At 42.4% G+C, this 51969-nt stretch carries 53 protein-coding genes and 6 pseudogenes (1 of these 59 cut by a window edge); 32 read left to right on the plus strand and 27 right to left on the minus strand.

The annotated features are described in order from the left end of the window. Together JCM15124_RS03250 and JCM15124_RS03255 are read left to right on the plus strand one after the other, a co-directional pair. Nucleotides 1–885: the 3' portion of a GNAT family N-acetyltransferase gene (locus JCM15124_RS03250; protein ID WP_024998278.1), read on the plus strand. 60 nt of this gene lie to the left of the window's left edge; only the last 885 of its 945 coding nucleotides appear in the window; the start codon falls outside the window, past its left edge; the stop codon is at nt 883–885. A 5-nt stretch (nt 886–890) separates the two neighbouring features. Further along, nucleotides 891–1988 (plus strand): DegT/DnrJ/EryC1/StrS family aminotransferase, encoded by a 1098-nt coding sequence (locus tag JCM15124_RS03255; RefSeq protein WP_024998279.1) that lies wholly within the window; start codon nt 891–893, stop codon nt 1986–1988. A gap of 284 nt (nt 1989–2272) precedes the next feature. Here JCM15124_RS03255 and JCM15124_RS03260 read toward each other — a convergent pair whose 3' ends face one another. From JCM15124_RS03260 to JCM15124_RS03270, 3 genes are read right to left on the minus strand one after another with little or no spacing between them, the layout of a single operon-like run. Beyond that, nucleotides 2273–2848: a LutC/YkgG family protein gene (locus JCM15124_RS03260; protein WP_024998280.1), complete on the minus strand. Its 576-nt coding sequence runs from the start codon at nt 2846–2848 to the stop codon at nt 2273–2275. A 51-nt stretch (nt 2849–2899) separates the two neighbouring features. Next, on the minus strand, nt 2900–4294 hold the full coding sequence (locus tag JCM15124_RS03265) for a lactate utilization protein B (protein ID WP_024998281.1): 1395 nt from the start codon (nt 4292–4294) through the stop codon (nt 2900–2902). Between the two features lie 19 nt (nt 4295–4313). Further along, nucleotides 4314–5045, minus strand: a complete 732-nt coding sequence (locus tag JCM15124_RS03270; RefSeq protein WP_024998282.1) for a (Fe-S)-binding protein — start codon at nt 5043–5045, stop codon at nt 4314–4316. A gap of 841 nt (nt 5046–5886) precedes the next feature. Between JCM15124_RS03270 and rfbC the strand changes: the two genes are divergently transcribed. From rfbC to serB, 3 genes are all read left to right on the plus strand, one after another. Beyond that, nucleotides 5887–6438: a dTDP-4-dehydrorhamnose 3,5-epimerase gene (gene rfbC, locus JCM15124_RS03275; protein ID WP_024998283.1), complete on the plus strand. Its 552-nt coding sequence runs from the start codon at nt 5887–5889 to the stop codon at nt 6436–6438. Between the two features lie 18 nt (nt 6439–6456). Next, complete coding sequence (locus JCM15124_RS03280; protein ID WP_024998284.1) at nt 6457–7245, plus strand: DUF4738 domain-containing protein; 789 nt, start codon at nt 6457–6459, stop codon at nt 7243–7245. A gap of 70 nt (nt 7246–7315) precedes the next feature. Next, nucleotides 7316–8563, plus strand: coding sequence for a phosphoserine phosphatase SerB (gene serB / locus JCM15124_RS03285; protein WP_024998285.1), 1248 nt, complete (start codon nt 7316–7318; stop codon nt 8561–8563). A 108-nt stretch (nt 8564–8671) separates the two neighbouring features. On the opposite strand, the gene JCM15124_RS03290 is transcribed toward serB, so the two are convergent. The 3 genes from JCM15124_RS03290 to JCM15124_RS03300 are packed head-to-tail and all read right to left on the minus strand — an operon-like array spanning nt 8672 to nt 10638. Then, nucleotides 8672–9385 carry a fibrobacter succinogenes major paralogous domain-containing protein gene (locus tag JCM15124_RS03290; RefSeq protein WP_024998286.1) on the minus strand — a complete coding sequence of 238 codons (714 nt, stop codon included), beginning with the start codon at nt 9383–9385 and terminating at the stop codon, nt 8672–8674. 11 nt (nt 9386–9396) lie between these two features. Beyond that, nucleotides 9397–10110 (minus strand): hypothetical protein, encoded by a 714-nt coding sequence (locus JCM15124_RS03295; RefSeq protein WP_024998287.1) that lies wholly within the window; start codon nt 10108–10110, stop codon nt 9397–9399. A gap of 51 nt (nt 10111–10161) precedes the next feature. Then, nucleotides 10162–10638: a hypothetical protein gene (locus tag JCM15124_RS03300; RefSeq protein WP_024998288.1), complete on the minus strand. Its 477-nt coding sequence runs from the start codon at nt 10636–10638 to the stop codon at nt 10162–10164. Nucleotides 10639–10797: 159 nt separating this feature from the next. On the opposite strand from JCM15124_RS03300, the gene JCM15124_RS03305 reads away from it, so the two are divergent. Then, nucleotides 10798–12216, plus strand: coding sequence for a helix-turn-helix transcriptional regulator (locus JCM15124_RS03305; protein ID WP_232220063.1), 1419 nt, complete (start codon nt 10798–10800; stop codon nt 12214–12216). 521 nt (nt 12217–12737) lie between these two features. Here JCM15124_RS03305 and dinB read toward each other — a convergent pair. After that, on the minus strand, nt 12738–13799 hold the full coding sequence (dinB, locus tag JCM15124_RS03315) for a DNA polymerase IV (RefSeq protein ID WP_024998291.1): 1062 nt from the start codon (nt 13797–13799) through the stop codon (nt 12738–12740). A 199-nt stretch (nt 13800–13998) separates the two neighbouring features. On the opposite strand from dinB, the gene JCM15124_RS03320 reads away from it, so the two are divergent. The 17 genes and pseudogenes from JCM15124_RS03320 to JCM15124_RS03405 all read left to right on the plus strand — a co-directional run bounded on the left by JCM15124_RS03320 (nt 13999) and on the right by JCM15124_RS03405 (nt 29465). After that, nucleotides 13999–14619, plus strand: a complete 621-nt coding sequence (locus JCM15124_RS03320; protein ID WP_024998292.1) for a sugar transferase — start codon at nt 13999–14001, stop codon at nt 14617–14619. 6 nt (nt 14620–14625) lie between these two features. Then, nucleotides 14626–17253, plus strand: a complete 2628-nt coding sequence (locus JCM15124_RS03325) for an SLBB domain-containing protein (RefSeq protein ID WP_024998293.1) — start codon at nt 14626–14628, stop codon at nt 17251–17253. A gap of 172 nt (nt 17254–17425) precedes the next feature. Further along, nucleotides 17426–18469 carry a GumC domain-containing protein gene (locus tag JCM15124_RS03330; RefSeq protein ID WP_024998294.1) on the plus strand — a complete coding sequence of 348 codons (1044 nt, stop codon included), beginning with the start codon at nt 17426–17428 and terminating at the stop codon, nt 18467–18469. Between the two features lie 89 nt (nt 18470–18558). After that, on the plus strand, nt 18559–20010 hold the full coding sequence (locus JCM15124_RS03335) for an oligosaccharide flippase family protein (RefSeq protein WP_232220064.1): 1452 nt from the start codon (nt 18559–18561) through the stop codon (nt 20008–20010). Beyond that, nucleotides 20010–20564, plus strand: a complete 555-nt coding sequence (locus tag JCM15124_RS16400; protein WP_232220065.1) for an EpsG family protein — start codon at nt 20010–20012, stop codon at nt 20562–20564. The genes JCM15124_RS03335 and JCM15124_RS16400 overlap by 1 nt, the downstream gene beginning before the upstream one ends. Before the next feature lie 510 nt (nt 20565–21074). Then, nucleotides 21075–22220, plus strand: coding sequence for a glycosyltransferase WbsX family protein (locus JCM15124_RS03345; protein WP_024998296.1), 1146 nt, complete (start codon nt 21075–21077; stop codon nt 22218–22220). Beyond that, nucleotides 22217–23374: a non-hydrolyzing UDP-N-acetylglucosamine 2-epimerase gene (wecB, locus tag JCM15124_RS03350; RefSeq protein WP_024998297.1), complete on the plus strand. Its 1158-nt coding sequence runs from the start codon at nt 22217–22219 to the stop codon at nt 23372–23374. The genes JCM15124_RS03345 and wecB overlap by 4 nt, the downstream gene beginning before the upstream one ends. A 10-nt stretch (nt 23375–23384) precedes the next feature. Continuing rightward, on the plus strand, nt 23385–24446 hold the full coding sequence (locus JCM15124_RS03355) for a glycosyltransferase family protein (RefSeq protein WP_024998298.1): 1062 nt from the start codon (nt 23385–23387) through the stop codon (nt 24444–24446). An 889-nt stretch (nt 24447–25335) separates the two neighbouring features. Beyond that, on the plus strand, nt 25336–25545 hold the full coding sequence (locus tag JCM15124_RS17095; protein WP_024998300.1) for a hypothetical protein: 210 nt from the start codon (nt 25336–25338) through the stop codon (nt 25543–25545). A gap of 12 nt (nt 25546–25557) precedes the next feature. Continuing rightward, nucleotides 25558–25776, plus strand: coding sequence for a hypothetical protein (locus tag JCM15124_RS03370; protein WP_024998301.1), 219 nt, complete (start codon nt 25558–25560; stop codon nt 25774–25776). An 11-nt stretch (nt 25777–25787) separates the two neighbouring features. After that, nucleotides 25788–26084: a hypothetical protein gene (locus JCM15124_RS03375; RefSeq protein ID WP_024998302.1), complete on the plus strand. Its 297-nt coding sequence runs from the start codon at nt 25788–25790 to the stop codon at nt 26082–26084. Further along, nucleotides 26081–26670: pseudogene (locus JCM15124_RS13035) on the plus strand (hypothetical protein). The gene JCM15124_RS03375 and the pseudogene JCM15124_RS13035 overlap by 4 nt, the downstream one beginning before the upstream one ends. Before the next feature lie 17 nt (nt 26671–26687). After that, nucleotides 26688–27104 (plus strand): PcfK-like family protein, encoded by a 417-nt coding sequence (locus tag JCM15124_RS03385; protein WP_024998303.1) that lies wholly within the window; start codon nt 26688–26690, stop codon nt 27102–27104. 23 nt (nt 27105–27127) lie between these two features. Next, a complete protein-coding gene (locus JCM15124_RS03390) occupies nt 27128–27658 on the plus strand; it encodes an antirestriction protein ArdA (protein ID WP_024998304.1) in 531 nt (176 codons plus the stop codon). Between the two features lie 16 nt (nt 27659–27674). Continuing rightward, nucleotides 27675–28949, plus strand: a complete 1275-nt coding sequence (locus JCM15124_RS03395) for a PcfJ domain-containing protein (RefSeq protein WP_024998305.1) — start codon at nt 27675–27677, stop codon at nt 28947–28949. 26 nt (nt 28950–28975) lie between these two features. Then, complete coding sequence (locus JCM15124_RS03400) at nt 28976–29230, plus strand: DUF8466 domain-containing protein (protein WP_024998306.1); 255 nt, start codon at nt 28976–28978, stop codon at nt 29228–29230. A gap of 4 nt (nt 29231–29234) precedes the next feature. Beyond that, nucleotides 29235–29465 (plus strand): hypothetical protein, encoded by a 231-nt coding sequence (locus tag JCM15124_RS03405; RefSeq protein WP_024998307.1) that lies wholly within the window; start codon nt 29235–29237, stop codon nt 29463–29465. Between the two features lie 9 nt (nt 29466–29474). On the opposite strand, the gene JCM15124_RS16150 is transcribed toward JCM15124_RS03405, so the two are convergent. Next, nucleotides 29475–29636 (minus strand): hypothetical protein, encoded by a 162-nt coding sequence (locus JCM15124_RS16150; protein WP_198019117.1) that lies wholly within the window; start codon nt 29634–29636, stop codon nt 29475–29477. 93 nt (nt 29637–29729) lie between these two features. Here JCM15124_RS16150 and JCM15124_RS03410 point away from each other — a divergent pair, with 93 nt between their 5' ends. After that, nucleotides 29730–30950: a tetratricopeptide repeat-containing protein gene (locus tag JCM15124_RS03410; RefSeq protein ID WP_024998308.1), complete on the plus strand. Its 1221-nt coding sequence runs from the start codon at nt 29730–29732 to the stop codon at nt 30948–30950. A gap of 1 nt (nt 30951) precedes the next feature. After that, nucleotides 30952–31356, plus strand: a complete 405-nt coding sequence (locus tag JCM15124_RS03415) for a TIR domain-containing protein (protein ID WP_012457200.1) — start codon at nt 30952–30954, stop codon at nt 31354–31356. Between the two features lie 60 nt (nt 31357–31416). On the opposite strand, the pseudogene JCM15124_RS03420 reads toward JCM15124_RS03415, so the two are convergent. Next, nucleotides 31417–31809, minus strand: a pseudogene (locus JCM15124_RS03420) (glycoside hydrolase family protein); the annotation flags it as partial. Nucleotides 31810–31967: 158 nt separating this feature from the next. On the opposite strand from JCM15124_RS03420, the gene JCM15124_RS03425 reads away from it, so the two are divergent. From JCM15124_RS03425 to JCM15124_RS03455, 7 genes are all read left to right on the plus strand, one after another. Beyond that, nucleotides 31968–33218: a site-specific integrase gene (locus tag JCM15124_RS03425; protein ID WP_024998310.1), complete on the plus strand. Its 1251-nt coding sequence runs from the start codon at nt 31968–31970 to the stop codon at nt 33216–33218. Then, nucleotides 33193–34197, plus strand: a complete 1005-nt coding sequence (locus JCM15124_RS03430) for a tyrosine-type recombinase/integrase (protein WP_024998311.1) — start codon at nt 33193–33195, stop codon at nt 34195–34197. Before JCM15124_RS03425 ends, JCM15124_RS03430 begins: the two co-directional genes overlap by 26 nt. Then, on the plus strand, nt 34181–35212 hold the full coding sequence (locus JCM15124_RS03435; RefSeq protein WP_024998312.1) for a site-specific integrase: 1032 nt from the start codon (nt 34181–34183) through the stop codon (nt 35210–35212). Before JCM15124_RS03430 ends, JCM15124_RS03435 begins: the two co-directional genes overlap by 17 nt. 167 nt (nt 35213–35379) lie before the next feature. After that, nucleotides 35380–36273 carry an Abi family protein gene (locus JCM15124_RS03440; protein ID WP_036884968.1) on the plus strand — a complete coding sequence of 298 codons (894 nt, stop codon included), beginning with the start codon at nt 35380–35382 and terminating at the stop codon, nt 36271–36273. Between the two features lie 47 nt (nt 36274–36320). Then, nucleotides 36321–36629 (plus strand): hypothetical protein, encoded by a 309-nt coding sequence (locus tag JCM15124_RS03445; RefSeq protein WP_024998314.1) that lies wholly within the window; start codon nt 36321–36323, stop codon nt 36627–36629. A gap of 233 nt (nt 36630–36862) precedes the next feature. Next, nucleotides 36863–37168 (plus strand): hypothetical protein, encoded by a 306-nt coding sequence (locus JCM15124_RS03450; protein WP_156930625.1) that lies wholly within the window; start codon nt 36863–36865, stop codon nt 37166–37168. A gap of 3 nt (nt 37169–37171) precedes the next feature. Further along, nucleotides 37172–38440, plus strand: coding sequence for an HD domain-containing protein (locus JCM15124_RS03455; protein WP_024998316.1), 1269 nt, complete (start codon nt 37172–37174; stop codon nt 38438–38440). Between the two features lie 525 nt (nt 38441–38965). Here JCM15124_RS03455 and JCM15124_RS16405 read toward each other — a convergent pair. The 18 genes and pseudogenes from JCM15124_RS16405 to JCM15124_RS03545 all read right to left on the minus strand — a co-directional run. Continuing rightward, a pseudogene (locus tag JCM15124_RS16405) lies at nt 38966–39103 on the minus strand (lysozyme); the annotation flags it as partial. After that, the gene (locus JCM15124_RS03465; RefSeq protein ID WP_024998318.1) at nt 39087–39548 is read right to left on the minus strand and encodes a DUF3872 domain-containing protein; all 462 of its coding nucleotides are present in this window, start codon (nt 39546–39548) and stop codon (nt 39087–39089) included. The pseudogene JCM15124_RS16405 and the gene JCM15124_RS03465, both read right to left, overlap by 17 nt. A 20-nt stretch (nt 39549–39568) precedes the next feature. Continuing rightward, the gene (locus JCM15124_RS13040) at nt 39569–40339 is read right to left on the minus strand and encodes a toprim domain-containing protein (protein ID WP_232220067.1); all 771 of its coding nucleotides are present in this window, start codon (nt 40337–40339) and stop codon (nt 39569–39571) included. A gap of 83 nt (nt 40340–40422) precedes the next feature. Next, nucleotides 40423–41007 (minus strand): conjugal transfer protein TraO, encoded by a 585-nt coding sequence (locus JCM15124_RS03475; RefSeq protein WP_024998319.1) that lies wholly within the window; start codon nt 41005–41007, stop codon nt 40423–40425. A 1-nt stretch (nt 41008) separates the two neighbouring features. Beyond that, nucleotides 41009–41929: a conjugative transposon protein TraN gene (traN, locus tag JCM15124_RS03480; protein WP_024998320.1), complete on the minus strand. Its 921-nt coding sequence runs from the start codon at nt 41927–41929 to the stop codon at nt 41009–41011. A gap of 40 nt (nt 41930–41969) precedes the next feature. After that, nucleotides 41970–43327: pseudogene (traM, locus tag JCM15124_RS13045) on the minus strand (conjugative transposon protein TraM). Then, a complete protein-coding gene (locus JCM15124_RS13050; RefSeq protein ID WP_036884971.1) occupies nt 43278–43610 on the minus strand; it encodes a TraL conjugative transposon family protein in 333 nt (110 codons plus the stop codon). Before JCM15124_RS13050 ends, traM begins: the two are co-directional and overlap by 50 nt. Continuing rightward, complete coding sequence (gene traK / locus JCM15124_RS03495) at nt 43607–44230, minus strand: conjugative transposon protein TraK (RefSeq protein ID WP_024998322.1); 624 nt, start codon at nt 44228–44230, stop codon at nt 43607–43609. Before traK ends, JCM15124_RS13050 begins: the two co-directional genes overlap by 4 nt. Nucleotides 44231–44236: 6 nt before the next feature. Continuing rightward, nucleotides 44237–45327 (minus strand): annotated as a pseudogene (gene traJ / locus JCM15124_RS13055) (conjugative transposon protein TraJ). Between the two features lie 2 nt (nt 45328–45329). Continuing rightward, nucleotides 45330–45959: a DUF4141 domain-containing protein gene (locus tag JCM15124_RS03505; protein ID WP_024998323.1), complete on the minus strand. Its 630-nt coding sequence runs from the start codon at nt 45957–45959 to the stop codon at nt 45330–45332. Nucleotides 45960–46122: 163 nt separating this feature from the next. After that, entirely contained in the window at nt 46123–48618 is a 2496-nt protein-coding gene (locus tag JCM15124_RS03510) for a TraG family conjugative transposon ATPase (RefSeq protein ID WP_024998324.1), read from the minus strand. Then, a pseudogene (locus tag JCM15124_RS13060) lies at nt 48615–48991 on the minus strand (DUF4133 domain-containing protein). The gene JCM15124_RS03510 and the pseudogene JCM15124_RS13060 overlap by 4 nt, the downstream one beginning before the upstream one ends. A 4-nt stretch (nt 48992–48995) precedes the next feature. Continuing rightward, nucleotides 48996–49295 (minus strand): DUF4134 domain-containing protein, encoded by a 300-nt coding sequence (locus tag JCM15124_RS03520; RefSeq protein WP_004332848.1) that lies wholly within the window; start codon nt 49293–49295, stop codon nt 48996–48998. 172 nt (nt 49296–49467) lie between these two features. Continuing rightward, nucleotides 49468–50058 carry a hypothetical protein gene (locus JCM15124_RS03525; protein ID WP_024998325.1) on the minus strand — a complete coding sequence of 197 codons (591 nt, stop codon included), beginning with the start codon at nt 50056–50058 and terminating at the stop codon, nt 49468–49470. Beyond that, nucleotides 50046–50786 (minus strand): ParA family protein, encoded by a 741-nt coding sequence (locus JCM15124_RS03530; RefSeq protein WP_024998326.1) that lies wholly within the window; start codon nt 50784–50786, stop codon nt 50046–50048. The genes JCM15124_RS03525 and JCM15124_RS03530 overlap by 13 nt, the downstream gene beginning before the upstream one ends. A gap of 29 nt (nt 50787–50815) precedes the next feature. Then, on the minus strand, nt 50816–51406 hold the full coding sequence (locus JCM15124_RS03535; protein ID WP_024998327.1) for a hypothetical protein: 591 nt from the start codon (nt 51404–51406) through the stop codon (nt 50816–50818). Continuing rightward, nucleotides 51403–51777, minus strand: a complete 375-nt coding sequence (locus tag JCM15124_RS03540; RefSeq protein ID WP_024998328.1) for a DUF3408 domain-containing protein — start codon at nt 51775–51777, stop codon at nt 51403–51405. The genes JCM15124_RS03535 and JCM15124_RS03540 overlap by 4 nt, the downstream gene beginning before the upstream one ends. A 1-nt stretch (nt 51778) precedes the next feature. Continuing rightward, nucleotides 51779–51969: DUF3408 domain-containing protein (locus JCM15124_RS03545; protein ID WP_024998329.1), on the minus strand; the 191-nt coding region annotated here is incomplete at its 5' end.

Here is a 51969-nt window from a genome sequence, read left to right on the forward strand (position 1 = left end):
ATTTCCAAGCAAGGCACGTTTCTTTTCAATCGCAACTATATGGACTATCATGCCGATAGGTTCACCGACTGTTCGTTTGTCGTAATGGAAAAAGGGCGCATTTCTGCCGTATTACCTGCCAATCGAAAAGACAATACTTTATATTCGCATCAGGGACTTACCTATGGCGGATTGCTCACTACGGAGAGAATGACAGCTGAAAAGGTATGTAACATCTTTTCGGAGCTGAATATTTTGCTCAAGGAAATGGGCATAAAACAAGTTGTTTACAAAGCTATTCCGTGGATTTACCACCGCATTCCGGCCGAAGAAGACCTCTATGCACTTACTAAAGTGTGCTATGCACAACTTATCAGCCGTGATATTTCGTCGTCGTTCAGCCTCCACGACGTACGAAAGTTTACCGAAAGCCGCAGAAGTGGCATTCGGAAAGCCATCAAAAACAACATTCTCGTAGGTGAGAGTAAAGATTTAGCATCATTTTGGAATATCCTCAACAACAATTTAACTGCCAAATACGATGCTCGCCCCGTACATTCTTTAACTGAATTGCAGCTTTTAATGAGTCGTTTTCCGAAAGAAATAAAACTCTATATGGCTACAACAACCGACGGAGAACCGCTTGGCGGCACGCTCATTTACGAGACACCAAACGTTGTTCATACACAATACATCTCGGCATCGCCCGACGGAAAGGCGATGGGGGCATTAGACTTGTTGTTCGACTATATAATAAATAAGGTGTATAAAGGCAGAAACGGTTATTTCGATTTTGGCAAAAGCACCGAGAAAAACGGTACCATTCTTAATCAACAACTAATCCATCAAAAGGAAGGATTTGGCGGACGAGGCGTTTGTTACGACACTTACGAATGGAAAATATAAATCTTATGATAGAATATTTATCACTCAAACGCATCACAGCAATGCACGGAGACGAAATAAACAAGGCGATTTCGGACGTCGTGGCATCGGGTTGGTATCTTAACGGCAGTACCGTTCTGTGTCTTGAAGAGCGTTATCGCACCTACATCGGTACACAACACTGCGTTAGTTGTGGCAACGGACTCGATGCATTGCACCTTATTTTGCGTGCCTATAAAGAACTCGGACAGCTCCACGATGGCGATGAAATAATCGTACCGGCCAACACTTACATTGCCACCATATTGGCTATAACCGAAAACAACCTTACCCCGGTACTCGTAGAACCCGATATTACAACGTTGGAAATAGACGACAGCCGCATTGAAGCTGCCCTTACGTCTCGCACACGTGCCATCATGCTTGTGCATCTATATGGGCGTTGTGCTTATACCGAAAGAATAAGCAACATTTGTAAGCAACATAAAATCAAGCTAATAGAAGATAATGCGCAGGCACATGGCTGTACTTACAACGGCAAACTTACAGGAAGTCTCGGCGATGCTGCTGCCCACAGTTTCTATCCGGGCAAAAACCTTGGCGCATTGGGCGATGCCGGTGCTGTAACCACGAATGATTTGGAACTCGCCGAAACCGTTCGAACACTTGGCAACTATGGCTCAAGCCATAAATACGTATTTGACTACCAAGGCAAAAACAGTCGTATGGACGAAATTCAAGCTGCCGTGCTCAACGTAAAATTACAGTATCTTGATGAAGAAAATGCACGCAGAAAAGAAATTGCCCATTATTTTGAACAGCATATAAAGAACAACCGCATCAGCATTCCTACAGTTTTAAACCGTGATAACGTTTACCACATTTTCCCTATACTCTGCGCCGAACGCGACAGACTGCAAGATTTTCTAAAGGAAAACGGTGTGCAGACAATGATACACTACCCCATTCCACCCCATAAGCAAAAAGCATACAAGGAATGGAATGCTCTTTCATTTCCAATAACAGAACATATCCATCGGGAAGAGCTTTCCATTCCTTGCAATCAAACAATGTCGTTAAGCGATGCCGAGCAAATCGTTACGTTGCTGAACAACTTCCACTAATCTGAAAATATTATCCATCATCAGTACACACTAAAAGCAGAAAAGTTACCAATTTACTATTTTAGAAAAGTGCTGAAAGTGCATTGGCTTTGTAAAGATAATTCTGAAGAAAAATGATAGTTTCGTTTTGGCATTGCGAAAGCGTAGGTTTTGCAATGTAAAACCTACGCTTTTACCGTGCAAAACCTACGGTTTTGGAACGCAAAACAATAGGTTTTGCAACACACTGGTATATAAGAAGTTACACAACAGCTACGTTTGTGAAAAATGTTTACGCTTTTTGTTTAGTCGATAAGTACCACCGTAACACCACGGGCAGCCTGCGCACCCATTACCAAAGCCTGCTCAATGTCAGCCGTTTTGCTTGGTCCTGAAATAAAAACACCGTAACCGTACTCGTTCATTTCTATACGCTTATAGGCTTCGTGCATATTGTTTACGATGTTTTTCTTATCGAGCAAGATAACCAACTCCTCAGAAATAAAACATACGGCACGCTCTTTCATTGTCTGCGGAACCCATATACAACCGTTTTCTGCAACTCCTATTTCACCTTGAATAATACCAACATCGGTTCCATTCAGGTCGGCTGCAGTTGCCACAGTATCGGGATTTAAGTCTGCCTGAATGCCTTTTACATTCGATGCGAATACTTTTGCATCGGGATAAGCCTTGCGGATTACGGCATTTAAGTCGTCGGTCGTCTTAACTTCTATAATCTTTCCGCCAACGGTCTTGGACATTTCGGCGAACTGTTTTATAATATCTTCGTAGACAATGCCTTTTACCGGTTCGGCCGGCATATCAAATTGTCGTGTAACACCACCACGCAACTTGTCGAATAATTGTTCTTTCTTCATTATAGTTCTTTTTTATGAAGATGCAAGACTTTCCTCTTGCATCTTTTATAACTATTTTTTCTTTTCCTCTTCTTCCATTTCTTCTATCATCTGGCGATAAACCCTGTGGAATGGTTTCTTAGGAAATCGTGGCATATCGTGCCCTTCGCTCCATGGATTCAGCTTGATGTCAAGCATCTTTTTCGGTACATAATTCGCTAAATAAGCATATTTCGTTGCAGTGTCGTAAATTGTATAGCTGCCATACAACTTAGTCATTGCCATTGCCATATACTTCTTTTGCTTGTTTTCCGTACCAAACTTCTCAAGCTCTTGACGCCAAGAATAAATCTGACTGCCCGGAGTTACTTTTGTCGGACAAACATGGTCGCAGCTTAAACAGAGCGAACAAGCCGAAACATTTCCGCTGTGTTGCTTAGGATTATGCAACATTCCGAGGTTCACCCCAATAGGACCGGGAATGAAATAACTGTACGAGTAGCCCATAGAACGACGATAAACAGGACACGTGTTCATGCACGCACCGCATCGAATACATTTTGCTGTCTTCCAGTGGAGTGGGTTTGCGATTATGTCGCTTCTACCGTTATCTACCAGAATAACGTGCATTTCGCCATCAGGACGAGCCTTGCGGAAATGAGAAGTAAAGCTTGTGGTAGGCTGCCCCGTTCCGCAACGGCATAATAAGCGTTGAAAAACAGCCAAAGAATCGTAATTCGGAATTACTTTATCAATGCCCATAGATACAATATGCAATTTAGGAACAGCCGTACACATATCCGCATTGCCCTCATTAGTGCAAACTACGCAGTCGCCCGTTGCAGCAACACCGAAATTACACCCCGTCATTCCTGCCTCGGCTTCTATAAACTCTTCGCGCAAACTGTAACGTGCGCATTGTGTAAGATAGGTTGGGTCATGGTTGCCAATATCTTTTGATATTCCTTTTTCTTCAAACATATCGCCCACTTCGTCGCGTGTAATATGGGCAGCAGGTACTACAATATGCGACGGTCTTAAGTTCATCAACTGCAAAATACGTTCGCCTAAGTCGGTTTCCACGACGTCTATACCTTTTTTAATAAGGTAATCGTTCATCTCGCATTCTTCGGTGAGCATCGATTTGGACTTTACCAACTTCTTTACCTTATGGTTTTCCAAAATGCCGTATGCAATTTCGTTAAACTCTTGCGCATCTTTTGCCCAATGAACAATAACGCCGTTGCTTTCCAATTGGTTTGCAAACTCCTCCAAATAATCAGCCAAATGGGTCAGTGTATGCTCTTTTATTTGGCTTGCATGTTCTCTTAAATCTTCCCATTCGGGGAGCATTGCAGCCTGAATATCACGTTTTTCCCTAATTCCCCAAAATGTTTGGTCGTGGCGAGTTACTCTGTCGGGATTTGATAGAAATGCTGCTGCCTTCTTTGAATGACTCGTTGCCATGCTTTTTCCTCCTTATAAACTAAATGCCGGCAGCTAAAATTTCAGCCACATGCTTAAATTGAACATTATATTTCTTTTTGCTTGCCACTCCCTGCATGTGCATTAAGCACGAAGAATCGGGTCCCGTGATAAACTCTGCACCTGTTTCCATGTGTCGTTTTACTTTATCATCACCCATTCGACTGCTTACAGCAGGCTCTTCAATGGCAAACATTCCACCAAAGCCGCAACATTCATCGGGACGTTCCGGTTCTTTTACTGTAATGCCTTCCTTTAGCTTCAACAAATCTATAATCTTATTAAATCGCGGAATATGCTCTTCAGTGGGCGAACTCAATTGCAACTCACGCACACCGTGGCACGAATTATGCACCGAAACAACATGCTCAAACTTCCCCGGTAGCTCTTTTACTTTTAAGACATCGTGTAAGAACTGCACCAGCTCCATTGTTTTTTCAGGCGTTGAACATTTGTGTTTATGAAGTTGCGGGTGGTTCTTCTGCACAAAAGCAGCACACGAAACGCTTGGCGTTACCACATAATCGTAATCTCTGAAAACATCTTCAAACTTCTCAACCAACTTCCCCGACATGCGTTGAAAACCTCCATTTGCCATTGGTTGCCCACAACACGTTTGACGTTCAGGATATTCTACATCAAGTTTTAATTTACGTAGAAGTTTGTAAGTTGCCAAACCGACCTCCGGATACAATGCATCAACATAACATGGAATAAATAATCCTATCCTCATATAAATAGTTATAATCTTGTTAGCTTTTATTTCACAAAAGTAAAAATAAAATGTCAGAATAAAGAAAAATATCGATACAAAATACGAAACTATTCATTTATTTTACAAATAAACTTACAAACATTGTACTATTTTACGGTAATAGCCGTCTCCGACATCAGCTTTTACAAATCTGCCATACAATTTTCATTATATTTTTATAACGTGAGTTCGGCGTAAAAAAGCAGATTAGGCAAGCTGTATCACAGGTGTATCTTAAGCAAATTCGCTGATGAAACAATGAGAAACTTTTTGTTCAATATTGTAAAGATAATTCTCTTAAAAAACGATAATTGCGCTTTGGCATTGCGAAAGCGTAGGTTTTGCAGTGTAAAACCTACGCTTTTACCGTGCAAAACCTACGGTTTTGGAACGCAAAACAATAGGTTTTGTAATGCGCTGATAAATAAATAGTTACGCAATAGTTGCACTTGCGAAAAATATTTACATATTTATCGCCCTTTTTCGTTCTTTTCTCGGTCCTCGAAAAGTGCGTTTTCTCGCCATGGCTATGCTTAAATAAATTTGGCATTGCCCATTTGGCGGAACGAAAACGTTCATGAATAACATGAGTTCGGTGTGAGAATTTAAGGACGAAGATACTTTATCTTCTTTTTGATTATAAGCACATTAAATTATAATCAATTCGTTCTTTAAATACCTTATATATAATATATTGGCGTAATTCTTACTGCGAACGCACGTTTTTATAGATTAAAAAACTTAATAAAGAGGTTTTTTACTTCAGCAATTCAATATCTTTTCGTATCTTTGCAATGCAAAATACTATTATAAATAATAAATGGAATACAAGAAAACCAATATCGATGGTGTTTGGATAATGGAGCCAAAAGTGTTTAACGACATTCGCGGCTACTTCTATGAAGTATGGAAACAAGCTGATTTCGACGAGCATATAGGGCAGCATATAGAATTTATTCAAGACAACGAGTCAAAGTCAAGCTATGGCGTACTGCGCGGACTTCATTACCAAAAAGGTGAGTTTTCGCAAGCAAAATTGGTGCGTGTGCTGAAAGGAAAAGTGCTTGACGTAGCTGTAGACCTACGAAAAAATTCGCCGACATTAGGCAAATATGTTATGGTAGAGCTGTCGGAGGAGAACAAACGTCAGTTTTTTATTCCTCGTGGCTTTGCACATGGTTTCTTGGTACTATCGGACGAAGCTATCTTCACATATAAAGTAGACAACATTTATGCACCGCAGAGCGAAGCAAGCCTGCGTTGGAACGACGAAACAGTAGGAATAGAATGGCCTATCGACGAAAAAGACATTGTCATTTCCGACAAAGACCTGAACCGAGCCGTAGCTTGGAAAGATGCAGACCTTTTTTAAAAACGTTTAAATGCAATGATGAAACTAAAAAGTTTCTACATACTCGCTTTCTTTCTGTTCGTCATTGGATGTACCGACAAGACGAAACAAGGCAATTCTCCTGCCGAAGATGCCAAGGCAAAAGAATTGTTTCAAGGCTTGTGGGTGTCTGACGACAATGGAGAACCTACCCTGTTGGCGAAAGGCGACAGCATTTTCTATCCTGACTCCGCCAGTATGCCAGTACAGTTTTGGATTTACAAAGACTCACTTTATCTGAAAGGACAAAACCAAAACGAATATAAGATAGCAAAACAATCGGAGAATGTATTTGTTCTTATTAATGACAACGGCGATGAGGTGCGTCTTATAAAAAGCAAGAACAAAGACCTGCGTGCATCATTTGGCTACCAAGTATATGCGCTGAACACCTTTATGCACACGCAAACCGATACGGTGGTAAGAACAAATATGGGGTATTTTGAAAGCAAAATTACAGTAAAGACGACTTCAGACAGGGTTATAAAGTCTACTTACAATGAAAATGGGATAGAAGTAGACAATGCCTATCTTGACAATGTAGCCTCGCTTTCAATATCAAACCAAGATAAACTCGTTTATAAACACGATTTCAGAAAACAGGAATTTGCCTCACTTATCGATAAAAAGTTCTTGGAAAAGAGTATTTTACGTAAGTTCGAGTTTAACCATACCGACGAGAAAGCATTGTATTTCGATGCCATTATAGGTATTCCGGACGCTTCGACAAGCTATGTTATTGCCGTTAGGATAACCACAGATGGCAACCTATCAATGAAAATGAGATAAGAAAAGTATCTAAAACAATAAAAATATATTAGAAACAAAGAACCTATACCAATATAAAAACAGATGATTTATGAAAAGTAAAAAGACAATTCAGGAAGAACAGATTTTAGTTAGAGTTACAGGACAAGACAGACCGGGACTTACAGCAGCTATCATGGGAATATTGGCAAAGTACGATGCACGTATTCTCGATATTGGTCAGGCTGATATTCATGCCACACTTTCGCTCGGTATCCTTATCCGAACAAGCGAAGACAATTCGGGTAAAGTAATGAAAGATTTACTTTTCAAAGCTACCGAATTAGGTGTAAACATTGGTTTCTCTCCTATTCCGGACGATGAATACGAAGATTGGGTAAACCAACAAGGCAAGAACCGATATATTTTAACCATTATCGGGCGTTCGCTTTCTGCAGAAAACATAGAAGCTACCACCAAGGAAATAGCCGGTCAGGGAATGAACATCGACTCCATCGTCCGTCTTACAGGTCGTCAAAGTATAAAGAAAGAAAACTACAACGTTCGTGCTTGTATAGAGTTTTCGCTTCGTGGGACACCGAACGACTACGTTCAGATGCAAGCCGGATTGATGAAAATGAGCCAAGAACAAGGCATTGACTTCTCGTTACAGAAAGATAACATGTATCGTCGTATGCGTCGCCTTATTTGTTTCGATATGGATTCAACCCTTATTCAAACAGAATGTATCGACGAATTGGCAAAAAAGGCAGGTGTAGGCGACAAGGTGAAGGAGATTACAGAACGTGCCATGCGTGGAGAAATAGACTTTAAAGAAAGTTTCAAGGAACGTGTCGCGCTCTTGAAAGGTCTTGATGCCAACGTAATGCAAGAGATTGCAGACAACTTCCCCATAACAGAAGGTGTAGACCGCTTAATGACAGTATTGAAAAACTGTGGTTATAAAATTGCCATTCTTAGTGGAGGATTTACTTTCTTCGGCGAGTTTTTACAAAGAAAATACGATATTGACTATGTCTATGCAAACGAATTGGAGATAGACGAAAACAACAAACTGACAGGAAACTTTGTTGGAGATATTGTAGACGGACGCCGAAAAGCAGAACTATTAAAGCTTATAGCACAGGTTGAAAAGGTGAATTTGGCACAAACCATTGCTGTTGGCGATGGTGCTAACGACCTGCCAATGCTTGCAGAAGCCGGCTTAGGTATTGCATTCCATGCAAAACCACGTGTAAGAGAAACTGCCGAACAGAACATTAGTACTATCGGACTCGACGGCGTTCTTTACTTCTTAGGATTTAAAGATAGCTATCTTGGCGAGGCAGGCAAGCTCTAAAAGCGGTTCTTGCCTATACATAACATGCATTTAAACACAAAGTTTCCATTCCCTGTGCCCACTATTTAAAGAGGGAAACGGAAATGGAAACTCTGTTTTAATATTCGTTTATGGCTTGACCGGTCTTATACAGAAACCATAATACCGCTGACTAACATTGGTGCCATTGATGTTATTATAATCGAAAAACAAATGACGTGCCAACCTATCATCAACAGAACTGACCGATGAAGTCCAATAATATCCATTAAATCCCACTGCATATGGGCTATCATCGTTCATACAACCACCGGCAGGCAGGAAGATACGATTACCATTTGGTCCTGTAACCCAGTAGCCATAGTGTCCGTTTTCCTCGTCTTCTTGCCATTTCCAAGTACACTTCTCCACTAATTCTTTCATTTCAGATGTCGTCGGAATGCGCCAAGTACTTCCCAATACAACAGTAGCTGCATCGTCGTTAGTCTCCAAAATCGTTTTTCCATCAGTGGAATTATACTTTGTCATCGTTGCAGAGGCAGCATCAGCATATTTATATTTCTCCCAATTATATACTTTTTTGATACCGGTTTCGCCCCAAGCATAGTAGTTGCCATAGGCTTCGGGGGTCTCTGCTCCAACATTGCATGCACCCCATTTCACGCTCAATCCTAAGTCTACGGAAACCATTTGGTGCGTCGTATTTGGAAAGGTTACGCTGTCTATCTGCTCAATGGTTGTTGAATTGCCGCCTTTCCATATCTTAACACTGACCTTCTGTTGTGCCAATGCCACCGACACTACTGCAAAAAGAATGAGTGATAATATATGTTTTCTCATCATAACCGATTGCTTTACTTATGTACAGGACGAACAGGAACGCCATAGTTACGCCCTATGCGGTCGTCTAATTGATGCTTATCCGACTGGAAAGTAAGTCCTTGCGCATACATTTTAACATAAGCCTGTTCTCCCTCGCGTAACGTATTAGACAGATAATAGCCAAATTTTCCACCGTAATAAGGATTTGTTGTGAACATCACACCTGCTGCCGGAAGGAAGATAGAATTACCGTTCTTGCCCGTTACCTTATATCCATTCACATTATTAATAGCAGTCCATTCCCATGTACAGTCGTCTACCAATTCTTTAATCTCCACCGGAGTAGGCATGCGCCAGCCTTCACCCAAATTGGCTGTTGCAGCATCGTCTTCCGGGTCAAGCACTGTTTTGCCATCTTTCACACCATATTTCTCGAAATTATTACGGTCAGTGCCATGCTTGTAAGTCTTCCAGTCGTAGTCTTCTTTGGTTTCTGTGTCTCCCCATTGATAGAAATTACCGAAATCTTCAGGATTTTTTGCACCGATATTGCAAGTGCCCCACTTTACGCTAAGCCCCAAATCAACATAGGTTGCATTGACTGTTGCCTTAACGAATGTAATACTATCCACAGCCTGAATTGTTTGAGATTCTGTCCCATGCCATACAATTATATCATGAGTATTTTGTGCGTTTGCCCCCAAAGCGAGCATTGCAGTAAAGATAAAAGATAATATTTTCTTCATATTGTGTATTTTTTGATTTATATTAGTAATAGTAAAATAATGCCATTGAATTTATCGAGTAAATTTAAAAGATACCCCCGACTGTGTCCGTGCGATATAAATACCACCGGATTGTTTCATTGGTAGAGCCAATGTAACATCATTTTGCTTGGAAATAGCAGTTGCTACCAATTTTCCCGTGGTATCATAGACACTGACACGTTCGCCATTTGGAAGTCCGGAAACGTTCAGTCCGTTCGCATTAATGCGAAAGACCACATTGCTGTTGATGTTGTCTTTGGCAGAAGATATACCACTGGGTTGGACTTCTCCCCAACATACTCGCTTTACTTCATTGTAATCATAACTGACGGTTGTTTCGGTGGTGCGAATTTCCAGCATCGCACCAATCACCATCGTGGGCTTACCGGAAAAGGCAAAACCTACAATTGAGCCGTTTTTCAGTTGTAACAACACTCCGTCCTCACCCATAGCTCCGAGAGTTATCAGTAAGGTCATTGCAAGAATTAAATACCTTAGTTTCTTCATAATGTGAATTTTATTAACGTTGATATTGCAAAATAATAGGTTTTTCAGCAAATAAACAAAAGCGAGATATGGACATCACATAGACAACATATCAAATATTTGTTAAAATTAAACGATAATCTACAGAAATCATTACCTTTGTTATAAAATTGCTCTACCATGACAATCTTTCAATCAAAGCATACACATATAATATCAATTCTGATACTGTTGGCTACCACACTTACGATTATTGGTTGCTCTTCGTTTATTGATAAAGAAGAGAAAGTGCATGCCGACAGTTTGTTGAACAGTTCATATTTGGAGATAATCAATTATTCCTTTGTCAAGGCTTATAAGAATATTTCCGATGCACAGACTATTTATGAGAAAACGAACAATCAAAAAGGACAAGCAATATGCCACATACATCTCGCACTATTGTATGAAGGCATTGGACTTTGGAGGGAAGCATGGACTTACCTTAAAAAGGCACAAACCACGGTATCTCAACTTAATCCAATAGAAAAATATCGGTACTACTATGCTAATACCGTCTACTTGATACAGCATAATAAAGACTATGCCGGGGCTGAACGGGTGATGACACATGCCATTGCCAACGATCGTCGCATATCAAATAAAGTTTTTCTCCAAGCCGACTTAAGTAATTTGGCAGAAATATACATCAAGCAAGGAAAGGTAAAAGAGGCTTCGGAAATTCTTAACAAACTGGACAAGCAAGCCAATAAATTCTTTTATACCCAACTTATGTATTGTCGGTTACTCATAGCAAAGCAGTGCGGACAAATCGATTCCATTTATACCTATGCACAAAAATGTCTTGAACAGAGTGTGCGTTTCAGGCAATTGAACATTCAAGTCGAAGCATTGCAGGCAATGACGCACATCGATTCAGCACGTCAGGACTATCGCGCCTTTGTCAATCATTTCACACAGTATTACTACATGCGCGATTCGCTGAACGGAGCAATGGCAACTTACAAGATAGGACAAATACAAGAAAAAGCCAAAATCGAGACCGAACAGCTCAAAGCACGTGAGGAAATGAAGGTGCAACGCATACTCCTGCTACTCGTTGCCGTCGTTGCCGGATTAATAATATGTGTGTCAGTCTTGTTTTATTATCGAACCAAACAGCGCAAACGAATAGTGGAACTCGAGGCGAAGGAACTGTCTGACAAACTCAAACGTACAGAATTAGAAAAAGAACTGTCAAAACTCAAGATGAAGGCAGAGCAGGAAAAACTGGCAAAATCGCAACAAGAGAATATATCAATGTCGTTGCAATTGGCAATGCTCAGCGACCCGAAGGAGAAAAAAAGAATGCAGTTCTTTGACGAACAGTTTCAACTTATTGAGAATGACTTTTGTCGCCGGTTAGAAAAACAATATCCAACCATTACCAAAGCAGAGAAACGGCTGGTATGCCTCATAAAGACAGGACTTGATGCGCACGAGATTATGTCGGTGCTTAATATATCCGGAGCCGGACTCTATAAACTTCGCTACCGACTCAGAAAACGCTTGGGGCTCGATAACGAGAACTTAGAGAAATACATTCAGCAGATGGAATGAACGGTTGTTTAAGATTTTACCGATATTCGGAAATGGGATAGGCGCATAACTTCATCTTTCCGGATAGGCATATCTTTTAGATTTATACTCCGTTTTTCCTACACATACCTTATTATATATAGGTGAAAAAAAATGATAAAACCGTAAATATTTTTCGCAAACGCAACTCCCACATAACCTCCTATACATCAACACATTACAAAACCTATTGTTTTGCGTTCCAAAACCGTAGGTTTTGCACGGTAAAAGCGTAGGTTTTACAATGCAAAACCTACGGTTTCGCAACGCCAAAGCGATTATATCACTTTTTAACAGAATTATCTTTACAAAACCGATGCACTTGCTGCATCTGCCAAAAGTAAGAAAAATGAAAATCGTTCCCTCTGATAAAATCCTGCCAAACCTTGTTGAAGTCTGTATTGAACTTCCAATTTGATGCTCGTAGTCCTTAAGAACTTGCAACCTTAAAGAATACCTTTACTAAACACAAGCAACTTTGTTAAACACAGATTGTAAAGGAATTATCCTCTGAAATCCAAGAAACCCTCTTCCCATTTATGCGAAGCATCGCCACTCACGGAAAGTCCAAGTAAACGGATAGTACGACGTCGATACTCCGTTTGATGCAAAAGATACTTTGCCAAAGGCAAAATATCGTCTTTTGTTTTCAATATCTTGCCTACTGTTATGCTTCGTGTAATCTGACTTTTGGTGTCCCACTTTAGCTTTAAAGACAAGGTATGACCTTCAAAATTACTTTTGCTAATTCTTTCAACTAACTCTATAACAATATGATAAAGCTCTATTATAACTTTCGACTCCGTATTTAAGTCTTCCAAAAAAGTTTGCTCGCAACCTACCGACTTACGTTCGCGATAAGCCTCAACGGGGCGGTTATCTATCCCACGGGCAAAATCGTAAAGTACGGAACCCGATTTTCCAAACACTTGCACCAAATGCGAAAGCGAAACTTTACGCAGCTGTTCGCCTTTATAGATACCCATTTTGTACATAGTCGCCGCCGTTTTAGGGCCAATTCCCCAAAACTTCCTTATAGGTAATTCCGCTATAAAGTCTAACGCTCTGTCGGGGTGTACCGTGAAAATGCCATTCGGTTTACGGTAGTCTGAGGCTATTTTCGCCAACAGTTTATTATAACTTACACCTGCAGAAGCTGTTAGATGTGTTTTGCGGAGTATCTCTTCTTTCACCCTTTTCGCCAAATCAACAGCCAATTCTATTCCCAATTTATTATGAGTTACATCGAGAAAGGCCTCGTCCAACGAAATAGGCTCCACTAAATCTGTATATCTATGGAAGATATGATGAATTTGTTGCGAAACCTCTTTATATTTTTGAAAATGCGGTTCAACAACAAGGAGGTTAGGGCAACGCATTTTTGCTTGAGCCAAGGGCATAGCCGAGCGCACTCCATACTTTCGAGCCTCGTAACTTGCCGTAGTAACAACACTGCGTGGGTGGTCGTGGCACACCACCAACGGCACACCTTTTAACTCCGGAGCGTCTCTTTGTTCCACAGAAGCAAAGAAGGCGTCCATATCTATATGGATTATTTTACGCAATATTGAGTTTTTCTTGTGCAAAGATACGCAAAAACATAAGTATTTAAGAAAAAAGCATTATCTTTGCAACAAATTTCACAAAATAGAGTTTATATATAAGTGGGCACTATGTAATAGCCGTCCACTTTCTGATGTTCAGCCCATAGGTCGGATATTCAGAAGAACTTTGAATAAGACAGTAATAAGAACCGAGCAAACAATGAGTAAAGCAACACACACCGATGCCATGGGTAGCATACAGCGAGGCGTAAAAAGAGCCTCCGATTTTACTATGGCTGCACTTGGATTAATTTTGCTTTCGCCTATATTCGCCATTATTTCAGTCTTGATGAAATGCCAAGGAAATGGACCTATATTCTTTCGACAAATACGCATTGGATATAAAGGGGAACCATTCGTCATACTTAAATTCCGCACTATGAGTAGTATCGTGGAGGAAGAAAAGCCACAATTGGTAGCAAAAACAAATTGCAAGAACTCTACGCCGCTCGAGCAATTTCTCCGTGGGCACCATCTCGACGAACTGCCCCAATTATGGAATGTGTTGCGTGGCGATATGTCGTTAGTAGGTCCGCGCCCCGAACGCAAATACTTTATCGACAAGATTATGGAGCATACCGACCTCTATCCTGTCATCTATAAAATGAGACCGGGACTAACTTCGGAAGCCACACTCTATAACGGATATACTGATACAATGGAAAAGATGCTGCGACGTCTCGAAATGGATATAAGCTACTTTGAAAGGCGTTCGGTCTGGCTCGACTTCAAAATTATCATTAAAACATTTATAAACATCGTAAGTGGAAAGAAATTTTAAATAAATATGAAAAGATACGTCCTTTTACTCTTTGTTATGCTAAGTGCCCTGAGCATTTATGCACAATCGGGTATGACCGATACACAGGTTATGGAGTTTATTGTAAAAGAGCATAACAAGGGAACATCGCAAACACAGATTGTTACCAAACTGATGCAAAACGGTGTAGACATTTCTCAAATCAGAAGAGTCAGAGACACATACGAGAAGATGAAGAAAGGAAATTCTTCATTGGGTGCTGCATCAAGCAACGATAACAATACCGAGCGGAGTAGGAAAAACAATGGGCAGCAACGTCCGGGAATGAGCAAAAAGAAGATTGCAGAAAAAACAATGCAAGACTATGAAGACTCGGAAAATGAAGCCAACAAATATTCAAATAAGCGATTGGATTCCGAATCCGATTATCAAAACACATACAATGAAGAAGACGAAGATTTCCTTTTGATACAAGAGGAAATGAATGATTGGTTGCCACAAGACACTGCCACAATGTATAAAAACCTTGTGAAGCAGATGAAGAAAAAGAAAAAGCAAGTTTGGGGACGCAATATTTTCAACAATAAAAACTTGTCGTTCGAGCCTAATATGAATATGGCACTCCCTGCAAACTATCGTTTGGGGCCGGGCGATGCTGTATTTATCGATATTTACGGTGCATCGCAAAAGTCGTATGAAACGACTGTCGCACCCGATGGAATTGTTACATTAGACGTTTTTGGTCCTATCCAAGTGAGTGGGCTCACCGTAAAGCAAGCCAATGAAAGAATCAGGGCAAAATTAGGCAAACGTTATACCAATTCCAAGATTAGACTTTCAGTGGGACAAACCCACACCATAATGGTGAACGTGGTAGGCGAAGTAAAAGCACCGGGAACTTACACGTTATCAGCTTTTACAACTGTATTCAATGCGTTGTATATGGCAGGAGGCATCACCGACCTTGGCACACTTCGTAATATTAAGGTTTATAGACAAGGACGACTTATAAGCACAGTCGATGTTTACGATTTCTTGAAACGTGGAAAACTAACGGGCAATGTTCGATTGGCAGACAACGACGTTATTGCCGTTGATGCTTACGAGGTACTTGTAAATGTTAGTGGAAAGGTGAAACGTCCAATGTATTATGAAATGAAGCGCAACGAAAGTCTTGGCGCACTCATCAACTATGCAGGGGGCTTTGCCGGCGATGCCTATACGAAGTCTGTTCGTGTAAGAAGAAAAACGGGTCGCCAATACTCCATATACAATGTAAACGAGTTCGATATGAACCGCTTTAAGCTCTCTGACGAAGACTCTATCAGCGTTGATTCCGTTATACCACGTTACGAAAATATGGTGGAAATAAAAGGAGCTGTATTCCGCCCCGGTATGTACGAAGTAGGCGGACAGATTAACAGTGTACGTGCATTGGTAGAAGCAGCAGAAGGTCTTACTGAAGTAGCCTTCGGACCACACGCAGTTATGCACCGTATGAAAGCAGACCGCACGTTGGAAGTAGTTTCGGTAGACGTAGAAGGTATCTTACTTGGGAAAGTTGCCGACATACCTTTACAGAATGAAGATGTACTGTTTGTGCCGACACGAACCGACGTACAAGAAGAGCAGACACTAACCATTTATGGAGAAGTACTATATCCCGGCAAATATAAATATGCAGATAATGAAACACTTGAAGATTTCATTTTGCAGGCCGGTGGGTTAAAGCAAACAGCATCTACGGTAAGAGTTGATATTTCAAGAAGAATTGTAAATCCACAGGCAACGGTATCCGACTCTATCATTGCTCAAAGTTTCACATTCAGTTTGAAAGACGGTTTTGTCATTGACGGACAACCGGGATTTATTCTTGCACCTTTCGACCAAGTGTTTGTACGCAAAAGCCCCGGTACAACAAAACAACAGAATGTAAGCATTGAAGGGGAAGTGCTATTTGAAGGAAACTACTCACTTACAGGACGCAATACTCGCTTAACAGACATATTCAAAGCTGCAGGTGGTGCAACGGATTTAGCTTACATACAAGGAGCAAGATTGGAACGCAAACCCAACAAAATTGAGAAAATGCGTATGGAAGCTGTTTATAAGATGCAGATGGAACAGGAAAACAAGAGTTTCCTCGACCTTGCTGCAAAGAGTTCGAATGCAGCCGGTATTCTGCAGGCTTCACAGCAAACAAAAGATTCACTGCTGAAAAAGTTTGAAATTCCAGAGAGTTACCCTGTCGGAATTGAATTAGACAAAGCATTGGCAGCACCGGGCAGCGATGCCGACCTTATTCTTCGAGAAGGCGACCGCATTATCATTCCACAATACAATGGTACTGTAAAAATCAATGGCGCAGTAATGTATCCAAACACTGTAAGTTACCGTGAAGGTAAAAACGTTGCCTACTACATTGACCAAGCAGGTGGATTTTCTTCTGACGCAAAAAAAAGCCGCACCTATATATTATATATGAACGGTACACTTGCAAAAGTTGGGCACAATGCGAAAGTCCGACCAGGTTGCGAAATAATTGTTCCAAGCAAATCGCGTGCTAAGATGAGTCTTGCCGAGCTTATGACCATCGGCTCAAGTACATCAAGTATGGCAGCCGTGCTGGCTACACTTGCCAACATCTTGAAATAGAAAGTAAATGTATAATGAAGAGGGAAAACGAAATTAATAAATCGTATCTATATACAAGTATGTCCTTTAAAGATATGCTTGTATGTGGTTTCCCATTCAATAGAGCACGTAATAAAACAGATAGATTAGTTTTAAAGGCTAACAATACTACCATATTAAAAGCATCAAATTAATGGAAAACGAAGAAAATGTAAAACAAATAGATTTACGGTTGGTGTTTAAAAGAATTAGAGAACATAAGAAGCTATTCTTCATAACACTCCCAATCGTTATTGCATTATCATCTTATATCATTCTTTGTGTACCAAGAACATACACAAGCGAGACCGCTATGGCACCAGAAGCGAGTCCATCAATGGATGTTGGTGCTTTGGGAGATATAGCCTCTTCGTTTGGTCTCGATTTGCCAACAGGAAAAAGTGCAGATGCCATTTCTCCTTTGATTTATCCTGACCTGATGAAAGATAATGGCTTTGCAACAGCATTATTCAAGGTAAATGTGCAAACCATTGATAAAAAAATCAACACAGACTATTATGATTATCTAAAACACCATACAAAAACAACATGGTGGGAGAAAGCTTATATATGGGCGTTACAAAAGCTATCGCCTAAAAATACAGCAAACTTTGCTCCGGAGAAATTCAACCCTTACCAGTTATCAAAGATTGATAATGACCTTGTAAAAGGAATGAGAGATAATATAAAAATAAGTACTGATAAAAAAACCGGCATTATAAGCATTGCTACAGTAGCGCAAGACCCTATGGTAGCTAAAATGCTTGCAGATGCTACAAGAACACAACTACAGAAATATATTATTGAATATAGAACGAAGAAGTTAAGAAACGATGTTGATCATTATCAGAGCCTTGTAAACCAAGCTAAGAAAGAATACGAAAAGGTGCGTAAGGAATATGGGAAAATAAGTGATGCCGATATAGACGTGGTGCTGGAAAGTATAAAACTAAAGCAAAACGATTTGGAAAATGATATGCAGCTGAAATACAACACTTACACTACTCTTACTGCACAACTTAAAGCTGCTGATGCAAAGCTGCAAGAGCACACTCCTGTTTTTACAACTATCCAAGGCGCAGAAGTTCCTGTAAAACCTTCAGGACCTAAGAGAATGTTATTCGTAATTGGGGTCGTCTTCATTACATGTATTATTATTACAATATATTCAATACGTGATATAATACTTGCGGAATGATGTTTTCCTTTCTAAATGATAAAAAAATAGAAGGAGGAGCAAAGACTATTGCCTCGAACACACTCGTACTTTTTGTACGAATGTTGTTAATGACATTGGTAAGTCTCTATACCGTTCGTTGCGTACTGAATGGATTAGGGATCTCTGATTATGGTGTTTTTAATGCTGTTGCAGGCATTGTAACTGCAAGCACATGTCTGAGCAGCGTCTTGGGGCTTTCTACACAACGCTTTTATTCATTCGCTATAGGCAAAGGGCAGACTAAACGCCTAAGAGAAATATTTTCAGCAAGTCTCAACTTGGTAATTATCTTATCGGCTCTGCTTCTCATCGTACTCAGTACAATTGGACTATGGTTTGTCAATACACAACTGAATATTCCTATTACCAGACTACCTGCAGCACAATGGCTATTTATACTATCGCTTATTGCATTTATTTTCAGCATCCTACAGATCCCATATATGGGAGCTGTATTTGCACATGAGGATATGGGAATCTATGCCTTGATTTCAATATTAGATTGCTTGTTAAAATTGATTGTTGCTATTAATATTGAGAAGGCACCGTTCGATCATCTTATATTTTATGGTGTCGGGTTATCCATTATAGCACTGCTCAACCTATTGGCATATATCTTCATAGCTAAGCATAAATATAAAGAATGTAAATACCAAAAAGTTAAATCGAAAGAAACACTGAAAGAGTTAATAACTTTCTCAGGGTGGACCTTTTATGGAGCATTAGCAGGTGTAGGCATGACACAAGGTAGTACAATACTACTTAATATTTTCTTTGGACCAATTATCAATGCAGCTTTTAATATTGGAAATCAGGTATACAATGCTTTAAATACACTTAGCAACAGTATTGTACTTGCTTTCCGACCTGCTATGATTAAGGCTTACTCAGGAGAAAAAAACGATTATCTTGCTCGACTTTTTTCTATCAGCAATAGGGTTTTGCTCCATTTACTTATTTGCATTGCAATACCACTATTAGTGGAAACAAGATCTTTCCTTACTTTATGGTTAGGTAATATAACAGACACAATGGTTACTTTCACGCAATTGTATGTCATTTATGAAATTATATTAACGCTACATAACCCCATTACCATCATTGTTCAAGCAACAGGAAAGGTAAAACACTACTCTATCATTGTTGAATCTATGATTATTTTATGCCTTCCCATATCATGGATTTTATTTAAAATGGGGTTTTCACAACAATATTTGTTTTATATAATGATAGGAATATGCTCAATGGCGCATATAGCTCGCTTATTACTTCTTAAGAGAATTTATCCAAACTTCAAATTATCAAACTATATTTGGAAGATTATCCTACCAGCCATGGCTACATTCTGCATCACCTATGGTGGTATTATATATATTCATTCGCAAGTACAGAGTACCATACTTCGGCTTCTTGCAGTCTGCAGTTTTTCACCTGTACTCGCTACGTGTGCGGCATACTTCGTTGGAATATCTCTCGAAGAACGAAAATTTATTCATCACTATATCAGTAAAAAAAGATAATGGGATATATTCTTGCCATCGTTTTCATATCTACACTACTGGCATGTTTCATTGAGAAATATATGAAACGAGCACAGTTTCCAATTTTCATACTATTAGGCATAGTTTTGATTATTGTTGCTGGCTTCCGCGAAATAGGAATAGATCCAGATTCTCTCAATTACGCAACATTATATCTGCATCCATATAATTCATCTGTAACAGAACATGTTGAGTACTCTTTTATTTTAATAGCCACACTATTAAACAATATATCTGATTCTCCTCATGCTATTCTGCTCGTCTATGCTATTATGGGCGTATCATTGAAAATGATAGCTTTCAAAAAATATTCAGAGCATTATATTCTGATGCTTGCAATCTATCTCTGCTATTTCTACGAACTCCACGAGCTAACACAAATCAGAGCTGGAGTTCTTTCTGGTTGCTTTCTAATTGCTGTTCTCTACATTGCAGAGCGGAAAAGACAAAAAGCTGCGCTACTTCTCTTTATCGGTGGACTATTCCACATATCTGCAATTTCTCTATTTCCAACACTTTTTTTTAGGAAATAAACCATTAAACAAAAAAACGCGCCTCGTATTATATTTATCAGTTCCTATAGGTTATATCCTCTATTTCATGGGAACATCCATATTATTCAATGCCGACCTCCCTATTATTGGCGACAAGCTAGTATTATATCAAGAAGCTATGGAAAAAGGAGATAGTATCGTAAAATTAGATTTATTCAATCCTGTGTATCTATTGAATATTTTCATATTCTACTTCCTTCTCATATTCCATGAAACCATTACGAAAAATATTAAGTATGCACCTCTCCTACTGAAAGTATATGCTATAGGATTAGTTCTTTATACATCATTAGGATTTCTCCCCGTACTCTCATTGCGCCTTAGCGAACTTTACTACATTGTGAATATTTATATGATAGGTTCACTCTATTACACTATAAAACCACGATGGGCAGGGCTGCTAATAATATCAATGATTTGCATTATACTGTATGCATTCGGTCTGCCCCATATGGGCTTAATAAATATAGTAAAACTATAAATACAATAATGAAAGCAAGAGTTATAGCATATTATTTACCACAGTTTCACCCTATTCCTGAAAACGATGAGGCATGGGGTAAAGGTTTTACTGAATGGACAAATGTTGCACAAGCAAAACCACAATTCAGAGGACATTATCAACCACATATACCGGCAGACCTTGGTTTCTACGACTTGCGTTTGCCTGAAATCAGGGAACAGCAAGCTGCATTCGCAAGAGAATATGGCATTGAAGGTTTTTGCTATTATCATTATTGGATGGGAAATGGCAAACTACTGCTTCAACGTCCTTTCCAAGAAGTTCTAAAATCGGGTAAGCCCGACTTCCCTTTCTGCCTTTGCTGGGCAAACCACGAATGGACAACAAAAACTTGGCAGAAAGATGGAAAGAACAAAGTTATAGCTCCAATGGAATATGGCGGAGAGAAAGATTATATAGAACATTTTAATTATGTACTTCCGGCTTTTAAAGACAAGAGATATATTACGATTGACGGAAAGCCTGTTTTTGTAATATATGACCCCTATCACTTTAAAGATGTAAGCATCTTTATGGAGATATGGAGAAAGTTGGCAGAAGAAACCGGATTACCCGGAGTCTATTTTATTGCACAAATAGCTAACACATCAACTATCAAACGCAATGCCGATGGAAGTTTAACTCGTGTCATACCAAATTTAGAGAATAGCAAAGAAGTATATAACAATATTCTTGCTTTAGGGTTTGATGGTATCAATTCTTATGGAAAATCGCGGGGAGAAATGTGCTATCAAGGCAAAACCATGCGTATAGTTAAACAAATCTTACATAAGAAGCTGCCATTCTTACCTTCACTCAAATTAGAATATTCAAAGGTTGTAAGTAACTTCTTTGCCCCTGAAGATAAATGGGATAATGTATATCCTATGATTATACCGGGCTGGGACAGAACACCACGTGCAGGAAACAGTGAAGGAATTTATATAAATTCGACACCGGAGAATTTCAAAAAACATATCGAACAAGCATTGAATATAATTGAATCCAAACCAAAAGAACATAAAATCCTGTTCTTGAAATCATGGAACGAATGGGGCGAAGGCAATTATGTTGAGCCTGATTTGAAATACGGACATGCTTACTTAGATGCAATAAAGGAGAATATATTATGAAAAAAATACTTTTGACATTCGGAACACGTCCGGAAGCCATAAAGATGGCACCGCTTATCTTGGAATTAAACAAACACCGTGATAAAGTAGAAACAATAGTATGTGTAACCGGTCAGCACCGCGAAATGCTTGACCAAGTTTTATCTATATTTAAAATAAAACCCGACTATGACTTGAATATCATGAAGAAAGGACAGGATTTGTATGATATTACAAGCAAGGTGTTATTAGGATTACGAGACATTTTCAAGCAAACCCAACCCGATTTAGTATTGGTTCACGGCGACACCACTACCTCTATGGCTGCCGCTTTGGCTGCATACTACCAGCAAATACCGGTTGGACACGTCGAAGCAGGATTGCGCACTTATAACATATATAGCCCATGGCCCGAAGAAATAAACCGCCAGCTGATAGGAAGAATTTCGAATTATAACTTCGCGCCTACTTCTACAAGTTCTGAAAACTTGCTCAACGAAGGCGTAAGTCAAGCTTCAATCCACATCACAGGCAACACCGTCATCGATAGTTTATATTGGGTCGTCAATAAAATAAAGACTGATGAACAGCTGGATATTAAGCTAAAAGAAGAAATAAAGACTTTTGGTTACGACATCGACAGACTGCAAAGCAACAGACGTATGGTATTAATAACCGGGCATCGGCGCGAAAATCTTGGCGATGGCTTTATACATATCGCACAAGCCATTCAGGAACTTTCAACTCAATTCCCTGATGTAGACTTTGTATATCCTATGCACCTTAACCCCAATGTGCGCAAATCTATACATGAAGTCTTGGGCAACGACTTGTCGCACTTCTCCAATATGTTCTTCATCGAGCCTTTGGAATACCTGAGCTTCATCTACATGATGGAGAAAGCAGATGTTGTTCTGACAGACAGTGGAGGAATACAAGAAGAAGCACCCAGCCTTAAAAAGCCTGTTTTGGTAATGCGAGATACCACCGAACGCCCCGAAGCTGTTGAGGCAGGAACTGTTATTCTTGTCGGAACCGACAAGGATAAAATTGTCAGCAACGTTAGCAAACTATTGACAGACCACACCCGGTATCAGAAAATGGCAAAGGCTATTAATCCTTATGGAGATGGAAAAGCCTGCGAAAGAATTGTGAATATCTTGTTAAGTCTATAAATAATTCATTATGAAACTCGGACTGCTGCTACCAACCAACATTTATTTTTGTCCTTACGTCAAGATTTATACCGACATATTAGACAAAAACAACATTCAATACGACATCGTATATGCCGACAAGAGGGGACTGAAAGAAGAAGCTGCATACAGATATACCCGCAAAATAGATGATAAGGCAAACAAAATTGCCAAGTTATTATACTATTGGGGTTATTCAAGATTTTTACGTAAGACCATTAAAAGAGAGCAATACGACAAGCTCATCGTCTTTGGTCCTCAGGTGGCTATTTTCCTGAAATCATTCTTAAAGAAACATTACAAGAAGAAGTTCATACTGGATTATCGCGATTTATCCATCGAGCAAAACTTCAAAGGCATATACGGAGAACTTATGGAACTGTCGTCGCTGCATGTCGTTTCCTCTCCGGGCTTCATAAAATGCCTGCCCGATGTATGTAAATCCGTATTAAGCCACAACTTCGATATAAACATATTGAAGCAGGCTATCAACGATAACGATTTGTCATACACCATCAACAAGAAGGAAATCAACGTTTTAACGATAGGCGGTATCAGAGATTACGAGCAGAACGCTGCCATTATCGAGGCATTGGGCAACCGGGAAAACTTCTTGGTTTCGTTCGTCGGCAGAGGTATAGACGCTCCTCGTTTAGAGGAATTTGCAAAGAAAGGAAACTATAAAAATGTGGTATTCTCCGGCTATTACGACAAGAAAGACGAAACTTCAATCATCGGTAAAAGCACGATGATGAACATTTTCTATCCACGCAGGCTCTCGCACGATACAGCCTTGTCGAACCGTTTCTACAACTCCATATTCTTCCGAAAGCCTATGATAACAACCGCCGATACCATACAAGGAGAATATACAAAGAACTATAAATTGGGCTTGGCGATTACAAATACATCTAACCTTGCGGAAGAAATAACAACCTACTTAAACACTTTCGATAAAGAGGAGTACGAAGAAAATAGAAAGAAACTTCTTAAAGACTTCTATTCCGACTACGAGTTGTTCGAGGAGCAGGTTTTAGCTTTCTGCAGATAAGAACGTTTCGATACGTGCAGACAGCTACACAAAGGAAATTATACAGGCTTCTGCCTGAAAAAGGCATATACACTTTCGCTGAAAGTATGTATCTTTTCAACAAAAAGGTACATACTTTTTTCATTGAGAACATTATCGTTTTTGCGAAAAAGCACCTACGTTTTTGGCAGAAAGTATGGACGTTTTTCGGAATAGTACCTACGTTTCTGCAAAAAAGTACCTACGTTTTGGGCAAAAAGTACGTACTTTTTCTGCTAAAAATCTATCATTTAGGTCTAAGTAATTGGCTATGAACAGCCTTATGAGTTATGAAATGCAGTAGGTAATGATTTGGCGACCTATCTTCTGCAATGACACACAACGCTTTGCATAACTCGAATAACCTGTTGCAAAGGTAACATTATCTACGGAGAAAGACGAAACTTTCTCCGTTTTTCTTTTCTAATAGTTGTCTGTTCAGACAACGGCTTTCATTCTTTTCGTCTTATTCCTCACGATTATGGCAGTCTTTCTTGTGAAGGCTGCCTTTCGTTTTTTCGCTCTGTCCTCTCAGGTGTTCCTCTCCACATTCTACTCTATGTCTTCGCATCGGGATCGGTTGTTCGTTGTCAGCGGCAAAGGTAGTTCCGGGCTTTCACGGACAAAAAAGGTCGGGGCGGCAAGCCGTTTAGGCGACAATCTCCACACTTCCATTTCATTGCAGGTAGTATTCTCGCTATAAAACCTTGTTTGTCCTAAGCCCTACCTTTTACGCCCCTGAAACGAAACGACCGACCCGACGGAAAGACGCGTAAAAAAAATGTCGGAAACACGAGGACAGAGAACATTAAAATGGAAACTCAACTTCCTCACCTCTGGAATCCGCATAAAATCAAAAAAATCAGACAAGATGAAACAGAGATACAAAATATCAATTTGGGTGGCACTTGCACTCGCAGGCTCTCTCCTTTGGGGCGGAAGCGTCTGGTTTTGGCTGGCAGGGATATGTGCAGGAAAATTCCTATTTCGGTTACTCCTAACCATCGCTTTGGCAATCACAGCATACATCTTGGCTTATGCTCTCATTATTGGGGCAATACTTTGGTTACTCATTTCTTAAACAAACAGATATATGAAAAGAAGAAGCAAAACTATCGCACAACAATGCAGATACTACGAGGTGGACAACATCTTCGAGTATATGGTATCGGTTTACCTCAACGGAAACATATCCGCCTTTGGGGAATTATACAAGGAACTCGATCGGAAGGACAGAAAGGAGTTTATACTCTATCTCTTTTCAGAAGTTGAACCCATTCATATCCAAGAAATCATTTTAGCAACCATCTAAAAATAGCAACAATGGAAGCATTCAGATTTTACCAAGACAGAAAGGTTACTTGTTGGGAACGCACCCACTTTGAAGTAAAAGCCGAAAATTACGAAGAAGCCGTTGCCCTTGTCAAGTCGTGGCAAGGTGAGGACGTGCTTTGCTTTGAGGATGATGAGAATATCATCATCACAGACGGAGAGACCTTGTATGATACCTCCGAAAGTCTATCCGTAGAGGAAAACGGAGGACAGCCGACTATCGAAGTCTTCGCTAATAACGGAGAAGACATCATCAATAACAAACCCGATAACACAGAACTAATATGAGAACGGAAACAAGAACATACGAGGTATATAACCTCCACGAACTGACAAGAGAGTCACAAGCAAAGGCACACAGCCATTGGGCAGAACATTGCGACTATGGTTGGGCGGACGAGAACCGAAAGACCTTGCAAGCCTTTGAACGAAAATTCAATATCAAGGCGGATAGATGGTCATACGACAGTTGCACCTATTGGTATCGTTTCACTTCCCATTACAGCGAAGAGGAAGACAATATGAAAGGGACAAGACTTCTGAAATACCTTGTCAATAACTATTGGGAAGACTTATATCCACCCAAAACTTATTGGAGCAGAAACTACAAGAAGAAACGCAAGAGCCGTGTATTTGTTTCGGACGATTGTGTGCTGACGGGCTACTACATAGACTATGAAATCTTGAAACCTATATACGATTTCCTGAAAGCCCCCGATGACACCACCCTTTACGAACTTATGGACAGGTGCTTGGACGGATTTTTCAAGGCTTGCAGGGACGATATGGAGTACCAATCAGCGAGGAAGCCTTTGCCGAGAGTTGCGAAGCAAACGATTATGAGTTTCTATATGACGGAACATTATTCAACTGATTAAAACATAAAAGACAATGAAAGGTACAGAACATTTCAAGAGCGTAATCCAATGTTATTTGGAGAACCGAGCATCATACGATGAACTCTTTGCGGAGAATTTCCGCAAGGAAAACAAGAACATAGACGAGTGCATTACCTACATCCTGACGGAAGTCCAAAGAATGGGGTGTGCAGGTCTGTCCGATGAGGAAGTATATTCCCTTGCCGTGCATTATTACGACGAGGATAACATAGAGGTGGGCAAGTCCATCAACTGCCAAGTCGTGGTAAACCATACTATCGAACTTACAGAGGAGGAAAAAGCAGAAGCACGGAAAAAGGCTATCGAGCGATACCAAGCGGAGGAATACCGCAAACTGACCGCCAAGAAACCAAAAGCGGAGAAGCAGGTGGAACAGCAGATAGCACAACCCTCACTATTCGAGTTTTAACGACCCTTAAACAACAAAAGGAAATGGAAGCAAAGGATTTGAACGAAGCACGCATCTATGTAGGCACTTATGGCAAGTACAACAACGGCTCATTGCAGGGCGAATGGGTGGAACTTTCGGATTTCTACGATTTGGACGGCTTTATGGAGCGTTGTTCCGAGATACACGAGGACGAGGAAGAACCCGAATATATGTTCCAAGCGTGGGAGGAAATACCTGATGGTCTGATAGACGAAGGGCATTTGGATGAAAATTTCTTTGAACTTCGGGACGAGTTGGATAGACTGAACGACACGGAGAAAGAAGCCTTTTGGATGTGGGCGAACGGCAACAACGCCCACCTCACACAAGACGCTTACAGCCTTGTGAAGTCTTTCCAATCCGACTATATCGGAAGTTATGCAAGCAAGGAAGATTTTGCGGAGACACTTGCAAAAATGGAGAATGATTTATCCGATTTTGCATTGAGTTACTTCGACTTCTCCAAATATGCTGATGACCTTTTCGACACGGACTTTTGGTACAAGGACAGCTATGTATTTCGCAACAACTGATTAAGGAGGACAGATTATGAAACCGAGAAACAAGTTTGAGAAAGCAGTACTTTCTGAGAGCAAGAACTTACGACCGATAACCAAGACACAATGTAAGTGGGCTTTTCGTGAATGTATAGAGCATTTCGCTTATCGATTACCCAAAGGTCGTACCACGTGTATGGATTGTGGGCATAGTTGGATAATGGAGAAGACAACCGAACATGGCACTTGCCCTCATTGTAGAGCAAAGTTGCAAGTCCGAACGACTTTTGAACGTAAGATAAGACAGAGGCAATACTTTACGATACTTACCACTTGTGGAGAGTACCAAGTATTAAGAATGTTCCTCCTCTCCGCAGAAATGGAGAAAGGATGCAAAGCAACGTTCTACGTTATTGAAATTGGTCAGTATTGGTGGAACGCACAAGGACGAAAGACGATTATTGCCGTTCAGAGAGTACTGGGTAGATACATCGACACCTTTTCCTATTGCTCGCCTATGGCAGTCAGAAACGATAACGAAGCCTACCGCCATATATCATACTCTTCGATATATCCCAAGTTCAAGGCAACGGAAGCACTCCACAGAAATGGTTTTAGGGACGATTTTCACGACATCGCACCGACAATTCTCATTCCTGCCCTATTGTCCGACAGTCGTGCGGAAACATTGATGAAAGCAGGTCGAACCGAACATTTGAAATACTTCCTCAACAATTCAAGGACATTTGACGCTTGTTGGCAGTCCTATAAAGTCGCCACTCGCAACGGATATGACATAGAGGATATTTCGATATGGTGCGACTATGTGGATATGCTCCGAAGGTCGGGCAAGGACATACACAGCCCCAAATATGTTTGCCCTACCGACCTACATAGGGAACACGACCGCAGACAAAGCGAACTTCGCAAGCAAAGGGAAAAGGAAGAAAAGGAGAAGAAACGCAAAAAGGCAATGGAGGACGAGAAGCGTTTCCACGAACTCAAATCCAAGTTCTTCGGTATCTCATTCACGGACGGCACAATCCAAGTCCACGTTTTGGAGAGTGTGCAGGAACATTTGGAGGAGAGCGTGGCAATGCACCATTGCGTATTCGACAATGCCTACTATCTAAAAGAGAACTCGCTTATCCTTTCGGCTACCATTGAAGGCAAACGTATAGAAACTATTGAGGTCAATCTGGACACGCTCAAAGTGGTGCAAAGTCGTGGCGTGTGCAACAAGAATACGGAATATCACGACCAAATCGTTAGCCTTGTCAATGCCAACCGCAAACTGATAAGGCAGAGAATGAGAGCGACAGCATAAGCAACAATCACCAAAACATCACAGATATGAAAGCAGAAATAGAAAGCATCGTATGCAATTGGGCGGACGAGATACCCCATATCCTTATAAGGGTCATCAATGCCATTACCTTATCCGCCAACGAGAGGGAACTGAGGTCAGCCGTCAAGCGGATAGCCAAAGAAACGCAACTTGACAAGTTCTTTGCCTATGGTTACGGCACGCATCATTTTTGGCTTACCCACCGCAGGTTATCCAATGGAGAGCCGAAGGAACACAGATTACTAATTGCTGAATTTTGAGAATATGAAGAAGAGAGTTTACAGAGTACGGACGCAATATATCTTCGAGGGAGTGTTTGAGGTGGTTGCCGATAGCAGAGAGGATGCACGGCAAAAGGTCATTCAGAATTGCGGAATGGTGATGGGTGGAAGCATTCACAGCACTCTTCCTGATGAGGAAATCAATTGGGCTTTCTCCACGCACCCCGAAGTAAGGACGGGACAGATAACCGTTCAAGAAGAACGGACAGAGTAAAGCGGTCGGCTAATCTGCCGACCGCTCCTTTCTTTCGTGAGCATCGGGCGGACAAAGAAAGGAGCAAAGAAACCCCAATGAAAAACACTTCGTTACTTTTGACAGTGAGTTGAGACGGCTCAAAAGTAACAAAAAGTCATTTGGGGTAAGGATAATTCTATATGTTGCCATTTTGTTGCATCGAATGGACTTTATGGCAGACAAAACCTATTGGTATGCTAATTGCTTTATCTGTTGTAAGTTGTCATTAATAAAACTATGCAAATGGAAAATAGAAAAAGGATATGTTTTGTAATTATGGGCTTTGGAAAAAAACAAGACCCCTATACAAATAGAACAATAGATTTAGACGCGACATATAATAAGATAATTCAACCGTCAGCAGAAGCCTGTGATTACAAGTGCATCCGTGCAGATGAAATTTTGGATTCAGGTACGATTGATAGAAGTATGTATGCTTTGCTCTATAAAGCGGATTTAGTAATTGCGGATATTACGACAGACAACGCTAACGCCCTATATGAATTGGGTACTCGGCATGCTCTGAGACCTTTTTCGACCATTATAATAAAAGGAGGCGAGAGTAAAATCCCTTTTGACTTAGGACACACTCGAATTTTATCTTACGAGCATTTAGGCAATGAAATCTCTAAAAAAGAAGCTCAAAGAAGTGTCAGAGAATTGAAGTCTATAATAAAAGCTGTAACAGAAAATCCTGTGCCAGATAGCCCTCTATACACATACATCCCTAAAATAGAACAACCCAAAATCTCTGATGAAGATTTAGAGGAAATAATAGGAGAACTTCGGGCTAAAGAGAATACGGTATATTCTCTTTCAGAACAAGCAAAAAGGTTTATGCATGAAAAGCGTTTTGAAGAAGCCGCTCAGAAATGGCATAAACTCAGGCAAATGGTAGAAAATGATATTTTTTATATTCAACAAGAAGCTCTATGCACATATAAAAGTGAAAAGCCCGGAAAAGTTCCAGCTTTGACAAATGCACTTCAAATAATGGCATCTATAAAGGAACAGACAGATACTGAAACGTTGGGCATTACTGGAGCCATCAATAAAAGATTATGGTATGAAACAAAAGATGAGAGTTATTTAGATTACGCCATTGAGATGTACAGGAAGGGCTGGACTCTACATCAAGATTACTATACTGGAGAGAATTATGCCCTTTGCTTGGAACAAAAATCTATTCTCGAAAAAGATGAACGGCACAAAATACATAAACAAGTTGAAGCTGAAGAAATCAGAAAGCAAATTATAGATATAATCCTTCCTACTTTGGAGGAAGAAGAGCCCGAAGAACTTAAATGGAAGTATGCCACATTGGCGAACTGTTATTTTGCGCTTGGAGATGTAAAAAAAGAGCAGGAGTATGACCAAAAGTTCAAAGAGCAGAATCCTGAAGACTGGGAAATAGAAACATACCTTGAAAATAAGCAGAATAGTATTAACTGTAATAATAAATAATATGGCAAAAACTTATTCAGTATTTATCAGTCACTCATGGGATCATGTAGATGATTTGAAGAACCTCCGTAACCTTTTAGAAAAGAGAGGTTATTTTCATGTTGAATTTGAAGAGGCTTCACCCGAAGAACCTATCAACTCAGAAAATTCAGCATACATCAGACGTCGTTTGAAAGAGAAAATTTCTAATTCTGACATTGTTTTAGGCATTGCTGGTATGTATGCCTCTTACAGTGACTGGATGAAATGGGAGTTGGACACTGCAATAGCGGAAGAAGTTCCAATAGTAGGAGTTATTCCTCGGGGGCAAGAGAGAATTTCAAAAGTTGTTACAGATCGCTCCGTAGAGGATGTTCATTGGAATACAGAAAGTATTGTTGATGCCATTCGAAGAAGGGCTAAATAATACTTCCTACTAAAGCACGCCTCTTGCGACATTATGCTCCGCAAGAGGCGTATTTGATAATCAGGGTATATAAAACAGAGCGAACTCCACTTTTCGTCGTTTGATAAGACCTCTGAGGACTTTGCCTTTGTATCGGCAGAAAGAGACAAATTCACGGTAGAAATTCCTGTCGCCCGACTCTATCTTCCGTAACAGTCGGCTCTTGGGATGTTTGCCGTATCCAAGCAACCTGCCTGTCCCGACATTATAGGACAAGACGGCAAGAAGCAGGGCATCCTTTCCGTAGTCCTTGAACATCATCAGACGCTTCATCAGGTCTGCCCGAAGCAGGGAATCCGCCTGCCGTTCCGTCATCGCCGCAGTAAAGCGTTCTCCCTTTTGCAACTTATGACCATATCCGACATAGGGAGCATCCTTGAACCCGTGTAAGCCCTCAAAGTTATGATAAGCTACTCATAATTTTGATTATGACAAGTAATATGTTATGTAAAGTGCGAGACTTATAAAATGAGTAAACTTGTTGTATATTAAAGAATTTATTTAGTCCCTTCGTATAAAAACTTCTCATTATATTACGTTCTGTATATATCTAATTATTAAAGAATGATTTTATGGAAAAAGTAGAAATTAAAAAGCTCATTGAGCAATGCCTCAATTACTTTTATGAAAGTGGTTATGCGAAGGGTACTATTGACTATTACAAGTGTTTGTGGACAAAAGGTATTTCACAATACATGTCGAACAAAGGCTTTGATATGTATACACCTAATGTAGGTGCAAAGTTTATAGAGTCCACTCAACATCAAGACATGAGTAATCATGAATGCGAAAGGATACGTAGCATACATGCTCTTAATGATATTATGGCAGTAGGATATGTTAGAAAGCAATGTGTTAGGGCAGCTATCTATCCTCTTGATGGTGCTATTGGAAAACAGATGGAGAAGTTGGTTCTACATTTGATTTCTTTACGCCGTGGCAAAAGTACGTTAAAGCACTATCGTTTATGTTTGGGTAATTTTTTGTATTACTTAGACATGATTGGAGTACAAAATATAAAGCAGATAACAGAGGAACATATTATACGGTTTCTTTCGTCCCAACAGCTAAATAGGGAAAAGACCCTGTCTATTATTCGATGCCTCTTTCATTTTTGGAAACAAGAGAACATTATAGATGGACGATTTGAGGAATTCTTCGCTACATATAAATTACGAAAGAAAGAACGCATACCTTCATATTATACAACGGAAGAGATTAAGGTTATAGAAAATTCTGTATCGCGAAGTAGTGCTTTGGGCAAGCGCAATTATGCAATGATTTTATTAGCATCAAGATTGGGATTGCGTGCTTCAGACATTATAAGTTTGAAGTTCTCAGATATAGATTGGGATAATAATCTCATTAAATTGAGGATACAAAAAACAGGTAAAACCATTGAACTTCCATTATTGGCAGATGTCGGTAATGCCATAATAGACTATCTTAGATATGGACGTCCAACATCTACTTCCCAAAACATATTTCTCTCAAGTCGTGCCCCTTATATTGCTGCCACTCAGTCTATGGTTTGTGGTAATATCAATAAAATAATCCGTCTGTCTGGTGTAAATATTGATAAAAAACGCCATGGTCCTCATTCTTTACGGCATTCCTTAGCAAGCAATATGCTTGAAAATGGGGCTACCATGCCTACTATATCAGAAGTTCTTGGACATCGCAACACTGCAACAACGATGACTTATCTAAAAATAAACCTTGTAGCTTTAAGGAAATGCGTATTACCTGTACCACCTATTCCAGATAGTTTTTACATACAGAAAGGAGGAGTATTTTATGGCAGAACAGTTCAACTACAGTAGTGTTTTATCTCCATACATTAAACGAATGTTAGAAATTCGGAAATCAATGGGTGTTGTTGATTCTCGTGTAAGATGGATACTTAAAGAATTTGATGATTTTGCTAATTCCATAGGATTGCAGGAACCACATATAACAGAAGAATTTGTTAAGAAATGGCATAAATCACGGGTATCAGATAAAGAAGTTACTATTTATGGCAAATATCTTGTATTGCGCCAACTAACCTCATTGATGTGCCGCAACGGATGTGTGTGTTATATACCGATTTTACCAAAGCATCCAAAATCGGAGTTTACGCCTTATATATACACGCATGACCAAATATCTCAATTGTTTACAGCAGCCGATAGCAGCCGTCTGTTTAATAATTGTATGAAAACGGCTATCATTTCCATGCCAGTCATTCTTCGATTACTTTATAGCACAGGAATGCGTGTGTCAGAGGCCTTATACATGCGTAATAGCGATGTGAATCTTGACTCTGGATACATACATCTCCGCAAGACAAAAAATAGATGTGAACGCCTTGTTCCTATTGGTGAATCTATGGTAATTGTACTAAAACAGTATATAGAATATAGGAATAGAATGCCTATAGAAAAAATTTCTCATCCCGATCATCTGTTTTTTACCAAATTAGACGGAACAAGCTTCAGAGTATGTACTCTTTATGTCTTTTTTCATAAACTGCTAAAAATATGCAATATACCATATATAGGAAATCGTCAAGGACCACGTATACATGACTTGAGACATACCTTTGCAGTACATTCGCTTGTACAAATGGGACATAACGGTATGGATTTATACACAGGTCTACCAATACTTTCTGCATGTCTTGGGCACCGTTCTCTTTCATCTACTGAAAAATATGTACGACTTACCTGTATGATGTATCCGGAGTTTGAAAAACAGTGTTCTCCTATAAATGCTTTTGTTTATCCAAAAATAAGAACAGATTATGACTACCAGGACTGATTTTGCAAAATATCTAACGCGATTTTTATCTGAATATTTGCCACATCAACGAAATGTGAGCAAAAACACAATTGCTTCTTATCGTGATTCTTTCGTACAATTCATCAATTATATGAAAGACATCAATGGAATACCTGTTGAACGACTTCTTTTGAAACATCTTACACGGGATAATGTCATCAATTATCTACAATGGCTTCACAATACTAAAAAGAATACTACGGCAACATGCAATTATAGGCTTGCTGCAATCAGGTCTTTCTGTTCGTATCTCCAATATATAGTAATAGACAATATGGTAGAATGGCAAAGTATATTGTCGATAAAGGCAAAAAAAACAGAAATAAGCCCTCCTAATTATCTTTCAATGGAGGGAATAAAATTATTATTGGCCCAGCCTGACACAACCTCATGGAAAGGACGTCGTCATTTAGCATTATTGTCATTAATGTACGATACTGGTGCCAGAGTACAGGAAATAGCAGATCTCACTGTGGATTGTGTACGTATTGATACAACACCATACACTATACGATTAACAGGGAAAGGACGCAAAACCCGTATAGTCCCCTTGGCAGAAGCACAAGTTGATATTTTACGTAATTATATGGAAGAAAACAACTTGAAAGATCCCAACATGATGAAAAAGCCTTTATTTTTCAATGGTAGGCATGAAAAATTAACAAGAGAGGGTATTACATATATTCTGAAAATTTATGCAGACATGGCAAATAAACAGCAGCCAGAAATTATTCCAAAGAAAATAAGTTGTCATTCTATTCGACATAGTAAAGCAATGCATCTTTTACAGGCAGGAGTAAATTTAGTATATATACGTGATATTTTAGGGCATGTTTCCATACAGACTACTGATATTTATGCACGTGCCGACTCCAAAGCAAAACGTGAAGCACTTGAAAATGCCTATACCAGATTAACCCCTAATACTATAACAGAAAAAGAGTGGGAACGAAATAAGAACTTATTAGAGTGGTTAAAGGGACTTGGACATTGATAATATTATGCGTAACGCTCCTTTTGTGGCTTTCTGACTTCGTTTTTCGCTGATTCCTTCTGAAAAACTTGCAGAATTGAAATAAAAGCCCTATCTTTGTATTGACAGTTTCCACCACGCCTCTTTTCAATGCGTACCAGGGTGGAACTTTTACTTTTTATACACTTATGGATTATACAAAACAACCATTGGATTATCCCCAGATTCTTCAAATGCTAAAAAACCGGGGACTAATTATCAGAAATGACAATGATGCTTCAGCGCAGTTGAAAATCATGAGTTATTTCCGGCTGGCGAACTACCTCCGTCCGATGGAACAGGACAAGACTACTCATGTATTTAAGCCCAACAGCCATTTCGACAATGCCGTCAATCTTTATTTCTTTGACAAGAAGCTGAGGGCTTTGCTTTTTACTGCCATACAAAGTTTTGAGATAGCTCTTCGCTCGAAACTTATTCATCATTTCTCGATGGCTTACGGTGCGTTTTGGATAATGGACAGGAGTTTATTTGCTGATAAGAAGATTTTCACCGACTGCTCTATTCGTGTCCAGCAGGAAGTTTTTCGTTCAAAGGACGATTTCATCCAGGAGCATTTTGACAAATACTCCACTCCGATAATTCCTCCTGTCTGGAAGACTTTGGAAATGGTTTCTTTCGGTACATTGTCACGTATCTTTTGCAATCTATCGGATAAAGGGATAAAAAAGAGAATCGCACGGGAGTTCAACCTTCCGCAACATAAGTTACTTGAAAGCTGGTGTAAAAGTACGGTTACTCTCCGCAATAATCTGGCTCATCATTCAAGAGCATGGAATAGAGTATACCCAATCCAGCCGCAATTACCGCAATCCCTTAATGGAGATTGGATAAATTCTGCTGGCGTTGCCAATAATCGGTTGTATGCCCAGCTTTGCTGCTTGGCATACTTGCAGAACGCCACCCATCCGGGAAACAATTTCAAACAGCAATTAAAATCGTTATTGCTTGCTCATCCCAATGTCGATGTGGCAGCGATGGGCTTTCCGACCGGATGGGATAACGAGCCGCTTTGGAAGTAGTAAGGAAATGGTAACTGTTATTTGAAAAGATAAATTAGAAATCAATTATGAATATACACGAAACAATAAAAAACATAAAAGAACAAATATCGCTATGTGAACAAACTGGTGATATGTTTGATTTGCCAGAGATAACAAATGCAAAAGTAGAAGTAAATGATTTGCCTAATGAAGGAGCTGATCTATTTCACCGAGAATACAAAATAAATCTTGCTGATGGAGAGAGTATTCATATAGACTATCATTCTAAAGATAAATGTCGTTCATTCCAAGTCAATCCAGATCGCAGTGTTATTTCATTAAAATGCTCGAGACCTGAATTAGATTTTGGAATATCCTGGGATGAAAAATACTAATATTCAAACATTATGGGTTATTATAGAGAAATACAGTGCCATCAATGTGGTACATTAGTAGGCATAAAGGAGGTTAACATTACGATGCCATATAGAACGGAAGAAACAGCTGAGTGTCCTATCTGCGGTGTGACTATCTTTAAACACAATAGTCGGGGAGATTTTGAGTCCGAAGTTATTTCAACCGAAAATACATTAGAACCATATAAATCAAAAATAACGAAATAATGTATGTGGAGATAGACTCAACCGACATCATCGCTTTTCTTATAAAAAGAAGTGGCTTTTCTAATGAGTTTGAGATTCCTTTTTCTCTGATTCATCATTTAGCAAAAGTAATAGAATCAGAAAATGAGGATATTCTTACATTTTGTGATAGCGTATCTATAGATGCATTCAGGTGCGCTTTTACTTCCAATGTTGTAGTAGAACATTCCACTATAAAAATTTATAATGCGCGAAAGATACGCACAAATGTAGAGAGATTACTTCCTCCACAAAGAATAATGGATTTGCTTGAAGATATCAACAAGAGATAAAGTATGAAAAGAATACTTGATACAGTTCATGGCTATATAATGGTTGGTGATGAATTCATCAACCATATTATTGACACCCCCCTCTTTCAGCGTTTAAGAAGAATTGAACAAACTTCAATACGTTCAGTTTACCCCAGCGCAAGACATGATCGTTTTATACATTCTCTTGGTGTATATCATATAGGTTCTTTAATTGTTGATCACTTGAAAAACGAAGCGAAAGCAAACGAGTATTGGGGCCAAACGGAAACAACAATGATGGTTTTGTATAATTCTTATCTTGCTGCTTGCCTCTTACATGATATCGCACATGCTCCATTCTCCCATTCTTTTGAGCGTTATTATGGCAAGAAGTCAGATTTGGCATCGTTGTTGAAAAATAGTATTAAGAACGATAATTTTTCTAAAGATCTTGATATTGCCATACTAAAAGACGAACCGAACTTTCACGAGTATATGAGTGCATATGTTGCATACACTCAGTTTTATGACGGTTTAAGGCACCGAATGAATCTTAACCCTGAGTTTGTTGCACGGATGATAACTGGCATATATTATAGCGAGCAAAAGGATTATTACCAGATTTATAATTGTTTCATTTCTTTGTTACATGGTAAAGTTATTGACGCTGATAGATTAGATTATGCATGTAGAGATGTATGGGCTTCAGGATATAGCACTTCCAGTATTGATTTAAGAAGACTTATATCTGCTCTCCATATTATGCGTAATGGCAATGGTGATTATGTCGTATGTTTTGAAAGCAACTCACTTAATGAGATAGAAGGCGTACTTAATGTAAAAGATTTTCAAGTTAAATATGTGATTAATCATCATGTAGTATGCTACGAACAATGGTTGCTAACGATGGCTGCGGAAACAATGGCATTAAAGTATTATCCAAGAGAAGACCATAATGGTGCTCTTGCTTTAGGAAAAATATTAAATGCCGATGCCATAACCAGTTGTATTACTATTCCAAACGTCAATTTTGTAATAAAAAATATTTCAGATGATGATTTGATTTTCTTACTAAAACAGGATAATGATAATCATTATTACAATCAGTGGTATAGTAGGCAATATACTCATTCTGCTCTTTGGAAATCAAAAGATGAATTCTATCATTTTTTCGGGGAAGTGGAAAAGAACAAGTCGCTCAAGCATAATCAGTTTGAAGAGCGTGTTAAGCATATTTTGACAGAAAAGTTTAGGATTGATTCTAATTCTATTATTATCCTAAAACCTGTTTTTAAGCACGTGTGCAAATGAACAGTCTCTACTTGGTTGTCGCAAATGATATTGTTAGATATACAGATATCTATCCAGAAATGAATGATATTAACGAAGATATTCATTTCTATTATGTTTTTGTTCCCAAAAACTCATCGATGAAAAGAACTGATTGGATTAACTATCGAACAGAAATAGTAGAAGCTTTAAAACCTATAATGAAGGAATTATATACTAATACGTGAATGGTAATAATATACAGATGCAAAAGCAGATAAGAAGAAATAATCCCGGATTCATCACCTGCATTTGATGCCAAGGAGAAGAATTACCAGGATAGTGATGTACAAGATACTAAGTCACATCTGTAAATGCAGTAAAATGCTTTCTCCTTGAGAATGAGAATACGGCATAAAACAGACCACTAATAATAACTTATTAGAGTGGTTAAAAGGACTTGGACATTGATAATATTATGCAAAGTGTAAGTGATAAGTTGGCTTATAATAACTTGATTGCAAACTAACTGTTACTTACACTTCACATAACATATTACTTGTCATAATCAAAATGCTTGATGCATACAACGGCACGCTCGAATGGTGGCAGTGAGAGAAGTACATTTCTACCATCCTGAGCGGAAAGCCGTAAGCAGAAAAGGCAGACAAGGCACAAGACGACAAGTTTACTTCCTATCCTCATTCGGTTTCTCCTTTTCCTCGTCCCTTTGACTGTTGAACTCAAACGAGAGTTTCACCGTCTGTCCGAAATTATCCTCCACATACACATCAAAGGTCTGCTGGTCGGTGGATGCAGAGGTGTAGTATAGCCTGAATTCTTCTTTCGTAAGCGGGTAACGGTCATTGGGCTTGAAGATTGTACCATTATCCATCTTCAATCTTCCTTTGCCGTCGGGTTGGAAATATCGGATGGTATAGCGTGCATCCTCAAACCGTCCCTGCCGTTTGAGCGTGCAGCGTATCTCCGCCGTCTGTCCCTTGACAATGTGCTTCAGCACCGGCATCGTCTCTACCGTGAACGGGTACGCCTGCTGAATATCCAACTCGTGATCACAAGCAGATAAACAAAACCCGGCGAGGGCAAGCACTCCCATTACCCATATTGTGTTTATAATTTTCTTCTTCATTGTTTGTTATCGTTTTGTTGTTATACATTGTTCCCTGCATTCTTGGAAAGCAGAAACTCATTCAAATCCTTATGGTCGGCATACATAGAGGAATGGTCAATGACCTTCTCCCCAAAACAGTCGTACAGACTTTGAAAAGTTCTTCGCCCCGCATCGTCATTGTCGAGGAAGCATTCTATCTTTTCATAGCCATGCAAGGCTTTCACCGCCTTCTCTACGTTGGAGACGGAATTAAGGACAAGCCAATCTGAAGCGGTGATGCCGAGTTGCATAGCCGAGAGGTAATCCATAAAGCCCTCGAATACGGCACATACATCCGAGCCGTTATGCTTCAGTGAAATATACTTCGGCGGTATGCAGCCCTTAAAAAAGCGGTTGCGAAGTTCTAATCCTCCGGCATCGTTACGAAATCCGATGGCATAGTACCGCTTGCCATACACACGGTATCGGACCTCCTCGCAGTTGGGTATGGCAACGTGGGCATTGATACCCCGTTCATTCAAGTACCCCAGCAGTTTGGCATCCTGCAACGGTCGCACCCAAATATCCTCGAAGACGGCTTCTTTCTCTTCATTTCTTTGTGGTTGTTCCATTATGGGTAGCGGACACGTTCCGCTCTTGGCAATGAAAGCTGCCTGCAGGAGGAAATCACCGCTTCCGATAAACTCTCCTGCCAAGTCGAAGATGTCGCCGCCTTTGCCCGTCCCAAAATCGAACCAGACTTTCTTGGCGGTATCGACCTTGAACGAGGGTGTCCGTTCCGTGCGGTAAGGGGCATTGTACCAAAGAATGCCGCCTTTCTACTTTTGGGGCTGAATCCCCATTGCGTTCAGGAAGTCCGCAATGGGGATTTCTCTCATCTGTCGCACGTCCATCAGTCCAGCATGATTTTCAGTCCGAAACCGTACAGGGCATGGAAACGCTCCGTAGAACCACCCCACAGGCAACGCTCCCTCCCATAGAGCAGCAACACCAATCTGTCCGTCAGATAGGTCTCTGCCTGCAAGGTAACAGCACCGCCATAGAGAAAGCCATCCTTATTGTGTAGCGTCGAACCGTCAAAGAGCCGTTTCTCTCCGCCATTGACCGTCTCATATCCCGCCAAGGCGGAAACACCTGCGGAGAGGAAAAAGGTCTTGCTTCCGTCGGAAAGCACATTGCAGAAGAAACCTCCCTCGCCCGTGAACTGCTCCACAGGAATACGGCTCTCCCGATAAGGGTGGTATCTGCGGAGATACTCCGCCCCGAACACCCATTGATGTCCTCCTTTCGTGTAGGTGGCAAGCGAAGCCCCGAACGAGTATCCTGTCTCATTCTTTGAGGAGGCGGAATAAAAACCGTCCGCCATACCTGTGGTAAGGCGTATGCCCTTCGTCTTGGGCAGACAACGCTGGGCGTGCGCCTGCCCTGCAAAGAGGGCAAGCGACACGACAAACAGAAAAAACAGAGACTTTCTCATACTACTTCATTTTGAGTTCGTCAATTACTCTTGCACGCACGAGGTCTTCATTCTCCACGATGAAGGACTGATGTCTTCCTCCGTTCTTCTCGTGCATCTCCACAATGAGATGCTTGTCATCGGGGATGGTGAACTTCTGAAGCGTGAACACCGTGCGACCGCTCTTCTGTCCCGCCACACAAGTAACATAGTTGTAGGCACGCAGCGGAAGCAGCACCTGCTCCTGCATGGCGGTCTGCTTGGCGACCTTCTTGTCCACGATCTTGAACGTGACGAAGTCGATGTCGAACGGCACGTTGGACTTGTTGCGCAGTTCTGTATGGAAGTACAGCAGTCCGTTGTGCGAGTACAACCCTTTGAGCAGGTACTGAATGCCGAAGGACTTGCTGCCGATGTGCTTGACGGTACGCCTGTTCTCCTTATGGATGGACTTCATGATGAGCCTTACCAGCATTGGACTCTCGCTGCCGAGTTCCTTTAGATAGACCTCCATCGCGTTGTTCGGGCGATTTACGCTCGCACCGTCATGAATGAAGTCCGTCATCTCCACGTTCAAAAGCAGCGGTTCATCGGCATACTTGACATTAAATGTGTAAAACGCACCGTCCTCCGTGATGACGCTCATATTCGTCTCCTCACGGAACTCTTTGACCGTCGCTTTCACACGGATAACGTTCTCCGCTCCGTCCGCTTTCCCCGCAATGAGGTTGGGCGAACCCAAATCGACATAGCGTACGGCAGAGGGGAAGATGATGTGTACCGTCTTGTCGTAGGTGATTTCCAAGCCGTGGGGCGGTATCATTCGCTCAAAGGCAATTTTGCGGGTCAGACCCTCATAGAGGTCTCCCGTTGAGGTTGTTTCCTGTGCGTTCGCACAGACTGCGCCTAGCATCAGGGCGATGGCTAAAACTGTTCTTTTCATTTTTACTGTGGATTAAAGTGGTTGTTATTAAAATGAATGATTACTCTTTGGAGGGAGAGAGAAAGACCCTGTATCCTGCTTTGAGATGTACCTTGACGGTGCGCATTTTCTTGGAGAAATACTGCGAGGTGCCTTGTATCAGTCCCTTCCCCAAATCAGCGGCAAGCTGTGCGCCCGCATCAGTGGAGAAGTTCATACTGCTGCCTGCAGAAGTACCCATTCCTGCGACAATTTCCTTCGCGGCACTGCGCTCCATCGAGCCGGGGATGAATATCCCAGCTTGTCCGTCCGTATCGTACACCGCCAACTCCACGGGGATGATGTTCCCGTGATATTCCAGCGAAGAGATGAGTACGTTCAGGCGTTCACCCAGTATCTTCGCCACGCCGACCACCGAGGTGTTCCGAGGGATTTCCTTGCCGGATACCAGCATCGGTTCCAAGAGACGGAAACGTACCGTTTGCCCGTCCGTAACCGTCTGCCGGGTATGCACACAGGCGGAGATGGTATTCTTCTCCGTCAGCGGGGCTGTTCCGATGGCGGTATGGAATATGTAGTTCCTCTCCTTGACATATTCGGAGCGGAAAGTCGAGTCGCTCATCGGCTGTGCCAGAGCCGACACCACTTGTTCGCTCACGGGGGAAACGGGAAAGGCTACCGCCTTCCCGTTTCGGGTAGTTACGACCGCTTTCCCTTCGGAAGCCGTCTCCCCGTCCGATGCCAATGCCATATTGGAAGAGGACTGTCCACCACCCGACGGCATATATTTTGCCGCCAACTGATAGGACTTTTCAAGTAATGCCATCTGGTCGTTCACGGTTATGGCGGGCGACTGCTGTTCGCTGCTCATACGGTTTTCCAACTCTGCCAATCGGGCACGCAGTTCTTCCTTTTCAGGGTCTTCCCTCGCGTCTCATAGAAACTTCCGAGCGTGCGGTTGATGTCTTGGTAAGCGGATGCAGAGGCGTGAAATCCCTCTTGCGGAACAACGGTGCGGGAGCCGAAGCCGCTCTCCCTTTCCGATGCCTCCGTCTTCAAAGCCAACTCTTCGGAACTCTGCACCGGTTGTCCTCCTGTCATCTCCCCGAACATGGAACTGAGGCTTTGCATGGCACGGTTTCGCTCCTGCTCCTTCTGTTCCATCATCTCCTTCTCGTAGGCTTTCTTCTTGTCGCCGATGAGTTCCGAGGCTTGCGGATCCGGTACTTCCGTATTGAAGCCTTTTGCCTGTTTCTCTTCCTCTTTCTTCGATGGAGCGAAGATGAGCCACATGGATCCCGCAAAGAGCAGGAACATCAGGGGATAAATGATAAACTTCTTTCGTCTTTGTCTCTCTTCCTCCGTCAGCTCAGGCGAGGTACTCCCGTCGGAGGCTGTCTTTCTTTTGAATGGGTACATAATCGTAATACTTTAATAGGTTGATACTGTCGTTGGGATAGAGCCGCCTTATTTCAGGGGCTTCGATATGCTCGATTGCCGGCAACGTTTCCTCTTCGGAGTCTCCGTCGGAGAAGATGCGGTACAAACCGTTGAAGAAAACGTAGTTGGCAAGGAAGGCGAAGAAAAGAAGCATCGTCAGGACGACATACAGCCTCAAATGAGCAGGGATGCGTCCGCACAGGCGGCGGAGCCTTGCCTCCGCTCCCTCCTGCATCATTCGGAATAGACTTTTCTTTTTCATCGCTTACGGGTATTGATGTCCTTGTTCTCCACAATCTCAAATCCCTCGATGTTGAAACCGTTCGGGTTGTCGTCGCTTCGGTTCGTATTCAGCAGGCGGCACTCCGTGACAAGGCTTCGTTCCGTGACGTTGCTGGCACGGATAATCAGCTGTCGGGCATACGTCCGTACCGCATAGGGGTAGCGGTCGAAGTCACAGAGCACGCTGTCCACCTGCACGACTTGGTTGATGTTGCCCGCAATGATACGGTTGTAATACCCCTTTTCCGAGAAATCCCGATAATAGTTGTAAGCGCTTTTGTCCGCCAAGAGCAATGCACGAGAGATATTACTCTCAATGGCATTCTTGTCGGGAGAAAGCGTGAAGAACAGTTCGTGGAAACGTCGGACATGCTCCTTGGCTTCCGCGGGTCTGTTCTGTGACAAGTCCTGCGAGAGTGCGAGCATCAGCGACTTACCGCCATCCAGCACATAGATTTTCTGCCGCTGGGCTTCAGCAAAGGAGTAGGCACTCCACACCGAATAGCCCGCAAGAGCGGCACACAGGCAGATGACCACCAACGTAAAAAGGCGTATCTGCCTGAAACTTGTTTCGATATTCTTTAATGACTTAAATTCCATAGCGTTTTAATTTTGTTCCGATGGTTCGGATGATTTGTTTCCTCCCCGATGAAATAACTTTCCGGCTATCTCCTTACCCTTGCTTCCCGCATAGTTCATCGCGTTTCGTGCGTGTCCTCCGGCGAAACCGCCGACGGCTCCGCCCACAGCACCGGCGATACCGGCACCCTTTGCGGCTGCAAGTCCTACGTTCTTGCCATAGTTGCCCGCACCTCCCGCTTGGATAATCCAACCGGCAACGGTGGGAATGGTAAAGTATCCGATAATACCGATAATCATAAAGACCAAGTACACGCCGTTCGAGGCATCTATGGAATAGGTCGGATCGTTCTGCAATTGCGTGATGTCGTGCTTGAGCATCAGTTCCTGAATCTTTGCCAGCATCGAACTGAACAAGTCCGCCACGGGTAGCCAGAAATAAATGGAGACATACCTTGTGATCCATTGAATGAGGGTACTCTGAAATCCGTCCCACACGGAGATGGCGAAGGCTATCGGTCCCAAGATGGAGAGGACAATCAGGAAGAATGTCCTGAGCGTGTCGATGAGCAGGGCGGAAGCGGCGAAGAGCAGTTCCAAGAACTCCCGCACCATATTGCGGAACCATTTCTTGAAGTTGTACATGCCTCGTTCCACATACATGCCCGCCATTGTCGCCATGTCCGAAGGCGAGAGACCGAGTTCGTCCAGTTTCTTGTCAAATTCCTCGTTGCTCACCAAGTAGGCGGTCTCTGGATTACGCACCATCGATTCATACTCTATCTTGTCCCTCATCTTGCGGTATTCGTCCATCTTGAATGTCTGCGTCTCCATCATCTTGTGCGTTCCTGCACGACGGGGGTGAGCACGCCGTTGATGGTGTCCAAGACCATCGGGAAAAAGAGAATGCAGAGACCGAGAGCGAACGGACGGAGCAAAGGATAGACGTCGATGGGCTCGGCACGGGCAAGCGTCTGCCATACCCTGAATGCCACATAGAAGAGTGCACCCAAGCCCGCGATTCCCTTTGCGACGGCAATCATGTCGCCGCACATGGGCATCATCTCCGTATAAAGCGAACGGAGCACCTGATGCAGGTTGTCAAATTCCGCTCCCATGACTACCAGTATCTTTCGTTGTCCGTACCGTACAGGTTGAGCACCCTGTCCGTATCCTTCTTTGCCTTGGCTCGGAGGTAACTCACGGAGATGTTCTTGTTCGTGTAGTAACGCACGAGGTTGCGGTAGTCCCGCACCTCCTTGTAGCAGCGATCCACCACGTCCATGCGCTCCTTGTCGGTCATCTTCAGCGTGGTGATGTTCACCACCTGCTTCAGTTCCCTGAGCAGGTTGTTGCTCTCTCCGAGCAGTTTGGTATAGCCGTTGGCAATGGCAACCAGCTCCTCCGGTCGGAAGTTCGGGTCGGAGAGCATCTTCTTGTAGTTCTTCACATAGATGTCGGAGATTTCCCCGACCATCAGGATGGTCTCCTTCACCCTTTGGGCATCCCGGACGAGGTCGTTCACCTTTTTCAGGGCATCGTAGTACTTCTTGCTCTCATTGTAGAGTTTCTCCACCTCCTTGAAGTTGTCGAGCGTGTTCTTGACCGTCTTGGAGGTCTGCACGATTTCCTTGGTCGTGTTGATGATACTCTGTGCAAGGTTGGTGGGGTCTGTGACCACCCACTGGGCGTGTGCGCTGCCTGCCAAGAGGCAACCGCACGTGATAAGCATTAAAAATTTCTTTCTCATTTTTCAAATTGATTTTAGCGTAGATACAATGCCGTTCGAGTTGCGTGAAAAATCAGTCGAGTAAATCTGAAAATCAGTCGACTGTTTACTTGAAATATGACGTCATATTTTCGTGAATATGATGTCATATTTTTCGGACTTGTTGTATTACGCGGTTAAACATTCATTGGTTGTCTTTCTCTTCGGCAAGTTGTCTGACGGCAAGCTCCATATTTCCGCCGAGTTGTTCGGCACGGGCGAGCACCCGCATCTTCTCGGTCTCCTCCGTCGTGTAGGTAAGGTATTCGGCTTTCGACACTTCGGTGGCATAGACGGCAGACTGCACACCTCCCAGTCCGATCCACACCTCCTTGTACGATCGTGTGGCATCGTTGCTCTGATTGATGGAGAGTATCTGCCCCCGTTCCTTGTCCGTCAGTCCCAAGAGTGCCTGAATCTGGTCGAACTTGTTCATGTACTTGCGCTGGTCAAGCAGTATCTTGCAGTCGGAGTTGTTGATGATGGACTCCTTGACAATATCTGAGGAGATGATGTCATCCACCTCCTGTGTCACCACGACTGCCTCGCCGAAGAACTTTCTTACCGTTTTGTAGAGATACTTGATGTATCCCGCCATATTGGCGGACGCAATCGCCTTCCATGCCTCCTCAATGAGGATGACCTTCCGTATTCCCTTCAACCTTCGCATCTTGTTGATGAAGAGTTCCATAATGATGATGGTCGTGATAGGGAAAAGGATGGGATGATCCTTTATCGCATCAATCTCGAAGACGATGAAGCGTGCGTTCAAGAGGTCAAGCTGCTTGTCCGAGTTCAGCAGGTAGTCATATTCTCCGCCCTTGTAGTACGGCTCCAGCACATTGAGAAAGTTGGCAAGGTCAAAATCCTTTTCCCTGACCTTCTTCTCACGAAGCAATGCCGAGTAGTCGGTGGTGAGGTAGTCGTAAAAGCTGTTGAACGAGGGTACGATGCCGTCGTCCGTCTTAATACGCTCGATAAAGAGCGAAACGGCATTGGAGAGGGCGACCTCCTCCGAGCGTGTGGCAGGCTCGTTGTCCTTCTTCCAGAGGGTCAGTAGCAAGGTTTTGATGCTCTCTCGTTTCTCTACGTCGAACACCTTGTCCGACGTATAGAAGGGATTGAAGCTGATAGGACTTTCGTCCGAGTAGGTAAAGTAGACCCCGTCCTCACCCTGTGTCTTGTGGCGTATCATCTCGCACAGTCCCCGATAGCTGTTTCCCGTGTCCACCAAGACGATATGGGTGTTCTGTTCCCAGTACTGCCTCAAGAGGTGGTTGGTGAAGAACGATTTTCCTGACCCCGAAGGACCCAAGATGAACTTGTTTCGGTTCGTGATGATGCCTTGCTTCATCGGCAGGTCGGAGATGTCAAGATGAATCGGCTTGCCGCTACGGTCTGCCATCTTGATGCCGAACGGTGAGAGCGAGTTGCGGTAGTTGGTCTCCTCATTGAAGAAGCAGACCGCCTGTTCGATGAACGTGTAAAAACTTTCTTCTGCGGGGAAGTCTGCTTCATTACCGGGAATGCCCGCCCAGAAGAGCGTCGGCACATCCACCGTGTTGTGTCGAGGCTTGCACTCCATCAGAGCCAACTGGCTGCCCACATCATTACGGATACGGCGGAGTTCCTCTTCGTCCTCGCTCCATGCCAAGACATTGCAATGGCAGCGAACGGAAGTAAGTCCGAAGCTGTGTGCCTCGTTCAGGTATTCGTCAATCCATTGCTTGTTGATTTGATTGGAGCGACTGTAACGGGAGAGTGAATGCATGTTCCGTGTGCTCTTCTCGAAGCGTTGCAGGTTCTCGGCACTGTCGTCAATAAGCACATACTGGTTGTAAATGTGGCTGCACGGCAGCAACAGTCCCACGGGAGCGGCAAAAGAGAGACGGCAGTCGCTGCGGTCGGTGGACAGGCGTTCATAGCGCATATCAGTCCCCACCTGTCCCGGAAGGTCTTCCGTATCGGAAAGGGTATGCAGGCAGAGCCGCTTGTCGCCGATCCGCATCCGGTCGGCTCTCAGATCAATGTCCTCCAAGACCGTCGTGTCGGAGAGAGACAGTGAGAAATATTTTTCTATCAGTCCCGGCTTTTCCTCCGTGCCGACAATCTCTTCATCGCTCAATCGGGTCAGGCGGACAAAGCCGCACTCGTTCATAATCCTCTCGAATTGCTCGGTCGCTTCGAGGAACTTGCGGGCGGTATCCTTATCCCGTACCTCCTTGGGGATGATATGTCCCCGGCAGAGCGTAGAAAAATTGCTTTGCTGCCGGCTACGGTTCTTGGTCGTCTTGGTCAGGAACAGGTAGCAGGCGTGATTCAGGAAGGGTCGCTCGTTGAAGTGTCGCTCGAAACTGCGGGAGAGGAAACTCATATCCTCCTTTTGCAAATCCGGGCGGTAGTCCTCCTTGACAAACCAGTCCTGCTTGTGCACGACGCTGTAAGTCGGCAAGACCTTGATCGCCTTCACCCAAGCCGAATGGATGGCGGCATACTCCGCACTCGTCACGGTATAGAGTTCGGGTAAGTCCACACGGAAGGCGACCGTAATGTCGGCGTCTTTCGAGAGGATACAGCCCTCTTCGACGGCAAGCAGCGGAAAGCGGTTCTCCAGCGTAGTGGCTTTCAATAGGTTTCTCATTGCTTTTCCTCCTTTCTGTTTTGCAGATTCTTCATCGGTCGAGTTACCGCTCTTTTCCGCTCTTGATGGCGGAAGAGACGGGGGATGCGTCGTCGGTTGATGAGGTAGCGGGGATGGCTGTGCAGCGCGGAACGCTTCATCAGCCCGTGTTCCCCGTACTTTCTGTTTAGGGAGAAAGTCTGCCACACCAATATGCCTGCGGCAGTCCCTCCGAAGCCGATACAGATCCATTGATTGACACCCGCCATGTAGAGGATGACAAACAGCACGAAAAGGGCGAGCAGCCTCCTGCGAAGATGAACAGGTATTGACTTTTGAGTCCCTGAAACTCTACCGAGCGACCGATACCCTTGTTGATGGGATAGGTCTCCATAGGCTTAGAGGAAGAAACTTCTTAAAATGGTGGCTGCCACGATAAGGAAAATACAGGCTCCGAACCAGCTCGCGGCGGTCTTCGAGGTGTCCGGATCTCCGGACGAGAACTTTGAATAGACCTTTACCCCTCCGATAAGTCCCACGACCGCACCGATGGCGTAGATGAGTTTTGTGGCAGGGTCGAAATAGGAAGTTACCATGTTGGTGGCTTGGTTGATACCCGACAAGCCGTTGCCTTGGGCAAAGGCAGAGGAAATTGAAAGCAGCAGGACGGCTGCGATAAGAAAATGTCTTTTGGTCATAAATCTTTGTTTTGTGCCGAGAGGATTGGATATGTCCTCCCGACGGGTGAATACTGTTATTACTTTCGGATGTTAGTGGTGGCTCTCTTAGGGTCAGCCGTACTCTTTTTCTTTCATTGCTTGTTGCATTAAAGGGTTCATACTATTGGGACAAAACCATTCGGAAGGGGCGTTACGCCTTTTCACCGCTGTAAAGTTCCTCGAAACGGGCACGGACGATTTCATCGATCGTGGCCGAGCGTTTCGCATCACTTCGGAGCGTTTCCATCAGGTGGGTTCCTTCCAACACTCTCAGCGTATTGCCGGTCCTCTGTCGCTCTGCTTCAGTATGGGCGTGGCGGTGAATGACTGACAAGGCTTCCAGCACTCGTTCAAAATCAATTCCCGTGGCATATTCGCTTTCTCCCTGTATGGGAAGTTCCTCGTCCTCCTCTTCAAACGATAGAGAATCGGAAGACTCATACGTTAAAGGAATCTCATCTATGTCGGGTAGATCATCCGGTTCTTCCGATGGCTCTTGTCCGTTTTCAGGAGCAAAAATAGAAGCCTTTTTTGCTTCCGCCTTACCTTTTGGATAACTGCGTACTTGTGGCGTCGAGTGGCTGAGTTTGAAGTGACTTTTACCGATGATTTCAGCTTCACTGACCGTCTGGCAAGGCTTTTTCTCCATTGCCCTGTTCTTTCTTCTTCTTCGTTCATACGAGAGAAAAAGAAATAGCCATAAGAGATAGAGCAAGAGAGCAGCAAGGACTATTCGGTACATAGGCGTTGCAGGATTTCGTGAAGTTCATCGCCCAACCCGTTGCATAGATGACTCAACTTTCCTCCATGAGGAGGGAAGAGGGTGCAAATCCCTCTTCGACGTTCGGAAAGCAGCGGACGATACAAACGGGAATGACTCAATGAGGTCTGCATCAGCAAAGCTCCTGTTTCATCGGCAAGGGTGCGACTGCGTTCGTCGGCCTCCTCGCGTTCCCAAGCCTGTATCATGTTGCGGAGCAGGTAAAGCTCACGGATATTGCCCTTGCCCATAGTCAGTATCTGCTCTCCCAAGATGTCGATGAAATGGCGGACGGCTTCCATATCCATCGGACTGCCTGTAATAGGAAAGAGAACGGCATCCATTGCCGAAAGCAGCTGCACCGTTCCTTCGGTACGCATCAGTGGAGGGAGGTCAAAGAGGATGCAGCGAGGAGGATTGTCCGCACAGTGTCGCTCCACCCGGTTCAGGGCTTCCCGCACCGGAGTGCAAATTATCGGATAAGGGGTACAGGGTATCCGATATTTCAGACGTATCAGGCTTTGCCAGTTCAGTTCTTCCGACTCTTGCTGCCGCAGACGGGCGATTGTATAGACAGGATGGTTGCAATCCACGACGGCGACATCGTATCCTCTGTGGTATTGCAGAATGCTTGCGGCAAGTACCGTAAGCGAGGTTTTGCCGACACCGCCCTTGGGGGAAGCGATGGCAATATAGATGGGTTTACTCATATTTTCTCTTTTCTTTGAACGGGTGAATACTATGTCTTGATAAATCGTTTGTAATCGAAGTTGCCTGACTGAACCTCTTTCGGAGCTTCTTCGGCAACACGCTCCAGTAGTTTGCGAACTCGTTCTCCGGCGACTTTCTTAATCTCTTGGAACATCGGGGAGTCGTGTATCTTATAGATGGTTTCGGCGGCTTTCGCAGCTTCTTCTATCGGGGCATTCTTACAGGAGAGGACACTGCCCATTTGTTGCAGCTCTTCCGCTGTGATGCTTTCCGAGAGAGAGTGGCTTTCACCTTGGACTTCCACCAATACATAATCCTCTTCCTCTTCGATACCGACTTGCGAGATTTCTTCCGACGTTCCCGTTTCAAGCATCTGCTCCTGTTGCTCTTCTTCAATGGGCAACTCGGCTAAAAGGATATTCTCCTCTTGGGAGGATTCCTTTTGGGGGATGCGGATGGTGATTACGACTTTTCCCTTTCCTCGTTCCCTGAAAAAGAGTTGCAAGTCACGGTAAAGTCTCACGGCACTCCGATAGCGTTCGTACAGGAAGCGGGCGACCTGCACGCTGCCGAGATAGGCTAAGCCTACCGACAGCAGAATAAAGATGACCTGCTTCATCGCTCGAAACGTTTACGGAACTGTTGCTCGAACAAGGCGTCTATCTCATCGCGATGGGTGTCAAGATGATGACGGATAATGTTGTCGATGTAGGCGGAGAGAGGCAGGCTGTTGCCTGTGATTGTACCCACGACGCAGGCAATCTCATCCTTGATCTGTTGGGAGACATAGACGGACACTCCCTTTTCCATGATATGCCGTTTCAGGAAGGTCTCCTCGTAATCGTTTGTTTCCGGTTTCTGCTTTTCCTTTCCTGTCTCCGAACGCTCTATCAGCGTGGTGGAATTACGGATAGTCACCTTGGAGGATACACTCTTGTTTTCCATGCGGGTTGTCTGCCCTGCATTCTGTCTTACGTTTTGCTTTTTCATCTTACAATAGTTTTTTGAATTTGAGTTCATTTAATCTGTTTATTTCGTCCTTATAGACTTCAAAGTGGTGGAGGATGATGTTCTCGACATAGATTCCGATGGTCATCTCCCTGTTTTTCATCGACATGACTATCTCTGCCAGCTTTTCCTGCAATTCTCTGGCGACATAGATGGTCTTACGGTCTCTGAGGT

Source organism: Prevotella falsenii DSM 22864 = JCM 15124 (assembly GCF_000613945.1).
Lineage (GTDB): Bacteria > Bacteroidota > Bacteroidia > Bacteroidales > Bacteroidaceae > Prevotella > Prevotella falsenii.

What these genes read in the sequence shown, in the direction of transcription:
- JCM15124_RS03255 (WP_024998279.1), top strand. Translation starts at nt 891, where the DNA reads ATGATAGAATATTTATCACTCAAACGCATCACAGCAATGCACGGAGAC.
- JCM15124_RS03260 (WP_024998280.1), bottom strand. Translation starts at nt 2,848, where the DNA reads ATGAAGAAAGAACAATTATTCGACAAGTTGCGTGGTGGTGTTACACGA.
- JCM15124_RS03265 (WP_024998281.1), bottom strand. Translation starts at nt 4,294, where the DNA reads ATGGCAACGAGTCATTCAAAGAAGGCAGCAGCATTTCTATCAAATCCC.
- JCM15124_RS03270 (WP_024998282.1), bottom strand. Translation starts at nt 5,045, where the DNA reads ATGAGGATAGGATTATTTATTCCATGTTATGTTGATGCATTGTATCCG.
- rfbC (WP_024998283.1), top strand. Translation starts at nt 5,887, where the DNA reads ATGGAATACAAGAAAACCAATATCGATGGTGTTTGGATAATGGAGCCA.
- JCM15124_RS03280 (WP_024998284.1), top strand. Translation starts at nt 6,457, where the DNA reads ATGAAACTAAAAAGTTTCTACATACTCGCTTTCTTTCTGTTCGTCATT.
- serB (WP_024998285.1), top strand. Translation starts at nt 7,316, where the DNA reads ATGAAAAGTAAAAAGACAATTCAGGAAGAACAGATTTTAGTTAGAGTT.
- JCM15124_RS03290 (WP_024998286.1), bottom strand. Translation starts at nt 9,385, where the DNA reads ATGATGAGAAAACATATATTATCACTCATTCTTTTTGCAGTAGTGTCG.
- JCM15124_RS03295 (WP_024998287.1), bottom strand. Translation starts at nt 10,110, where the DNA reads ATGAAGAAAATATTATCTTTTATCTTTACTGCAATGCTCGCTTTGGGG.
- JCM15124_RS03300 (WP_024998288.1), bottom strand. Translation starts at nt 10,638, where the DNA reads ATGAAGAAACTAAGGTATTTAATTCTTGCAATGACCTTACTGATAACT.
- JCM15124_RS03305 (WP_232220063.1), top strand. Translation starts at nt 10,798, where the DNA reads ATGACAATCTTTCAATCAAAGCATACACATATAATATCAATTCTGATA.
- JCM15124_RS03320 (WP_024998292.1), top strand. Translation starts at nt 13,999, where the DNA reads ATGAGTAAAGCAACACACACCGATGCCATGGGTAGCATACAGCGAGGC.
- JCM15124_RS03325 (WP_024998293.1), top strand. Translation starts at nt 14,626, where the DNA reads ATGAAAAGATACGTCCTTTTACTCTTTGTTATGCTAAGTGCCCTGAGC.
- JCM15124_RS03330 (WP_024998294.1), top strand. Translation starts at nt 17,426, where the DNA reads ATGGAAAACGAAGAAAATGTAAAACAAATAGATTTACGGTTGGTGTTT.
- JCM15124_RS03335 (WP_232220064.1), top strand. Translation starts at nt 18,559, where the DNA reads ATGACATTGGTAAGTCTCTATACCGTTCGTTGCGTACTGAATGGATTA.
- JCM15124_RS16400 (WP_232220065.1), top strand. Translation starts at nt 20,010, where the DNA reads ATGGGATATATTCTTGCCATCGTTTTCATATCTACACTACTGGCATGT.
- JCM15124_RS03345 (WP_024998296.1), top strand. Translation starts at nt 21,075, where the DNA reads ATGAAAGCAAGAGTTATAGCATATTATTTACCACAGTTTCACCCTATT.
- wecB (WP_024998297.1), top strand. Translation starts at nt 22,217, where the DNA reads ATGAAAAAAATACTTTTGACATTCGGAACACGTCCGGAAGCCATAAAG.
- JCM15124_RS03355 (WP_024998298.1), top strand. Translation starts at nt 23,385, where the DNA reads ATGAAACTCGGACTGCTGCTACCAACCAACATTTATTTTTGTCCTTAC.
- JCM15124_RS17095 (WP_024998300.1), top strand. Translation starts at nt 25,336, where the DNA reads ATGAAACAGAGATACAAAATATCAATTTGGGTGGCACTTGCACTCGCA.
- JCM15124_RS03370 (WP_024998301.1), top strand. Translation starts at nt 25,558, where the DNA reads ATGAAAAGAAGAAGCAAAACTATCGCACAACAATGCAGATACTACGAG.
- JCM15124_RS03375 (WP_024998302.1), top strand. Translation starts at nt 25,788, where the DNA reads ATGGAAGCATTCAGATTTTACCAAGACAGAAAGGTTACTTGTTGGGAA.
- JCM15124_RS03385 (WP_024998303.1), top strand. Translation starts at nt 26,688, where the DNA reads ATGAAAGGTACAGAACATTTCAAGAGCGTAATCCAATGTTATTTGGAG.
- JCM15124_RS03390 (WP_024998304.1), top strand. Translation starts at nt 27,128, where the DNA reads ATGGAAGCAAAGGATTTGAACGAAGCACGCATCTATGTAGGCACTTAT.
- JCM15124_RS03395 (WP_024998305.1), top strand. Translation starts at nt 27,675, where the DNA reads ATGAAACCGAGAAACAAGTTTGAGAAAGCAGTACTTTCTGAGAGCAAG.
- JCM15124_RS03400 (WP_024998306.1), top strand. Translation starts at nt 28,976, where the DNA reads ATGAAAGCAGAAATAGAAAGCATCGTATGCAATTGGGCGGACGAGATA.
- JCM15124_RS03405 (WP_024998307.1), top strand. Translation starts at nt 29,235, where the DNA reads ATGAAGAAGAGAGTTTACAGAGTACGGACGCAATATATCTTCGAGGGA.
- JCM15124_RS16150 (WP_198019117.1), bottom strand. Translation starts at nt 29,636, where the DNA reads ATGGCAACATATAGAATTATCCTTACCCCAAATGACTTTTTGTTACTT.
- JCM15124_RS03410 (WP_024998308.1), top strand. Translation starts at nt 29,730, where the DNA reads ATGGAAAATAGAAAAAGGATATGTTTTGTAATTATGGGCTTTGGAAAA.
- JCM15124_RS03415 (WP_012457200.1), top strand. Translation starts at nt 30,952, where the DNA reads ATGGCAAAAACTTATTCAGTATTTATCAGTCACTCATGGGATCATGTA.
- JCM15124_RS03425 (WP_024998310.1), top strand. Translation starts at nt 31,968, where the DNA reads ATGGAAAAAGTAGAAATTAAAAAGCTCATTGAGCAATGCCTCAATTAC.
- JCM15124_RS03430 (WP_024998311.1), top strand. Translation starts at nt 33,193, where the DNA reads ATGGCAGAACAGTTCAACTACAGTAGTGTTTTATCTCCATACATTAAA.
- JCM15124_RS03435 (WP_024998312.1), top strand. Translation starts at nt 34,181, where the DNA reads ATGACTACCAGGACTGATTTTGCAAAATATCTAACGCGATTTTTATCT.
- JCM15124_RS03440 (WP_036884968.1), top strand. Translation starts at nt 35,380, where the DNA reads ATGGATTATACAAAACAACCATTGGATTATCCCCAGATTCTTCAAATG.
- JCM15124_RS03445 (WP_024998314.1), top strand. Translation starts at nt 36,321, where the DNA reads ATGAATATACACGAAACAATAAAAAACATAAAAGAACAAATATCGCTA.
- JCM15124_RS03455 (WP_024998316.1), top strand. Translation starts at nt 37,172, where the DNA reads ATGAAAAGAATACTTGATACAGTTCATGGCTATATAATGGTTGGTGAT.
- JCM15124_RS03465 (WP_024998318.1), bottom strand. Translation starts at nt 39,548, where the DNA reads ATGAAGAAGAAAATTATAAACACAATATGGGTAATGGGAGTGCTTGCC.
- JCM15124_RS03475 (WP_024998319.1), bottom strand. Translation starts at nt 41,007, where the DNA reads ATGAGAAAGTCTCTGTTTTTTCTGTTTGTCGTGTCGCTTGCCCTCTTT.
- traN (WP_024998320.1), bottom strand. Translation starts at nt 41,929, where the DNA reads ATGAAAAGAACAGTTTTAGCCATCGCCCTGATGCTAGGCGCAGTCTGT.
- JCM15124_RS13050 (WP_036884971.1), bottom strand. Translation starts at nt 43,610, where the DNA reads ATGAAAAAGAAAAGTCTATTCCGAATGATGCAGGAGGGAGCGGAGGCA.
- traK (WP_024998322.1), bottom strand. Translation starts at nt 44,230, where the DNA reads ATGGAATTTAAGTCATTAAAGAATATCGAAACAAGTTTCAGGCAGATA.
- JCM15124_RS03505 (WP_024998323.1), bottom strand. Translation starts at nt 45,959, where the DNA reads ATGAGAAAGAAATTTTTAATGCTTATCACGTGCGGTTGCCTCTTGGCA.
- JCM15124_RS03510 (WP_024998324.1), bottom strand. Translation starts at nt 48,618, where the DNA reads ATGAGAAACCTATTGAAAGCCACTACGCTGGAGAACCGCTTTCCGCTG.
- JCM15124_RS03520 (WP_004332848.1), bottom strand. Translation starts at nt 49,295, where the DNA reads ATGACCAAAAGACATTTTCTTATCGCAGCCGTCCTGCTGCTTTCAATT.
- JCM15124_RS03525 (WP_024998325.1), bottom strand. Translation starts at nt 50,058, where the DNA reads ATGTACCGAATAGTCCTTGCTGCTCTCTTGCTCTATCTCTTATGGCTA.
- JCM15124_RS03530 (WP_024998326.1), bottom strand. Translation starts at nt 50,786, where the DNA reads ATGAGTAAACCCATCTATATTGCCATCGCTTCCCCCAAGGGCGGTGTC.
- JCM15124_RS03535 (WP_024998327.1), bottom strand. Translation starts at nt 51,406, where the DNA reads ATGAAGCAGGTCATCTTTATTCTGCTGTCGGTAGGCTTAGCCTATCTC.
- JCM15124_RS03540 (WP_024998328.1), bottom strand. Translation starts at nt 51,777, where the DNA reads ATGAAAAAGCAAAACGTAAGACAGAATGCAGGGCAGACAACCCGCATG.